Genomic DNA, 56568 nt, shown 5'->3' with positions numbered 1-56568 from the left:
TGGCATTGCTGTTGCTCGCAGCGGTCCGTGAGGATGTGCGGAGTCACCGTATCCCCAATCCCATCGTTTTCTGGGGGGCGGGTCTGGGCCTCCTGCTGAACGTCTTTATGCCTGAGGGTTCCGGTTTCGCTGCGACGCATATTCCGGGCGGGGCGGGGATCCTGAATGCCATTGAGGGCGGCGCGATCGGACTGGCGGCTCTGCTGCCGATGTACCTGCTCCGTGCGATGGGGGCGGGTGACGTCAAGCTGATGGCCATGGTGGGCTTGTTTCTGGGGCCGGTGGACGCGCTTGGTGCCACCCTCGCCACTTTTCTCGCGGGCGGGGTCTTGTCGCTTGGCTATGCGTGGAAAGTCGGGGTGTTGCGGCGAACGCTGCAAAACGTTCGCGTAGTTTTATGTTCCGGCGCGGTGAGGATAGCCGGGGGCAGTGTCCCCACGCTTGAAGACGCGCCGGTAACGGCAGGCAAATTCCCTTACGCCGTGGCGATTGCTGCGGGAACCTTGGGGTATCTCGCCTGGAAGGCTGCATGGAAGAGCGGTTGGACATGAGTGTTGGCGAGAGACATGGAGTTTAGCCGGGCATAGTTTTCAGTGAGACGACCACCTACGTTAAAGGGGAAGGCAGATGAAAAATCCTAGAGCCATAGTGATGATTGTGATCTCCGTGATCATCGGGTTGGCCGCTGTGATCCTGGCATCGCGCTGGGTTGCGCAGCAGGCGGAAGTGTCGACCAGCCAGGTGGTGGTCGCGAAGACGGACATCGAGCTGGGGGCACGACTGACCCCCGACATGCTGTCGGTGCAGAATTGGCCGGAGGGCAGCATCCCGCAGGGGACGATCCTGGCCAAGGACAGGGACTCGCTGCTCAAGGATCCCAAAACGAATGAGGGTCGTGTCGTCAGGGGGAGCATCCTCAAGGGCGAACCGATCATGGAATCCAAGCTCGCTCCCGCCGGTGCGCAGCCGGGGCTGTCATTCGCCATCAAGGAAGGCAAACGAGCCATCACGGTGCGCGTCAATGACGTGGTCGGCGTGGCGGGGTTCGCTCTGCCCGGCAACTATGTGGATATTCTGGTCAACACCACGGACGAGTCCGCCCGTGCGATGGGCGAGAACAAGAGCATATCCAAGATCGTACTCGAACACATTCTTCTTCTGGCAGTGGCGCAGGAAACAGGTCAGGGCGAGGGTAAACCCAAAGTCGTGAATGCCGTCACTCTCGAGGTCACTCCGGAACAGGCGGAAAAAATCGACCTGGCTCGCAGTGTGGGCAGCCTTTCCCTGGTGCTGAGGAACCAGCTCGATAACACGCAAATATCAACCGCGGGCGTTTACAAGAAGGACCTGCTGAAGAGCGCCCCCGAGTCCGAGGTCAAGCCCGTTGAGACCAAGCCAGCCGAGACCAAGCCCTCTGTCAAGACAGCGACGACCTCCCGCAAACCGCGGGTGAAATCGGGACCGCCCAAGGCAAAGGTCGAGGTCATCCGGGGAGATACCAAGAGTGTCGAGGAATTCGATATTCCGGCGGGAGAGAAGTGATGCCGGCAGCCGAGTATTCCGGTGTCGCAGTGGCATGGCAGCGGAGCCGGGTGGAATGGGGCGAATGTTGTTCAGCATTTCGTGGTTGGGCCCATGCAGCAATCGCTAATGCATCGGGGGTGACAATGATTACGCGCAATGACAGAGAGGAAACGATGATGAACGAGCACAAGATCATGTGGCGATATGGTGGCAAGCTTCTTGCCGCGGCTCTGGGGATTGCGCTGATTGCCGCGCCTTTGCAGGCCGCGGAAGTCCCCAGGACTGCGCCGGCCAAGGTGACTCCCAATCCTGTTCCTCAGGCGACGGAGATCGCGCCCTATCTGGAACTTGCCGTGGGCCAATCCCACCTGATCCGGCTGCCTGAAAAAACCAGGCTGGATAAGGTGTCGGTAGACGACCCGAAAGTGGTGCAGGTCAGGGTGACCAGTCTCAGGGAGCTTGTGCTGAATGGCAGGTCGCCCGGTTCGACGGTCGTGATGCTAAAGGACAAATCCGGACAGACTACCGTGATGGACGTGACCGTGGTGGGCGGGGCGGTTGGGAAAGCCACCGGTGGGTTGCAGGGAAAATTGCAGCAACTGCTACCCGGTGAGCGGAACATCCGCGTGGCCTCGGCGGCCGACACGGTGGTGTTGACCGGTACCGCATCCGATGCGGTCAAGGTGGACCGGGCCGTTGCGCTGGCCGAAGCCTATAGCGGCAAGAAGGTCCTTAATTTTCTCCAGGTCGGGGCTCCCCAGCAGGTGATGCTGGAGGTGAAAGTGGCGGAAGTGGACAAGACGCTGACGGATGCATTGGGTTCCAGGTTCACCGGGGCATTGGGCGGATTTAACGGCAACATGACCTATTCTCTCCTGGCGAACTTTTTGACAGGAACAACCAACGCCACACCCAACGCCGCCTCCATCACTCTCGGCAATGCCCAGAAATCGCTGACCCTGGACGGCGCAAAACAGGACGGATTGGTGAAGATATTGGCCGAGCCGAACATCATGGCTATGAGCGGGCAGGAAGGTTCGTTTCTTGCCGGCGGCAGCATTTACATCCCGGTGCCGCAGGTCGGCGTAGGGGGATCCACCATTACCCTCGAGCAAAAAGACTTCGGGGTCGCGCTCAAATTCACGCCGACGGTGCTGGAAGACGGACGCATCAATCTCAAGGTGGCGCCGGAAGTCTCCGAGCTGGGGAGAAATATCACTGTCGGCACGCAGCTCCTGCCCACGATCACAACCCGTCGCTCCGCCACTACCGTGCAGTTGAATGACGGCCAGAGCTTTGCCATCGGCGGCCTGATCAAGAGCAATGTCACGGCAACCGTCACGGCATTCCCGGGCCTGGGCGAACTGCCGGTGATCGGCGCATTGTTCCGCAGCACCAGTTTCGTGCACGACCGTAGCGAACTGGTGTTCGTCATTACGCCGCGCTTGGTGAAACCGTTGCCGCCTGATTATGTCCTGCCGACGGATAACTATATCCAGCCCTCGCGTGCCGAGTACCTGCTGGAGGGCAAGCTCGAAGGCTCGCCAAAGGCTGAGTCTCAGTCTCAGGCTGCTCCCGCTGCACCCGCGGAACAGGCTCCTGCCTCCGGTGGCTTTCAGATGAAATAACGTCTGCCGCTGAGATAACCAGGGCTTGTCCGGTTACGGACACAGGAGTTGCATCAGGGGCTGCCCCTTGCCTCTCTCTCGCTGCGTGATGGCTAGGGGGGACGGACCAGAGGTTTCACGAATAAGGAGACGATCATGAAAAGCGAATGGATCAAAGGAATGAGCGCCGGGTTGCTGGCAGTGGCTGTTTTGGCCGGCTGCACCGCCACAACCACCCCTCGCCTGGACGAAAAATTCGGCGAGGCCGCGAACATGGCCAAGGCCCAGCAGGTCATCAATCCCGACGCATCCCAGAACAGAAATCCGGTGACGGGCATCGACGGCCAAGCGGCAAACTCCAGCATAGACAATTACCACAAGGCCTACGAAACGCCTGCTGCGGCGCCGAGCGGCGGCATCGGCATAATGAACGTCGGAACGACCCTGAAGTAAGCACAGGCTGAGCCGAAAGGGAAGCCAATGAAAATCGGAGCCAACTTGAAAAAACGGCAGAGCGGCGCAGTCGCCGTCGTCGTTGGCATCGGTTTGGCATTGTTCATCGGCTTCCTCGCCCTGGTGATCGACCTGGGGCATCTCTATCTCGCCAGGACTGGGCAGCAGAACGCGGCGGATGCGGCGGCGCTGAGCGGGGCGAAAGAGCTGAACGGGACCGAGGGCGGTATCGACAGGGCGGTAGTCTGGGCACAGAAACTGACGGCCAATGGCAACGATAACTCCATTCAGCGCAACAGGTTCATGGGCGCTCTCGGCTGGGAAGAGGTCGCCTTGCCGTCCGGCAACATCCACTTCAGCGCGGCTCCTTACTCATCGGTCTGGAAGACGGTGGCTGAAGCGAAGGTGCAGCCCGCTGGGCTGTATTTCATCAAGGTGGATACCGAAACCGGCGCCATGGGAACCTGGTTCGCAGGGATCTGGAACCTCCTTAACGTCAGCACTTATGGCAGTGCCGTGGCGGGACGATTCATGAACAACATCGCTCCCCTTGGACTCTGTGCCTTGGATCCGCAACATCCTGAAAAATGGGTTCAGTTCGAAACTGGCGGGGGCAAATACGAGACAGAATACGGTTACATGCGGGGCGTCAATTATAATTTCGGGGTCATCAACGGGACTCTGGCCGGGCTGGGGCCGGGAACCGAGTTATATCTGCACCCCACGGCGAGTACCCAAGAAGGCTGCGAAGAGAACGAGGGGAGCGCGGACTTTGCTGCGCCTTTCCTGTGCACGGGAAAATCCATTATCTCGGGAACGACGGGGAGCACGGTGTGGACCAATACGGGGCTGGCAGCTGGAAAATCTCTTGGAGCGCTGAACACGCGCTTCGATCAATATGGTTCTCCCCTCGATAGTTCCCTGGACCGTGACACCTGCCCGCCGGATGCAAACATCAGGCAGTACACTCCGGGTTCCGGGAATGGGGGCTCCAACAACTGGATGGGGCCCCTGCCGAAGCAAGCATCGGCTTTTCTGCTGGATGGTTGGCTGTCGGGACCGTCCGGAACCAATGTCACACGGGTTGCCCCGCTGCCAACCAGCGTACTCAACACTAATTTGAGCGGCGGCGGTTGCGCCGGGAACTGTGACGACAATTACGGCGTGCTCTGGTCTTATAACAGGACTGCCGTCAGCGGTGTTCCCCCTGCGAGCAGCGTTCCTGAGACCTGGTCGCAACTCTATCCTTCCGGGGTCTCATCCGTTCCCGCAACACCCGGACCGACCTATACGGGGGATGCGAATCTATGGGCGGCGGGGAAGTCTCCCTATTCCTATGGACTGCAGAGTCTTGACGCCAAATATTACAGAGAGCCGGTACAAAATGGCCAGGAAGGCAGGCGCCTTCTGAACGTGGTGTTGGTGGATTGCACTACTCCAGCGGCCGGAGGGATTTGCCGTCCCATGACGGTACTCAGGGTAGGCAAGTTTTTCATGCAACGGACGGCTACCAACGCAGATGGCATCACCGGTGAATTTGCCGGCCTGCTTTCAGATGCAGAGTTGTCACCAACCATACGCCTTTATCGCTGAGCAGAAAACATGAACAAGACCAAGCTTACAAGATGGGGAAGATCGGAGCGCGGTGCGGCGGCAGTGGAGTTCGCACTCGTATTGCCTGTCCTGCTGCTGGTCGTCGGTGGCGCCATCGAGTTCGGGCGCGCCTTCTGGTTTTACGACAGCCTTGCCAAGGTCACGCGCGATGCGGCCAGGTACCTGACGATGGTGAAATGCAATGCCGGTGAATCAGCAAGCGATTGCAATGTCAGGCTGGTTAACGTGGTTGCCAATGCCAAGGGTATGGTGACAACGGCTGCTACGGCAGCAGGCTTGTCGGATTTTGATGACACGAAAGTCGAGGTGCGTTGTGACGGCTCGCTTTGCTCGGCCCCTGCTGCGGTGTTGGGTTCGACCTATGTGACCGTCGCTGTCGTCGATTACGGCATCAGGCTGGGCGAATGGTTGCCGATCGGCTATCTCGGCGAGGCTGCTGGCTACAATCTCGGCATCCAGCCCTACACCACCATGCGTTACATGGGGGGCTGACCGTGAGCATTTTCGTGAGAGCTTCCGGAAGAAAACAGCGCGGTGCGGCCGCGGTCGAGTTCGCGCTCATCGCCGTGTTCTTCTTCGCAGTGCTGTTCGGGATCGTGGAATTCGGCCGCGGACTCTATCTGTGGAACTCAGTCCAGGAAGTGACCCGCTATGTCGCCAGGGAGGCGGTGGTCTGCTGGCGGGAGGATTGGAACACCATGAGGGATGCACGGGGGATGATGGGCTTGCCGGTGCTGCCGGCAGCTCCTGAATTCACCAGCGCCAACATCACCATAGAGCCATTGCGCCGGGCAGACATGGCGGTACTGACTGGTGCGAATCTGCCGGACAACGTAGATGAAAATGCGAGCAACTGCATCATACCTGATGCCGTTGGCACGCCTCGGAATTGCATCGGTTATGTCCGGGTGAGGGTCAATGCCAGTTTCACTCCCCTGATCGGAACGCTGGTCTGGTTCCCCTTGCCGAGCATCCCGCTTCCGCTCTCGACCGTGGTCATGCCGGCCGAAAGCCTGGGCTTCATGCGAGGTGGGTGTGCGGCATGAGTGCCGTACAAAACTTGATGCGCAGAGAAACCGATAAAGGAAGACAAGGAAAATCGTGAAAATCGCCGCCATATCGCCGAACAAAAAACATATGGAGAGCATTCTCCATATCCTTCAGGAAGCGGGGCACCCCCATGCTGTTCTATTGTTCGAGGGTGGCAAGGAGCAACTTGGGGCGGTCGCCGACCAGGAGCAGCCCGACCTGATCGTCATCGAAAGCTCGGGCGACGGGCAGGATGCAATCACGGCTTTGGAAAGCGTCAGTCAGCGTCATCCCGGCATGAGATTCATCATGCTGTGCGAGAAGGTTTCGGCGGAGAACGTGATCCAGGCGATGCGCCTGGGGGTGCGCGATGTGTTGCCGCTCCCGGTTGCTCCCCAGGCGCTGATAGACGCGGTGGCGCGTATCGAACAGAAGCTGGTGCGCGCGGAGAAGCCGCAGCACAAAGGCAAGGTGCTGGCCTTCCTTGCCTGCAAAGGCGGCAGCGGCGCCACTTTTCTGGCCTCCAATCTGGGCTATGTGCTGGCTGCCGAGTACGGCAAGCGGGTGGTGCTGATCGATCTGAACCTGCAATTCGGCGATGCCTCGCTGTTCGTTTCCGATCGTGCTCCGGTCACCACTCTGGCGGATGTGTCCCATGAGATTTTGCGTCTCGATGCGTCCCTTCTCGCATCCAGCCTGATGCAGGTGTTGCCGAATTATGGCGTGCTGGCGGCCCCGGAAAACCCCGCCAAGGCGGCGGATGTGGTACCGGCGCATATCGAAGTGCTGCTGCGTCTGGCGGTGGGTGAATACGACTACGTGATTCTGGACGTAGGGCGCAATCTGGATGCGGTGAGCATCAAGGCTCTGGATTATGCGGACATGATCTTCCCGGTGATGCAGGAAACGCTGCCATTCATCCGGGACGCCAAGCGTTTGATCTCCACCCTGCAATCCCTGGATTACGGTATGGACAAGATCCATCTGATCCTCAACCGTTACGAAAAGGGAGGCGATGTCCAGTTGGGGGATGTGGAGCGCACCCTGAATATGAAGGTGATGATCATTTTTCCCAACAGCTATGCGTCAGTCTCGGCATCGGTCAATCAGGGCGTGCCGATCCTGAAAATGGACAAAAGCGATCCGGTTACAAAAAACCTGCTCAAGCTCGGGCATGACCTTGAGCATGGCGAAACCCGGGAACACGGTTGGTTGGGCCATTTGCTTGGCCGTGCATGAGAGGTTGGTTTACCGGGCAAGTGCATTTGTAGTGCAGACGGCGAATAAATGAGGCGTTGCCGGGACTTTGAGTGATGGAATTAACCGCCGCAGGCCGGATCGATGCGTCGGAAATTACACTGGGAGCTGAATCATGTCATTACGAGACAGGCTGGAAAACATTAAACATGACGTTACGCAGTCGCCGGTGGCGACGCCACAGGCGATAGCAGCTGAAAACCGCTCCTACCAGGAACTGAAATCCCGCATCCATCAGAAACTGCTGGACCGCGTCGATCTGGCGCTCATGGAAAGCTTGCCGCGGGAGCTGCTTCAGGAAGAGCTCAAGGTGCTGGTGGAGCGTCTGCTCTCGGAAGAGACCTTGGCGATCAACGAAGCCGAGCGCAAGAGCCTGGTGCGGGACATCCAGCATGAGGTGCTGGGATTGGGGCCGATCGAGACCTTGCTGGCGGACTCGACCCTTTCCGACATTCTCGTCAACACCCATCGTCAGGTGTATGTGGAGCGTGCGGGCAAGCTGGAACTGACCGACGTGCGCTTCGAGAGCGATGCCCACCTGATGAAGATCATCGACAAGATCGTGTCGGGCATCGGCCGGCGCGTCGACGAATCCAGCCCGATGGTGGATGCGCGGCTGCCGGACGGCTCGCGGGTGAATGCGATCATCCCGCCGCTGGCGATAGACGGGCCTATCCTGTCTATCCGCCGCTTTGCCGTCACGCCGCTGGCTATGGACGACATCATCCGCGGCAAGAGCCTGACGCCGGAGATGGCGCAAATCATCGGGGGCCTGATCAAGGCGAAAGTGAACGTATTGATTTCCGGCGGCACGGGAACCGGCAAGACTACCCTGCTGAACATCCTATCCGGTTTTATCCCCCATTCCGAACGCATCATCACCATCGAGGACGCGGCAGAACTGCAGTTGCAGCAGCCCCATGTAGTGCGTCTGGAGACGCGGCCACCCAACATCGAGGGCAAGGGCGAGGTACCCCAGCGGTTGCTGGTGATAAACAGCCTGCGCATGCGCCCGGATCGCATCATCCTCGGGGAGGTGCGCGGCGCCGAGGCCTTTGACATGCTCCAGGCGATGAATACCGGTCACGAAGGTTCGCTGACTACGGTCCATGCCAACACTCCGCGCGATGCGCTGACCCGCCTGGAGAACATGATCGGGATGACAGGATTGAATCTGCCGCCCAAGGCCATGCGCCAGCAGATCAGTTCGGCGCTTACCGCGGTGATCCATGTGTCCCGCCTGACCGATGGCAAGCGCAAGGTCACCAGCATCGAGGAGATCACCGGGATGGAGGGCGAAATCATCACCATGCAGCAGATATTCGCCTTCGAGCAAACCGGCGTGGCCGAGGATGGGACGGTGCTGGGGCATTTCCGCGCCACCGGCATCCGTCCCAAGTTCACCGATCGTTTGATCACTCGCGGCATCAAGATCTCAGACGAGATCTTCGATCCCACCAAGCTGTACGAATAGGAGCGTAGCGTGGACTATATCTACTATCTGTTTGTCGTCCTCGCCTTCATCGCGGTGGTGCTGTTCCTGGAAGGGGCCTATCTTGCCTGGAACGCCTACAAAGGACCCGAGGCGAAGCGGATCGAGCGGCGCTTGCGCGCCATGTCTGCCGAAGCTCATGAAGGTGAGAACCTGTCCATCGTCAAGAAACGCCTGCTTGCCGAAACGCCGGAACTGGATCGCCTGCTGCTGGAGATCCCGCGCATCCACCATCTGGACCGGCTGTTGCTGCAATCCGGTTTGACGCTGAACGTGGCCGGTTTTTTGCGCTTCACCTTCATGGGGGCGCTGGCGGGTTTCATTCTGGCAACCGTTTTTGGCTTGCCGCTGCTCGCGGTTATCGCGGCGACAGTGGCGGCGGGCGGCTTGCCCCTGTATTACGTGCTGAAGGCGAAGCACAAGCGTTTGGCTACCTTTGAGCAACAGCTGCCGGACGCGCTGGATCTGATGGGCCGCGCTTTGCGGGCCGGGCATGCCTTTCCAAGCGCGTTGAAGATGGTGGGCGACGAGATGCCGGAGCCCGTGGCGGGGGAATTCCGCACCACCTTCGACGAACTCAATTACGGCATCGGCCTCCAGGATGCGTTGCAGAATCTCGCCGTTCGCGCGCCCAGCGACGATCTGCGCTACTTCGTCATCGCGGTGCTGATCCAGCGCGAAACCGGGGGCAATCTGACGGAACTGCTGGATAGCATCAGCAAGCTGATCCGTGCGCGCCTGAATCTGATGGGAACCATTCAAGTGCTCTCCGCCGAGGGCCGTTTGTCCGCATGGATATTGGGAATATTACCGTTCGTGATGGCCTTTTACATGAACATGGCCAATCCCAAATTGATGAGCTTGTTGTGGACCGATCCGGTCGGTCTGAAATTGGTGTGGGGCATGCTGGTGATCATGCTCATCGGGGCTTATTGGATGCGGCGCGTAATCAGGATCCACGTATGAACTCGGTTCATTTTCAGGTGAATAACAAATGACTACTACACAGACCATCTATCTGATCGTTATTTTCCTGGTGGTGACAGGAGGGGTCTTGGCCATCCTGTGGCAATTCGGCACCCGCCCGATACAGAAACGGCTGGAGGGCATCGCGGAGGAGGGGCACGCATTGACGCCCGAGTTGTCGACCGAGTTTGCGCCGCCGCAAGAGGCGCCGGCCTGGGTCAAGCGGGTCGTCAAGCTGAGCGGCCCGCTCGCCAGGATCGCCTTGCCGCAGGAGGGGTGGGAGAACTCCAATCTGCGCATTCGTTTCATGAATGCAGGCTATCGTTTCTCCTCGGCGCCGGTAGTGTTTTTCGCCGCAAAGACCCTGCTGGCGTTGGTTTTGCCGGCGCTACTGGCCCTTTATTTCGGCATGGGCGCGACAGACAAGATCAAGCCGGCGACAGTGCTTTCCTTGCTGGTCGGTGCTGCGGCACTGGGTTACTTCGCGCCGAATGCATGGTTGATGTGGCGCATCAAGAATCGGCAGCGGGAACTGTTCGAGAGTTTTCCCGATGCCCTGGACCTGATGACGGTATGTGTGGAAGCAGGGTTGGCATTGGATGCCGCACTTGCCAGAGTGGGCGAGGAGATGCGGCTGAAAAGCATAACCCTGGCGGAGGAGTTGCATCTGGTCAGCCTGGAAATGCGCGCCGGCAGTAGCCGGGAACGGGCATTGCGCAATCTGGCATTGCGCACGGGGCTGGCAGAAATAGACTCGCTGGTGGCTTTGCTGGTGCAGTCCGATCGTTTCGGCACCAGCGTGGCGGACTCCTTACGTGTCCATTCCGAAGGTCTGCGCACCAAGCGCAGGCTGCGGGCGGAAGAGGCGGCCGCAAAGATCGCGGTCAAGCTTTTGTTCCCACTGATCTTCTGTATTTTTCCGGCATTGATGCTGGTGCTTATCGGGCCGTCGTTCCTGACCATGACCCGGGTGCTGTTCCCTGCGTTGACAGGGACGACGATGCCGTAGATTTCCCAAAGGAGATGAGCCATGAAAACCTGTCATATGATTTTGTCGGCGGCTTCCGTCATTCCCTTGCTGAGCAGTTGCGCGTCTCATCAACAGACCTCCGACAACAAGGCATGGAGCGTCAAGCCAATTTACAGCGTCAGGCATTCCACAGAGACGCCTGAAAGCTATTACCAGTTGGGGCGTTATTACCAGGGGCAGAGTCGCTATGAGCAGGCGCTGGCCGCCTACCAGAAGGCACTTGCCATCGACGGGAATTTTGCCGAGGCCCGCAACGGCATGGGGGTGGTCTATGCCATGCAGGGCCGGCAGCAGGAGGCGATCGAGCAGTTCAGGCTGGCAGTGAAGAATGCGCCGAATGCATCCCATATCCAGAACAATCTGGGCTATGCCCTGTATCTGAGCAAGTCTTACGCCGAGGCGGTAAGCGTGCTGGATCGGGCGGTCGCCCTGAATCCTGCCAACCACTCGGCGCATACCAACTTGGCGCTGGCGCTGGACAAGGCGGGCGACAGGGAGAAAGCCGTGCAGGTCATGGCCGAGGTAGCCAAGCCGCAAATGGCCGAGAATGTGCCGCCGAAGGCTGAAGAAGTGCGGCAGGCACCAACAGCCCCGGCTCCTGTACAGGCCGTGGCGGCGACAAAGCCTTCCCCAGCATCGCAGCAGGCACTGGCCTTGCCCAAGGACTGGGGCGTGATTAAACAGGCAGAACCTTCTGCCGAACCACGCCAGCAGGCATCCGCGCAGGCGAAGGAGCCGAAGATGGTTGTGGCACAGGCTGCACCCAAGACGGCCCCCCAAGTAGAAAGCCGCATCCAGGTCGCACAGGCAAAATCCGATGCATATGAACTGCGCAAGCAGACGGAAGTGCATGTGCAGGCAGTGCCCGCTGCCAAGCCGCTTCAGCAGGCATCGGTGCCGCCAAAGGAGCAGGGCACGGCGGCAGCTCAGGCCGCATTGAAACTGGTTCCTGCGGCTGAACTTCATGCCAGGACTACACTGCAGGCACCCAGAGCGGCTGAGCCTCTGGCACAGGCGACAGTCCCGGCCGCCAAGTCACTTCAACTGGCATCGGTGAAGTCCAACGAGCAGACCAAGGTTGTAACTCAAGCTGCTCAGAAGCCGGTGCCGGCGACGGAACTTCATGTCCGGACTACTCTGCAGGCATCCAGCGTGGCTGAGCAGCGGGTAGCAGCTCAGGCTGCGAAGCCCTACAGGATCGAAGTTACAAATGGCAACGGCGTGACGGGCATGGCAAGAAAAGTTGCGGGCTTCCTCCATAAGGAAGGAGATCCAAACGCCCGCCTGACCAATCAGAAACCTTTCCAGGTGACCTCGTCACAGGTGCAATATCGCACTGGCTACCGGGAGCAGGCGCAGTCGCTGGCTTCGGCCTTGCCCGGGAAACCCGGCATTGCCCAATCCAGTAACCTGCGCGGGGATATCAGCGTCAGAGTCCTGCTGGGCAAGGACCAGGCCGGCAACGTGGCGTATTACGATAAAAATCAGGAGAAAGTTCGCCTCGTACGCAACGGGTCGGATTTCTGAGGCGGATATTGCAGATAAGGCTTTAAACAAAACCACCGGCGATCGGTGGTTTTTGCTTTGTACTCGTGCCCTTGGAAAAGACGCTATTCATCCTGGAGGGCTTACGCATCCATGTCGACAAAGTAATTTGCGGAAGCGGCATCGATGGTCTCAGGCGTCAATTCCGGGTGCACTTTCATGAACCTGGCACGGTCTATGATCTGTTCCACCAGATCGCGGGGATGACTACCCACCATCGCGCGTTTGACTTTCCGGTAATAGGTATCCACCAGGTAGCGTGCGGCAGCGTCGGTGTAGGTTATTCCCTGTTGGTTGCAAACGCGCTTGAGGATCTCATAGAACTGTTCTTCGGTCTGGTAGTTGATTCGCACCTTGTGCCGGATACGGCGCAGGAATGCCTCGTCCACCAGTTCACTCGGTTTCAGGTTGGTGCAGAAGACCGTGACCTGGTCGAAGGGGATCTCGAATTTTTTGCCGGTGTGCAGTGATAGGAAGTCGGTGCCGCGCTCCAGCGGAACGATCCAGCGGTTCAGCAATTGGCGTGGCGGTACCTGTTGCCGGCCGAAGTCGTCCAGGATAAAAAAACCATTCGCGGCTTTCATGTGGATGGGGGCTTCGTAAAATTTGTTTACCGGGTCGAAGTCCAGGTCCAGCGATTCCAGCGTCAACTCTCCGCCCACCATGGCTACCGGACGACGGCACAGTCGCCAGCGCGGGTCGTGCTTGTGACCTGCTTCCAGGTCCAGCAGAGAACTTTCTTCCGCCGGTTCATCGGCGGGAATGTGTATCGCCGGATCGAACAGGCGGATGACCTGGCCGCCGACCTCGACCGCATAGGGTATGTAGACGGTGCTGGTCAGCGCCCGGGCCAGGCTCTCCGAAATGCTGGATTTCCCGGTTCCGGGAGGGCCGTACATGAATATCGAACGGCCGGAGTTAAAGGCGGGGCCGAGCCGGTGGAGGAGATCGTCATCCACCACCAGATGGCTGAGCGCTTGCCGTATCCAGGCCTCGTCTATCTCGATCTGGCGCACGGTCTGGTGCGCGGTCATGATGCTGTAGAACTTGATCGGGACGGGCGCAGCCCCGGCATATTGAGACTGTTCCAGTGCTTCGTTCGCGCGCTTCCGCCCCTGGCTGGTCAATTCGAAGACATGCGTCGCACGGTTGTATCCGGCGGCGCTTTTGATGGCGACAAGGCTATCGTTTCGTGCCAACTCCGTCAGCTCGTCCACAACGCCCATGGGCAGGCACATATTCTTGCTCATGGGCCCCAGGGAAAAGGTGCCCCCATCGAAATAGGCGGTCTTCAGCAACAGGTCTGTCAACAGTGTCGTGCTCAAGCCGGTCTGATTGATTTTGAGCGGAACAGGCGGGACCGTATTGAAGAACTGCTTCAGTTCGACAGGGGAGATGTATCCCAATGCCACCAGCGAATCGCCCAGGCGTCCGCCGTGCTGCTTCTGGTGGGAGAGCGCTTCATTGAGTTGCGCCATGGAGATGACGCTTTCGCGAACCAGCAGTTCACCGATGGTAGAAAACATGGCCCACCTCACTTGGATTAAGTTTAGTTGACCACCTTACTTAAAACTGTCGAATAGTCGATAGGCGGAAATACCTAGGGGCATCTCATCATCAGGATCGAGCGCTCACACGACGAGAGCCGAAGGAAGCGCTCGGCGCAGGATAGCGCGGCCGGTCTCCATCGTATCCTCGCTTGGAGCCTCGACTCCCGCCAAGGGATCTTCCATGCCTACAGATGCCCATTTGAAGGAGCCCATGGCATGGAACGGCAGCAGGTCCACACGCGTAAGCGCCGGGATATCCTGCAGCAGTCCCGCGAGGCACTCGAAGTGGTCCCCGGAATCGGTTATGCCGGGGACGATGACATGCCGCACCCAGATCACCTTGCCCAACTCGGATGCGCGGCGGGCGCAGTCGAGAACCGGCGCGAGGTCGCGGCCGGTGAGCTCCTTGTGCGCCGCCGGGTCCGAGTGCTTGATGTCCAGCAGGAACAGGTCGATGGGATCGAAGAACGAATCGGGAAGGCCCTCGTGCAGCTCGCCGTTGGTGTCCAGTGCGACATGCAGGCCCATGGCTTTGGCGCCGCGCGCCAGCGCATGGCAGAACTCGGGTTGCAGCAAGGGCTCGCCGCCGGAGAGGGTGAGGCCGCCGCCGTTGCGGTAGAAACTCGAAAGGCCAGCGACCTTGGCTAGCACCTCGCTCGCCTTCACCCAAGCCCCGTGCCCGGCCCGCCACGACTCGGGGTTGTGGCAGTAGTGGCAGCGCATCTGGCAGCCGGAGAGGAAGATGACGTGGCGCAGTCCGGGGCCGTCCAGCGCCCCGGCGCTCTCATGCGAGAGCACGAAGCCGCGCGGGTCGTCCTGCTGTTCTTGCATCAGCGCGCGTGGAAGGTGCGGCTGATCACGTCCTGGCGCTGTGCCGGTGTTAGGCGGTGGAACAGCACGCAGTAGCCCGACACGCGCACACACAGGTTGGGATACTTCTCCGGATGCTTGTCCGCGTCGATGAGCGTTTCACGGTCGATTACGTTGAGGTTGGCGTGGTAGCCGCCCATGCCCATATAGCCGTCGCAGAAGCTGGCGAGGTTGTCCACGCGCTCCTCCGGCGTCCTGCCCAGCGAGGACGGGGCGAACGAGACGGTCCACGAGATGCCGTCCGCGCAATCGCTGAACGGAATCCGGGCTACCGACGCGCCCGCGGCCACGAAGCCGTTGAGCTCGGCGCCGTTGGAAGGATTGGCGCCCGGCGCGAACGGCGTGCCGCCGACGCGACCGTCGGGGCTGGAGCCGGTGTGTTGGCCGTACACGACGTTGGAGGTGATGGTGAGCGCGCTCTGCGTCACCACCGCATTGCGCCGCGCCTTGAGCTTGCGCAGTTCGGCCATGAAGGTCTGCGCGGCCCACACCGCCAGGTCGTCGGCTCGCGCGTCGTTGTTGCCGTAGCGCGGGAAGGCGCCGCCCTCGTTCACATAGCCGGTGATGAGTCCGCTCGCATCGCGGATCACGCGCACCTTGCCGTATTTGATGGCGGAGAGGGAATCGGCGACATGCGACAGGCCGGCGATGCCGCAGGCCATGGTGCGATGCAGGTCGGTGTCGTGCAGCGCGAACTGGATGGCCTCGTAGGCATGCAGGTCGTGCGACTGGTGGATGATGTTGAGCGCCTTCATGTACACCTTGGCGGTCCTCTTCATCATCGCCTCGAAGCGCGCCTTCACGTCCTCGAATTCCAGATAGTCGCCGGCAACAGGCTCGAACCCCGGAGCGCACACGTCGCCGCTCAATTCATCGCGCCCGCCGTTGATGGCATGCAGCAGCGTCTTCAGCAGGTTGCAGCGCGCGCCGAAATACTGCATCGACTTGCCCACCGCCATCGGCGAGACGCAGCAGGAGATCGCCGCGTCGGAGCCATGCTCGGGGCGGATCAGGTCGTCGTTCTCGACCTGGATGGCGCGCGACGCGATGGACATCTTGGTCACGAACTTCTTGAAGCCGTCGGGCAGGCCCTGCGACCAGAGCACGGTCAGGTTGGGTTCCGGCGACGGCCCCAGCGTGGAGAGGCAATGCAGCACGCGGAAATCGGACTTGGAGCACAGAGGCCTGCCGTCCGATCCCATGCCGCCCAGGCTGATGGTGACCCACGTCGGGTCGCCCGAGAATAGCTCGTCGAAGGCCTTGGTGCGCATGAAGCGGATGAGGCGCAGCTTGATGGTCAGCTGGTCCCACAGTTCCTGCGCGCCGGCCTCGTCCAGCAGGCCGCGCTCCATGTCGCGCTCGATGTAGATGTCGAGGAAGCCGCCGATGCGGCCGATGGAAGTGGCCGCGCCATCGCTCTGCTTGGCTGCCGCGAGGTAGGCGAGATAGAGCCACTGGAAGGCCTCTTTCGCGTTCAGGGCGGGTCGGGAGAGGTCGGCTCCATGAGCCAGCCCGAGCGCCTTGAGCTCTTCAAAAGCGCGGATCTGTTCGCCGAGTTCGCCCAGCGCCTCGATGTCCTCCGCACTCAATTCGTCCTTGGCGCCGAGGGCGGCCTTGTCGGCCCGTTTGGCGCGCTCCAGCACATCGACCCCGTAGAGGGCGACGCGGCGGAAATCGCCGATGAGGCGGCCGCGGCCGTAGGCGTCCGGCAGGCCGGTGATGATCATGGCCTTGCGCGCGGCCAGCACGTCAGCAGGGTAGGCGTCGAAGACGGCCTGGTTGTGGGTCTTCGCCCAGCTGCTGAACGCCTTCTCGACCTGGGCGGGCAACGCCTCCAGGTCATGCTCGGCCAAGGCCTGCTTGACCACGCGCAATCCGCCGCGCGGATGAATGCCACGCTTGAGCGGCGCTTCCGTCTGCAGGCCGAAGATGGTCTCGTTCTCTCTGTCGATGAAGCCGGGTGCATGCGAAAGGATCGCGCTCGGCTCGAGGCTGGCCCCCAGCACGCCGCCGGCATCGCGCTCGGCGCGCAGCACTTCTTCCACCTTGACCATAAGGCGCTTGGTCTTGTCGGTAGCGTCGGCCAGGAAGGAAGCGTCGCCCGTCCAGGGGCGGATGTTCCTGGCGATGAAGTCCTGGGTGTCGATCGCCGACTGCCACGGGCCTTCGGCAAAGCCTTCCCATGCGCTCTCGCGGGAGCTTGTCGATTGATTGATCGCACTTAATTCGTTCATGTGAGACATGCCGGCCTTCTTTGTTTTAGTTTTGGTTATCGGTTGAGATTATCTCATGCCTATTCAGGCTGTCCGCTGCTGAAACAACATGGAATCTCGGACGCCACGGCGAGGGAGATGTTAATCCTTGAAATTTCGCTATTTTTCATTGGGATAGCGGACATATTCAGGGGCTCAGCCTGCATCGCCAGTGGCGGCGGGGCGCGATACTGCCAAAGTAGAGTGAAATGGTCAATCATCAAATGCGGACGGTGGCGGAGAGGGCGGGATTGTTCTGATTTCGCATTGCCTCTGTGAAATCCTCATCCCTTGTTACACTCGGGATCGCCCTGCGCGTTTCGTCCACACACCCACGTCGCCAAATAAAAAACCGCCCACAAGGGGCGGTTTTGTATTTGGCGGAGAGGGCGGGATTCGAACCCGCGGTGGGGTATTACCCCACACACGCTTTCCAGGCGTGCGACTTAAACCGCTCATCCACCTCTCCGAAAGGGCGCGAAGAATAAACTAGAACGGCTTTTGCTGCAATCAAAAATGATTGCGCCACTCTCGCAGGGCGGTGAAAACGGCGATTTCGCTGGTGTCGGCGAGGCCTTGCCGTTCCAGTGTCCGGACGATTCCGGTGGCATTGCAGCGCAGGAATGGGTTGGTGGCCTTTTCCTGTGCAATGGTGGAAGGCAGGCTGGGCTGGCTTGCGGCGCGCAGGCGTTGGGTGTCGGCGATGCGCCGGTGCACATCCGGGTTGTCCGGCTCGCAGGCCAGGGCGAAGCGCAGGTTGGCCTCGGTATATTCGTGTGCGCAGTAGACCCGGGTGGTGTCGGGCAGGGCGGCAAGACGTTGCAGGGAATGGTGCAGTTGCGCTGGCGTGCCTTCGAAGTTCCTGCCGCAGCCCGCGCCGAACATCACGTCCCCGCAGAATAATATGTCCGGACCGACGAAGGCGATGTGATCGTCGAGGTGGCCGGGGATTTCGATGATGTCGAAGGCGATGGTGGGGGCGTCGAATTCCAGCCGGTCGCCTTCGTGCAGGTCGTGGGTGATGTGCGGGTTGTTCGGATGCCGCCGTCCATACACCGGCACGTTGTATACTCCGTGCAGTTCCGCGATGCCTCCGGTATGGTCGGCGTGGCGGTGAGTGCACAGGATGGCTCGAGGTCGCAGGCCATGTGCGGCAAGGAATTCGAGCGCGGGCGCAGCTTCGCCGGGATCGACTACCAAGGCATGACGCCCGTCGTGGATGATCCAGATGTAGTTGTCCCGCAGGGCGGGGATGGCAGCGATGTCGAGCATGATGAGGGTGGGAGTTTGATGCCGGATTGTAAGTCAACTGCACAGAGTCTGAGCGAATGGTTCGCCACCCCGCAGGGCGGTTATGTGCTGGCGCGCGAGCAGGCGTATTTCGACCGCACGGTGAGCGACATCTTCGGCTTCAATGCGCTGCAACTGGGGCTGCCGGAGCATGATTTCCTGCGTGCCAGCCGCATGCCGCTGCGTTTCAACGGCGCAAGCCAGGCGGGCGCCGACGTGCAGTTGTGCTGCTCCGAGTTGCCGTTCGATTGCGACTGTCTGGACCTGGTCCTGCTGCCACATATCCTCGAGTTCGCCGACCAGCCGCACCAGATCCTGCGCGAGGTGGAGCGGGTGCTGATGCCGGAGGGCAGCCTCATCATCAGCGGCTTCAATCCGTTCAGCCTGTGGGGCATGCGCCGCATGATGGGCTGCAAGCAGGGCTATCCGTGGAACGGGCATTTCATCAACCTGCTGCGACTGAAGGACTGGCTGGCGCTGCTGGGATTCGAGGTGGCGGGCGGGCGTTTTGCGGCTTACGCGCCGCCCCTCCACACAAGCAAATGGCTGGATCGCTATGCCTTCATGGAAAAGGCGGGCGACCGCTGGTGGGCGGTAGGCGGCGGCGTGTACTTATTACATGCGGTGAAGCGCGTGCCGGGCATGAGGCTGATCAAGCCGCAATGGAACGACGGGCTGGTGAGCAAGCTGCTGCCGGTCGCGCCCAAGGTGAACAACAAGATTACCCAGAAGACGAAAACAGAATGAGCAACGAAGTAGTAGAGATTTTTACCGACGGCGCATGCAAGGGGAATCCCGGCGTCGGCGGCTGGGGTGCGTTGTTGCGCACCAAGGGCAAGGAGCGCGAGCTGTTCGGCGGCGAGGCGCACACCACCAACAACCGCATGGAACTGCTGGGGGCGATCTCCGCGCTGGAGGCGCTGAAGCGTCATTGCAAAGTCAGGTTGCACACCGATTCCAAGTACGTGCAGCAGGGCATCAGCACCTGGATACACGGCTGGAAGCAGCGCGGCTGGAAGACGGCGGACAAGAAGCCTGTGAAGAACGAAGACCTGTGGCGCCGGCTGGATGCCGTGTCCGCGCAGCATGAGATCGAGTGGGTGTGGGTCAAGGGCCATGCCGGCCACGACGGCAACGAGCGCGCCGACGAACTGGCGAACCGCGGCGTCGAATCGGTACAAGGGGGCGGCAATGCGTAAGATCGTACTGGATACCGAGACTACCGGCCTCAGTCCCGCCGGCGGACACCGCATCATCGAAGTGGCGGCTATCGTGCTGGAGGGACGCAAAGTATCGACGAGCCATTTCCATCATTACCTCGACCCCGAGCGCGAGGTGGACGAGGACGCGGCGCGGGTGCACGGTTTCACCTGGGACATGCTGCGCGGCCGGGCGAAGTTCGCCGACATCGCGCCCAGCTTTCTCGAATTTATCGGCGACTCGGAGCTGATCATCCACAATGCCCCGTTCGATATCGGCTTCCTGAATCACGAACTCAACCTGCTCGGATTGCCGCCGCTGACCAACCCGGTGACCGACACGCTCAAGGTTGCGCGCGAGATGCATCCGGGCAAGAAGAACAGCCTCGATGCGCTGTGCTCCCGCTACGAGATCGACAACGCGCACCGTACCCTGCACGGCGCGTTGCTGGATACCGAGTTGCTGGCCGAGGTGTATTTCGCTATGACGCGCGGGCAGGACAGCCTGCTCGGCGACGACCATGCTCCCGTGGCACGCCAGCCCGCGGTGCTGGCCTTGGACGGCTCGCGTCCCAAGCTGCGCGTCTTGCCGGCGACCGAAGAAGAACTGGCGGCGCATGCCCAGCAGCTCACCGACATCGACAAGGCCAGCAAGGGCGCCTGCCTGTGGAAGAAACTGGAACAGGAAACTCAGCCGGAGGGCACGGCATGAGCGTGTTCCTGAAGCGCCTCGCGGCGCTCCTGGCCGCGGCCGTCGCCGTTTCGTATATGGGCGCCTGCGGCTACATGCAGACGACGCAGCTCGAGAAGGTGTTCGAGCCATCGCCGGCATTGCAGACCACGCCGGAACGGATGGGCATGCCGTTCGAGGAACTGCGCATCCCCGTGGGCAGCGGCGCGGAGCGCGGCGAGCTGTACGCATGGTGGGTGCCTTCCGGCAAGGCGGATGCGCCGACCGTGATGTATTTGCACGGTAACTTCGGCAACATCGGCCACAACCTCGATCACACGAAGCGCCTGCATGACATGGGCTACAACGTGCTGCTCCCGGATTACCGGGGCTACGGCAAGAGCAGCGACGGACAGCCCACCGAGGCACGGGTGTATGAAGATGCAGAGGCGGCCTGGCAGTACCTGCTCAAGGTGCGCGGTGTGCCGCCGCAGCGCGCCTTCATCTACGGCCACTCGCTGGGCGGTGCCATCGCCATCGACCTTGCGGTGCACCATCCCGAAGCAGCCGGCCTGATCACCGAAGGCACCTTCACCTCGATGCAGGCGATGGGTGAGTTGAAATACGATTATCTGCCGCTCGGCCTGCTGTTGAACCAGCGATTCGAATCCTTGCAGAAGGTGCCCAAGCTGAAGATTCCGGTGCTGCTGATCCACGGATCCTGGGACGAGAAGGTGCCGGTGGCGATGGCGAAGCAGCTGTATGATGCCGCGCCTCAGCCCAAGCAGCTGCTGCTGATCGAAGGCGGCGAGCACAGCAACAGCGGCACGATAGGCTGGGTCGAGTACCGCGACGCGGTTTCGGCTTTCATCAGACAATACACCCACTAACATCGCCCGTCGCGGGCGAAACGGAACCATTATGAAGACAGATGTGATCATTATCGGCGCGGGCGCTGCCGGCCTGATGTGTGCCATGCAGGCGGCGCAGCGCGGGCGTGCCGTGGTGCTGCTCGACCACTCCAAGAAACTCGCCGAGAAGATCCGCATCTCCGGCGGCGGGAATTGCAACTTCACCAACCTTGACGTCCGGCCGGAGAACTTCATTTCCAGCAACCCGGACTTCTGCCGCTCGGCGCTGGCGCGATACAAGCCGCAGGACTTCATCGCGCTGCTGTACAAGCACAACATCGCTTTCCACGAAAAAGACCTCGGCCAGTTGTTCTGCGACGACGGATCGGAAGCGATCATCGCCATGTTGCGCGGCGAATGCGACGAGGCGGGCGCGAAGCGCTTCATGAACTGCGAGATCGAAGAGATCACGTACGACGCGCCGAAGGAAGAGGGCGCCAAGGGCAAGTTCAACGTTTCCACCTCGCGTGGCGAATTCACTGCAGCATCGCTGGTCGTCGCGACCGGCGGCCTGTCCATACCCAAGACCGGCGCTACGCCGTTCGGCTACCACGTCGCCGAGCAGTTCGGCATCCCCATCGCCAAGCTCAGGCCCGGCCTGGTGCCGCTGAGCGTGGCCCCCGACGACTGGAAGCCCTATGCCGACCTGACCGGCGTATCGCTCGATGTGACGGTGAGTTTCGGCAAGCAGTCGTTCCGCGAGAACATGCTGGTCACCCATCGCGGCCTCAGCGGCCCGGCGATCCTGCAGATATCGTCGTACTGGCAGCACGGCCAGCCGCTGCACATCGACCTGTTGCCGGCTCTCGATATGGCGGTGCAGCTCGACGAGCAGAAGGGCAGCAAGAAACTGCTGAGCAACTACCTGACGCAGTGGTGGCCGAAAAGCTTCGCCGAAGCTTGGTGCGAGCAACTGCCCGGCATCGAAAACCTGCCGCTCAACCAGTACAACGACAAGCAGCGCAAGCTGATCGCCGCGAGCATCCACGACTGGCAGGTCACCCCCAGCGGCACGCTGGGCTACACCAAGGCCGAGGTCACCTGTGGCGGCGTGGACACGCGCGCGCTGTCGTCCAAGACCATGGAGTGCAACGAAGTGCCGGGCCTGTATTTCATCGGCGAGGTGGTAGATGTCACCGGCCAGCTCGGCGGCTACAACTTCCAGTGGGCGTGGGCCTCGGGCCATGCGGCCGGGCAGGCGGTCTAACCGGTAAGCCATGGGCGGATTCTTCGCCGGTCTGCTCGGGTGGGGAAAGGACGTTCCCGTCCTTGACGATGAAGCGTGGCAGGCGGCCATGGGGCTGCCCGTGTTCGACGGGCTGAATCCGGAAGAGATCGACCGCCTGCGGGAACTGGCGGGCAAGCTGCTCGCCGACAAGGCATTCAACGGTGCGGGAGATGCCGAGGTGGATACCGGCATGGCGACCGTCATCGCCGCATTCGCGGCCCTGCCGGTGCTGAACCTCGGTTACGGCTGGTACGAAGGCTGGAACGAGATCGTGGTCTATCCGGGCGAATTCCTCTACGACGGCGAACAGATGGACGAAGCCGGCGTCGTCCACCACGTGCGCCATGCCCGCAGCGGCGAGTCCTGGGAGGGCGGCCCCATGGTGCTGTCCTGGCAGGATGTGCAGCATTCCGGGCTGGGCGAGGGCTACAACGTCGTGATCCACGAATTCGCCCACAAGCTGGACATGAGGAACGGCAACGCGAACGGCCGCCCGCCGCTGCACTCCGGCATGAGCCCGGAGGAGTGGGCGCACGACTGGCAGACCGCTTACGACGACTTCTGCCGCCGCGTGGACGGCGGCGAAGAGACCCTGATCGATCCCTATGCCGCGGAGAGCCCCGCGGAATTCTTCGCTGTCCTTTCCGAATGTTTCTTCGAGGCGCCCGATGTGCTGCATCAGGTCTATCCGGCGGTGTACGGGCAATTGCAGCGTTTCTATCTGCAGGACCCGCTGGCTCGTCATTTCTCGGGAGACCAATGAATCGGGAGCGAGAAAACGCGGAGAGGACCAGCATCGCTCCCGACCCTGCGCCGGATAGCCCGCTGGTGTTGACCGAGGCGGACGAAGCCCCGGAATCCCTTTTGAACGAATGGCCTGAAGACGGTGCGTTCTACCGGGCGACCCGGCATGCCATGCCGGGCTTCTCTCTCGGCTATCTGGTTGCGCACCGTGCAGGTGTGCGCGTCGCGGTCATTCCCTATTTCATCACCGAATTCAGACTCAACACCATGCTCGATGTGGGCTGGATGAAGCGCGTGCTCGGCGGATTGAGCTTGCGTGTCGCCTGTGTCGGGCACCCCACGGTCTCATTCGGGCGCATCGACGGACAGATCAGCAGCCAGCTGCTCGACCAGGTCTCTGCCGTATTGAGCAGGAAGGCGCCCATCGTCGCCTTCAAGGGCTTCGGGCCTGACCTGCCGGCGCACGGTTTCGTCCGCGTGAAAGGACTGCCGGTGGCCGTGCTGAACCTCGAGGGGGACTTCTGGAGCACCTTGCACAACCACAAGCAGCGCAACGATTTCACTCGCAAGCTCAGGGCTTCATCTGCGCTGCGCTTCGAGGAGCACGCCGGCCTGCCCGCCGAATATCTGGAACGGATTCATCATCTCTACCTGGGTACCCGCAGCCGCGCTGCCATCCAGTTCGAGTGCCTGTCCCCCGAGTATTTTTCCGCCACTTCCGATCGCAGTATCTACGTCCTCGCCTTCCTGCATGAACAGCTGGTCGGTTTCGCGCAGATGCTGCCCAAGGGCGAGAGGGTGGTGGGCAAGTATCTGGGCATGGATTACACGGCCAATCGCGAGCATGGCGTGTATTTCGCCTTGTGCCTGCATGCGCTGGAGGTCTGCGCCCGCCGGGGATACACGGAAATCGAGTTGGGCGAGACCGGCTACAGCTTCAAGCAGGCCTTGGGCTGCGGCATGGTCGATATCTGGCACTACTATCGCCACTGCAACCCTGTCGTTCACTCGCTGCTGGCACGTCTTGCTTTTCTCCTCGAGCCGTCCGGAAAAGACCTGCCGGGATAGCAGCCGCCTGCCAAGACGTTTAGTGCTATAGTTTCCGCGCGTTTTTCTATCTACAGGAGTCGACGATGCGTGCCTTATGGATGGTTTTGCTGACGGTGCTGTTGAGTGGTTGCGGCTACAACACTTTTCAATCGACCGACGAGCAGATCAAGGCGAGCTGGGCGGAGGTGCTGAACCAGTACCAGCGGCGCGCCGACCTGATCCCCAATCTGGTGAACACCGTCAAAGGTTATGCGTCGCAGGAGAAGAGCGTGCTGCTGGGTGTCACCGAGGCGCGCGCCAAGGTCGGCAGCATCCAGGCCACGCCTGAGCTGATCAACGACCCGCAGGCGTTCGCCAAATTCCAGGCCGCGCAGGGCGAGCTGACTTCGGCGCTGAGCCGTTTGCTGGTGGTTTCCGAGAATTACCCGCAACTGAAATCCGACCAGAACTTCCGTGACCTGCAGGCCCAGCTCGAAGGCACGGAGAACCGCATCACCGTGGCACGCAACCGCTACATCAAGGCGGTGCAGGAATACAACGTCGCGGTACGCTCCTTCCCGACCAACCTGACGGCGATGCTGTTCGGATACGGCGTCAAGCCGTCGTTCACGGTGGAGGACGAGAAAGAGATCTCGCGTCCGCCGACAGTGGACTTCAACGCGCCCCAGCCGGCACCGGCAAAATAAATGAACATCCTGGCGCGAGTCTTCCTGCTTGCGCTGCTGCTGTGCGGAGCGGCGCGGGCCGAGGTGGCCGTGCCGCCGCTTTCCGCGCGCGTCACCGACCTCACCGCCACGCTGGATGCTCAGCAGATCCTGACGCTGGAGTCCCGTCTCGCCGAATTCGAAAAGAACAAGGGCGCGCAGCTCGCCGTGCTGATCGTGCCGACCACCCAGCCGGAAACCATCGAGCAATACGGCATCCGCGTCGCCGAGGCATGGAAGCTGGGGCGCAAGGGCGTGGACGACGGCGCGCTGCTGCTCGTCGCCAAGGACGACCGCGCGCTGCGCATCGAAGTGGGCTACGGCCTCGAAGGCGTGCTGAACGATGCCACCGCGCACCGCATCGTCGACGAGATCATCGTGCCGTACTTCAAGCGTGGTGAGTTCTATCCGGGCATCGAATCGGGGCTGGCGGCGATGATGAAGGTCGTCAACGGAGAACCCTTGCCGCCGCCGCAGCGCGGCGCCGCCAGCGGGAAATTCGACATCGAGTCCATGCTATTCGCCGCCTTCGGGCTGGTGGTGGTCGTGGGCGGGATATTGCGCGCGCTGCTCGGGCGCTTCCCTGCCGCATTGCTGACGGGTGGAGGGCTGGGACTGGTGGCATGGCTGACGGTCGCGCCGTTGTTCGTGGCGCTGCTGGTCGGGGTGATGGCATTCGTGTTCGTGCTGCTGGGCGGCACGCGGCGCGGTTTCGGCGGTTATGGCAGCGGCGGCTTCGGGGGCGGGAGTCATGGCGGCGGCTTCGGCGGGGGAGGCTTCAGCGGCGGGGGCGGCGGCTTCGGCGGTGGCGGAGCCTCGGGACGATGGTAGGGGCGCGATTCATCGCGCCCTTTCGGGTACGGCAATTAATCAGGGCGCGATGAATCGCGCCCCTACGGTCAGGGTGAAATGGATATAAAACGCATCATGCGGCATCTATCCACGGGACGTGCGGCGGTTCGGCGGGCCTTTTCGCAGAGCACGCTGGACGCGATCGAGCACGCGATCCGCGAGATCGAGGCGCAGCACAGCGGACAGATCCGTTTCGCGGTCGAGGCCGCGCTCGACCTCTCGCCGCTGCTGGCGGATCAGACGGCGCGCGAACGGGCCATCGAGGTGTTCTCGCTGTTGCGCGTGTGGGATACCGAACACAACAACGGCGTGCTGATCTATTTGCTGTTGGCCGACCGTGACGTGGAGATCGTCGCCGACCGCGGTGTTCACGCCAGGCTGGGGCCGTCGGCGTGGGAAGCGATCTGCGTGGAAATGGAAGCGGCATTCCGCGAGGGCCGGTTCGAGGAAGGTGTGCTCGCCGGTATCCGCAGCGTCGGAAATCACCTCATACAGCATTACCCGCATGCGGGTGAGAAATTGAACGAATTGCCGGATCGTCCTGTGTTGCTATAGTGGGTCAAGCGGGATGCAGCGGTCTTGAGGCGCTGCCATCTCTTGTCTTTGCCACCTCACAGGAGAGGAATCATGATCCGCAATCCGATCGACATCTCTACCCGCGTCAGCCCCGAGCTGTCCAAGCTCATCGAAAGCATCATCGACCAATTGGAGACTGACGAACCGGTCACGCTGGCCATGGTTCGTTCGTTCATCGTGAATGACCTGCCCGAGGAGTTCAGCGAAACCGAGGAAATGCACCACTTCGACGTCGGCGAATCGCTCGTCGACGAACTGGATATGCTGATCGACGGGTTCGGCGAGTCGGCGGCAGCGGTGGATTTCATCCACGCCTTTGCCAGCGAACAACTTTCGCGGGCGATCGAGACCGTCGCGAACGACGAGAATCGCGAGAATCCGGCCACCTTGGCCGATGTCAGGCGAGCGCTGGCCGCCGGCTTGGCCGGTCGCCTGATAGGCGATGGAGTGCTGGAGGATGAAGAGGGTGACATGCTCGCGCCCGAACTCGAAGTCCTGATCGATCGCTTTGGCGGCGAAACCCCGGCGGAGAGTTTCCTGCGTTACGAATAGCGAACCAACCGGACTGTCGCGTGGTTTAAGGAGGAAGCATGAGAAACATATTCGTTCTGTTGGTGTTGCTGCTTTCCATCAGCAACAACGCTCATTCGGCAACGTTGTTTGCCACGGTCGACTCTCTTTCCGGAAAAGCTTTCGTGTCGGCCGACGCCATGCAATGGAAGGCGGTTTCCGTCGGACAGAAGATATACGAAGGGCAGACCATCACTACCGACGATGACGGTGAGGTCCACCTTGAAACGGTGGACGGAGGGATCATTGCCATCCGGCCGGACACCGAGTTCCGCGTCGACGAATACAAGGCCGAAGGCGATGCCGACGACAAAGTATTCATGTCCCTGCTCAAAGGAGCGATGCGTTCCGTCACCGGCTGGATCGGTAAATACAACGCATCGGGCTACCGAGTCACGACGCCGACCGCCACCATCGGTATCCGGGGAACCGACCACGAGACTACCGTGATCGATGAGACCGATGGCGACGAGGCGGGTACCTACGACACGGTCAACGAAGGCGAGACGGTGCTGAAGACGAAGTATGGCGAGAGCGTCGTGACGCCGGAGAAGTTCGCTTTTGCACCCAGGTACCGTGCAGTCGCGCCGGTGTTACTGGCTCAAAGGCCGATGTTTTGGGCAAAGCGCAAGCTGGTGATCGAAGGGCTCATCCCGCAGCGCAAGGCGCAGCTGCGGGATCGCATCAAGCAGCTGCGTGATGACCGGATCAAGCAGCGGGAGAAGATGCGCGACAAAAGCACCGGCCAAGCCCAAACCAAAAAGAAGGAGCATGCCAAAGAGGCACGCAAGGAGATGCGCGCGAAGCAGAGGAAACAGGCCGAACAACGCCGTGACGTTCTGCGCAAGGAAAAAAGCCGGAATGCGACACAAGGTGTCGGCCCTGAAAAGGCGGAGCGCATCAAACGCGAACAGCGGCCCCGACCGGAGCAGAAGAATAGGAATTAACGCCGGTTGACGTAGGCGCGACTTGGCAACAGGATGCGGTTGAGTCAGGCTGCAGGTCGGCATTGCCGTTTAGCGCTAGCGTTTGTGCACGGTCTTGGTGTGTTCCGATGCCTGGCAGGCACGGCGATAGGCCTGCAAGGTTTTCTGGGCGTGGCCCAGCACGCTGCCTCGCGGATAGGTGCCAGCATCGTTCGCTAGGCCTGCGGCCAAGCCGGTGAGCAGCTCGATGCCCTCGGTTGCGTGCTCTGCGGTATAGATATGGAACAACCCCTGTTCGACGGCCTCGACCACTTTGCGCTCCAGCATCAGGTGGCGGCGGTTACGTTGCGGGATCAGCACGCCGTGGCTGCCGTCCAGTCCGGCCGTTTCGCAGATACGGAAATAACCCTCGATCTTTTCGTTGATAGCGCCCACCGGCAGTACCTCGCCGTGCTGGTTGACCGCACCGGTCACCGCGATGCCCTGTTTGAGCGGCAGTCCGGACAGAGAGGAGAGCAACGCATACAACTCGGCACAGGAAGCGGAGTCGCCTTCCACGCCGCTGTATTCCTGCTCGAACACGATGGAGGCATTGAGCGCGAGCGGCGCGTTGCGGAAAAATAGGGCAGACAGGTAGTTGTGCAGGATGAGAACGCCCTTGTCGTGGATCGGGCCGGACATCTCCACTTCATGCTCGATGTTGAGCAGGCCGTCCTCGCCGGCGTAGGTGCGTGCAGTGATGCGCACCGGGAAGCCAAAGCGGTAATCGCCCAGGTCGATCTCGGTCAGCCCGTTGAGCTGGCCGACCCGCTCGCCCTGCAATGCGATCATCATGTCGCCTTCGGCGATGGCTTCCCGCAACCGCTGTTCGGGGTAGTCGTGGCGCAGGGTGCGGGCGGCCAGTGCCGCCTCGATATCCTCCGCCTCGACCAGGCGGCCGGCTCGGGCGCTGCACAGCGCGGCGCTTTCCATGACCAGCGCCTCGGTGCGGGAGAAGATCGCGCTCTGGCGCGTCCGGTCTTCCGCTTCGCGGTGTCCATCCTCCAGCAGGCGTGCCACGGCGGCCGCGGAAAAGTGCGGCAGTCCCCGTTCCCGGCAGGCATGGGCGACGAAGATGGCCGAGGCGCGGCGGGTCGCGTCGCTGGATAAAAAGCTTTCGGCAAAGTCCACCTTCACGCGGAAGCGGCGCGCGGACTCCGGGTCGGCTTCCTGCAGTTCGTAATACAGTTCGCGCGAGCCGATGAGGACGATCTTGACGTCGATGTCCACTGCCTCGGGTTCGAGCGAAACCGCCGCAATCGGCGCATAGGTCGTGCCGGGTTCCTCGATCTGCAGCCGGCCGCTGCGCAGGAACCGCCGCAGTTTTTCGAGGACCAGTCCGTCGGCCACCAGATCGCGCAGGTGCAGCATCAGGAACCCGCCGTGCGCCTTGTGCAGGCTGCCGGCGCGGATGCGGGAAAAGTCGGTCACCAGCACATCGTTTTCGGTCTGGTATTCGATGCTGCCGAACAGCGAGCGGAATAGCGGATTGTCCTCGACGATCACCGGCGCGCCGCTCAGCCCGTCGTTGTCCACCACCAGGTTCACCCTGTAGCGGGACAGCACCTTGCACAGCGCCTCCTTGCGCAGTTCTTCGTCGTTATCTGAAACCTTGAACAGTTCGAGGTTGTCGAGCACGTCGTGCACCACATGGTCCAGATACGACCTTAGCTTGACGGAGTCCTTGATCTGCTTCTTCAGACCGACGCGGATTTCCTGCAACTCGTGGTCCAGGAGCGGCTTCACCACCTGGCGCCGCAATGCGGACAGCGCCCCGTTCTTCGCCTGTTCCATCGGCCGTACCTTGTCGAGATAGCGGCTGATCTCGGCGCGTAATTCCTGTTCGGCTCGCTCGATCTCGGTGCGGCGCTCCTTGGGCAGGACGAGCACTTCGTCCTCGGTCAGGGCATGCCCCTTCTTGCCGCGGAGGGTGAACAGCAGATGCCCGGATTCGCGATGCATGGTGAAACTGCGGGCTTCGGCAAAGGCCTCGAGTTCGCCGAAGACCTTTGCTTCTTCGGTCTTGTAGGTCTTCTCGATGCGTTCGCTTTCATCCTTGAAATCCTGACGTTCCAGGCGTTGGGGAATCTCGGTTTGCAGCGATTTCGTCATGCGCGCCATGAGCTGGCGGAGCAGCCGCCCCTGACCGGCTGGCAAGCGCAGTGCGCGCGGATGTTCAGGCGCGTCGAAGTTGTGCAGGTAGCAAAGGTCGGGCGGCACCGGACGCTTCGCGGCTGCGGCTTGCATCGCCTGCCTGAGCAGCGAAGAGCGGCCGCTGCCGACCTCGCCCAGCACGAACAGGTTGTAATCAGGCTGATCCATGCCGAGGCCGAAACGGGCCGCCACCTCCGCGCGCTCTTGCCCGATCCACGGCAGGGGATGTTCCAGCAATTCGGACGTGTCGGCGAACCCCAACGCATCCGGAGCGATGGTGAGGCGCAGTTCGGCAGGAGTCAGGTTCGATGTCGGCATATCAATTCCCCTTCTGTGGTCTCGGGTTTGCGTGCCGGGCAAGCCTTATCTGGTTTCGATTAAACGCTTAATGCAGTCTTATGGCAACTGCCCTGTACGGTCGCAAAAGCAGCAGATAGCCTGCTATAGTTGGCACTCCCACGTGGCGTTTTTTAGGCGGACATGGCAGTCGAGACCGAACTCAAGCTATCCATTTCACCTGAGCACTTGAACCGGCTCAAGCGCCATCCCCTGCTCAGGAGATTGTCGGTCTCACGTGCTGCCAATCACAAACTGTATAGCGTCTATTTCGATACGCCGGCACTCGATTTGCGCAACCATGCGATGGCGTTGCGCCTGCGCCGTGCCGGGAAGCAATGGCTGCAAACGCTGAAGGGTGGGGGGGGCGTGCAGGCCGGTTTGCACCAGCGCAACGAATGGGAAACGCCGGTGGCAGGCGAGGGACTGGACTTCGAGGCGCTCAAGGCCGCCGGAGGCGAGCTGCCGCGGGGCGTGCGCAAGGAATTGCAGCCGGTGTTCGTCACCGATTTTTCCCGCAACCTGCGCCTGTTGAAATTCGAGGGGGCGGAGATCGAGCTGTGCATGGATAAAGGCGAAGTGCGCACCGAACAGCACAGCTTCCCGATCTGTGAACTGGAACTGGAACTGAAATCCGGCGAGCCCCGGCAGCTGTTCGAGCTGGCGCTGGCGCTGCTGGACATCGTGCCGTTCGAGCTGGAAACGGTGAGCAAGGCGGAGCAGGGTTACCGCCTGCTGTCGGGAGATACCGATGGGCCGGTCAAAGGTGGCGTGCCGCAGCTGGGCAAGGCGGACAAGCTGGCGCAGGTGCTGCAAACGCTGATCTGGTCATGCCTGCAACATTTGCAAGGCAATCTGCGAGGGGCGATGCATGGCGACGATGCAGAGTATCTGCATCAGATGCGCGTGGCATTGCGGCGCTTGCGCGTCGTGCTGCGCCTGGCCGCGAAGGTACGCCCCGATTCGGAGCTGGCTTCGTTGAGCTCGGACGTCGCTAAGCTGTGCATCGCTCTGGGGCGCATACGCGAATGGGATGTGTTCATCGCCGACACGGTACAGCCGATGTGCGCTCGCATGCCCGGCCATGGCGGGTTGCAGGCGCTGCTCGCAGCCAGCGAAGAACGGGGCGCTGCATGCTACGAGGCGCTGCGCTGCGAGGCGCAGGCGCGCGAGTTGCAGCGGCTGATCCTGCGCTTCGCCATCTGGATGGACGGGCCATATTGGCAGCAGGACGGCGACCAACTGCGGGCGTGCGATTTCGCGACGCGCCATCTGCGCAAGCTGTTCAGGCGCTTTGACCAAGCCGGACAGCAGCTGAATGGACTCGAGGCAGAACGGTTGCATGCGTTGCGTATCCTTGCCAAGAAATTGCGATATAGCGCGGAATTCTTTGCCGGCTTATATGGCAAGCAGCAAGCGAAGTCATTTCTTGCTGCGTTAAGCGAGGTGCAGGACGTGCTTGGGCAGATCAACGACGTGGCGGTGGCGCATCGCCTGCTGGACGAATTGGCTGAGGCCCCAGCCTTGTCGGCGCATCAGGAAGCGATCGGATTGGCTCAGGGCTGGATCGCGCACAACCTGTCCCACCAGTACGTTGCGTTGCGCAAGGCTATACAACGTTTCAGGAAACAGTCCGCGTTCTGGGACAAGTAACTGCCGGTTCGCGAACCACTCAGTGGGGATGGCCTGACAGGATGCATGGCTGATCGCCCGTTTCGACCTGTATGGTGGTGTGGGCGATGGCAAAGTCATGGTGCAATGCCTGTGCAATGTTGCACAGGAAATCATCTCCGGGATGCCCGTCCGGCATGATGAGGTGCACGGTCAGGGCGATCTCTGAGGTGCTCATCGCCCACACATGCAGGTCGTGGATCTCGGTTACCCCGTCCAATGCCGAAAGGTAGTTTCTCACGCTACCCAGCTCGATCGATGCCGGCACGCCATCCAGGGAAAGGTGCAGGGCATGGCGCAGCAGTCCCCAGGTGCCGAGCAGGATCACCAGCGCGATCACCAGGCTGATCGCGGGGTCCACCCAGGTCCAGCCGGTCAGGATGAATGCCGCGCCGGCGACGATCACACTGAGCGATACCAGCGCGTCCGCCGCCATGTGCAGAAAGGCGCCGCGCAGATTGATGTCATGCTGGTTGCCCGACATGAACAGCCAGGCAGTGAGGCCGTTGATCACCACACCGATGGCGGCGACCAGCATGACGGTGCCCCCCTGGATGGGAACCGGTTGGGCGAAACGGTCGATGGCTTCCAGAACGATGCTGCCCACTACGATCAGCAACAACAGCGCATTGAACATCGCCGCCATCATGGTTGCGCGCCCCAGACCGTAGGTGTGCCGCTGGTTGGGGCGCAGGCGTGCCAGATAGAAACCGCCCCACGCCATCAGCAAGCCCAGCACGTCGCTCAGATTGTGCCCGGCATCAGAGAGCAGGGCGAGCGAATCCGCTTGCCAGCCGAAATACGCTTCCACCAGTACGAACAGGATGTTCAGCGAGATGCCGACGGCAAAGGCGCGGTCGTAATTTGCGACATGATGGTGAGTATGGTCATGATCGTGGTGGTGCAAGTGGTCTGTCATGCTCTTTTCTTGCGCCTGATGGCGTCTGGTGTGAATTTGTGTGCGGCATCATATAAAGATTTGGCGATCGATAAAATGACTATTTCCAGCATGGGCAATTTTGATGCTTGAATGAGCAGCAATTTCCTGCTCTAATCTCGCCTGACATTTTCATAATTGTTTAATAGTCGAAATATAAAATGATGAAACCGGCTCAAGTGGTGAAGGCCTTGGCGGCGCTGGCACAGCCCACGCGCCTGGCGATCTACCGGCTGTTGGTGACTGTCGGCCCCGATGGATTGGCCGCCGGGCAAGTCGCCGAAAAATTGAAAGTGTCGCCGGCTACGCTGTCGTTTCACTTCAAGACGCTCAGCCATGCCGGGCTGGTGGAGAGCCGGCAGGATGGCCGCTTCGTTTACTACGCCGCGAACTTCGCAGTGATGAACGGCATGGTGGACTACCTGACGGAGAACTGCTGCGGCGGGAATGCGGATGCCTGCAAGGCGCCGGGCAAGAAATGTTGATGACGTTGAAAGGAAAATCGAAATGAGTGAAAAGCAATACAACGTGCTGGTGCTGTGCACCGGAAATTCCGCGCGCAGCATCCTGGGCGAGGTGCTGTTCAACGTGCTGGGCAAAGGCAAATTCAGGGCCTATAGCGCGGGCAGCAAGCCGGCCGGACGCGTCAATCCTGGCGCACTGGAATGGCTGCAAGGGCAGGGCTACAGTACCGATGGCTTGCGCAGCAAAAGCTGGGACGAGTTCGCAGCCCCCGGCGCGCCGGAGTTCGATTTCATCTTCACCGTGTGCGACAACGCCGCCGGAGAGACTTGTCCAATTTGGCTGGGACATCCTGCTACGGCACATTGGGGCATTCCCGACCCGGCGCATATCGAGGGCGACGAAGCCCGGCGTGCTGCGTTCAAAAAGGCCGCCGAGCAGCTGGCGCGCCGTATCCAGCTGTTCATGAGTTTGCCGATTGAAAAACTGGATAAGATCAATCTGAAGGAAAAACTCGCCGAGATCGGTCGTATTCAAGACTAAGGAGGCTGCCATGAGCAAGATGCAGGTATTTGATCCCGCGCTGTGTTGCAGTACCGGGGTGTGCGGTACCGATGTCGATCAGAAGCTGGTCGATTTCAGCGCCGATGTGGACTGGCTGAAGCGCTCCGGTGGGCAGATCGAGCGATACAACCTCGCCCAGCAGCCGATGGCCTTTGCGGAGAATGCGGTTGTCAAAGCCTTCCTGGAGCGCTCCGGGGCCGATGCCTTGCCCCTGATTCTGGTGGATGGCGAAATCGCGTTGGCCGGACGCTATCCGACGCGCAAGGAATTGGCGCGACTTGCCGGGATTCCCGGCGCGCTGAGCGAGGTCGCCGTTTCAGAATCGAAAACAGGGGGCTGCTGCTCAGGCAGCAAGTGCTGCTAAGTCGGATCGGGAAATCAATATGAAATTCCTTCATCAGCCGCCACGCTTCCTGTTCTTCACCGGCAAAGGTGGGGTGGGCAAGACTTCCATTGCCTGTGCAACCGCTATCCAGCTGGCGGAAGCGGGCAAGCGTGTGCTGCTGGTGAGCACCGATCCCGCCTCCAACGTCGGCCAGGTGTTTGGCGTCAGCATCGGCAACCAGATCACCCTCATTTCCGCCGTCCCGCGCCTCTCCGCTCTGGAGATCGACCCGGAAGCTGCGGCAAAGGCCTATCGGGACAGATTAGTGAATCCGGTGCGCGGCGTGTTGCCCGAAGATGTCGTAAAGGGCATTGAAGAGTCGTTATCCGGAGCCTGCACCACCGAGATTGCGGCCTTTGACGAATTCACCTCGCTGTTGATTGATTCCGCGCTGACGACGGATTATGAACACATCATCTTCGATACTGCGCCTACCGGCCACACCATCCGGCTACTGCAATTGCCGGGCGCATGGAGCGGCTTTCTGGAGGCGGGTAAAGGCGATGCCTCCTGCCTTGGCCCGCTGGCCGGGCTGGAGAAGCAGCGCGCACAGTACAAGGCGGCGGTCGAAGCGCTGGCCGATGGCAGCCGCACTCGCCTGATCCTGGTCGCGCGTGCACAACAGGCAACCTTGCGCGAAGTCGCACGCACACATGAAGAACTCGCGGCCATTGGGCTGCAGCAGCAATACCTGGTCATCAACGGCATTCTGCCTCACATCGAGGCCGCCAATGATCCACTGGCAGCAGCGATACACGAGCGGGAACAGAATGCGCTTGCCAATATCCCCGAGGTGTTGAAGGCGCTGCCCTGCGACCATGTCCAGCTCAAGCCCTTCAATGTGGTCGGCCTGGATGCTCTGCGCCACTTGCTTACGGACACGGCGCCACAAGCTCAAGTAGCTATTGATTCCCCCATCGAATTGGACGAGCCAAGATTGTCCGAACTGGTGGACGGCATTGCTGCGGATGGACATGGACTGGTGATGCTGATGGGCAAGGGCGGCGTGGGCAAGACCACGCTGGCGGCGGCCATCGCGGTGGAGCTGGCCCGTCGTGGATTGCCCGTGCATCTGACAACATCCGATCCGGCAGCGCACCTCGCTGAAACGCTGCGCGGCTCTCTGGAAAATCTGACGGTGAGCCGCATCGACCCCCATGCCGAAACCGAGCGCTATCGTCAGCACGTGCTCGGCACCAAAGGCGCGCAGCTCGATGCGGAAGGGCGTGCGCTGCTGGAAGAGGATCTGCGCTCCCCCTGTACCGAGGAAATTGCAGTATTCCAGGCCTTCTCCCGCATCATCCGCGAAGCGGGCAAGAAGTTCGTGGTCATGGATACGGCTCCGACTGGTCACACCCTCCTGCTGCTCGATGCAACGGGCGCCTACCATCGCGAAGTGACGCGCCAAATGGGCAAAACGGGGATGCACTTCACCACGCCGATGATGCAGTTGCAGGACCCGAAGCAAACCAAGGTGCTGATTGTGGCCCTGGCGGAGACGACGCCGGTACTGGAGGCTGCAAACCTGCAAGCCGACCTGCGCCGCGCCGGTATCGAACCTTGGGCCTGGATCATCAATACCAGTGTGGCGGCGGCTTCCGCCAAGTCCTCGTTGTTGCGCCAGCGGGCCGCCAATGAGCTGCGGGAGATCAACGCGGTCGCCAGTCAGCATGCCCAGCGTTACGCGGTCGTTCCCTTGCACAAGGAAGAGCCGGTCGGCGTGTCGCGTCTGTTGGAATTGGTCGCCGGAAAAAGTTCGAACATCAAACCCAGAGGAATGACAAATGAGCGAAACCCGAACATGTAATCCGGCCGCACCTTCGATCTTCACCGAACAGGTCGCCGAGCTGGTCGCCATCGGTGCGGCCATTGCCGCCAATTGCGAACCTTGCTTCAAATACCACTACGATCAGGCGCGCAAACTCGGCGTGAGCGATCTGGATATGCGCTATGCCGTCGACCTCGCGCAAAAGGTCAAGGAGACACCTGCGCGCGCCATGCTGAATCTTGCCGAGCGCTATCTTGGCAAATCAACGTCGGAGACCAAGGCGGCAGCCGATTCCTGTTGCGTCACAAATCCTGAAACTCAAGCCGGGCATTGCAAATGAATCTCTTTGAACGCTATCTGACCCTCTGGGTCTTCCTCTGTATCGTCGTCGGCGTGGTGCTGGGCGAGTCCATGCCTGCGCCGTTCCAGTGGCTGGGGACGCTGGAGATCGCCAAGGTCAACATTCCGGTCGGCTTGCTGATATGGGTGATGATCATCCCCATGCTGTTGCGCATCGACTTCTATGCCTTGCGCGAGGTGCGCAAGCACTGGCGCGGCTTCAGCGTCACGCTGTTCATCAACTGGGCGGTCAAACCGTTCACCATGGCCTTGCTGGGCTGGCTGTTCATCCGCCAGCTGTTCGCGCAGTACCTTCCGGCAGAACAGATAGACAGCTATATCGCCGGACTGATCCTGCTGGCCGCCGCACCCTGTACCGCGATGGTGTTCGTCTGGAGCCGGCTGGTGAACGGCGAGCCCTTGTTCACCCTGAGTCAGGTCGCGCTCAACGACACCATCATGGTTTTCGCCTACGCGCCTCTGGTGGCGCTGCTGTTAGGCATCTCGTCCATCATCGTGCCGTGGGACACGCTGATCGTGTCGGTCATGCTCTATATCGTGGTTCCCGTGTTGCTGGCGCAGGTTTGGCGGAAATATCTGTTGGCGCGTGGCGGACAGGCAGCGCTGCATCATGTCCTGTCGGCGTTGAATCCCATCTCGATCCTGGCATTGCTGCTGACGCTGGTGCTGCTGTTCGCCTTTCAGGGCAAGGCCATCGTCGCCCAGCCGCTCATCATCCTCATGCTTGCCGTGCCGATCACAATCCAGGTTTATTTCGTCTCCGGCTTCGCCTATTGGCTCAATCGCCGTTTTGGCGAAGCACACTGCGTGGCGGGGCCGTCGGCCCTGATCGGGGCATCCAACTTCTTTGAATTGGCTGTGGCCGCGGCGATCAGCCTGTTCGGCTTCGAGTCCGGGGCGGCCTTGGCAACCGTGGTGGGGGTGCTGATCGAGGTGCCGGTGATGCTGAGCGTGGTGTATATCGTGAATCGCAGCCAACGGTGGTATGGCGAGGCGGCGGGCAAATAGTTTGCGCCGTAAACGTGTTTATTTACGAATTACCTTGACGCCGCCCGATTAACCACGTAAAAGGCTTCCAGGTGTTTGATTCAAAGTCTGTGCAGTACTGGTTTCACCATGTGCAATCTTCGATATCAAATAGTTCTGCGGGGGATTTCCCCGTTTTTTTAAGTAAGGAAGTAAACACATGGCAACTGGTACAGTTAAGTGGTTCAACGACGCAAAGGGTTTCGGTTTCATCACTCCTGATGATGGCGGCGAGGACCTGTTCGCACACTTTTCCGCAATCAACATGAGCGGTTTCAAGTCTCTGCAAGAAGGCCAAAAGGTCTCCTTCGAAGTGACTCAAGGTCAAAAGGGCAAGCAAGCCTCCAACATCCAGGCTGCTTAATCGCCGCTTGAGTTGTTAAAAAAGCCCGGCACGAAAGTGCCGGGCTTTTTTTATGCGCCGCAAGGCGGCGCTGTTTACATCTTCAGCTTGGAGAATGCTGCGGCCATTGCACCACCCAGTGCCGGCTCGCGTGTTTCCTGGCGTTTGTGCTGCGCCATGCGCTTGGCATCGTTCGCACGGTCGCGGGAAGGCTCCGCCTTGCCTCCTTGTGCGGCGCTGTCGGTCAGGCGCATGGTCAGCGAGATGCGTTTGCGCTTCTCGTCCACCTCCAGCACTTTCACCTTTACCACCTGGCCCGCCTTGACCACGGTGTGCGGGTCCTTGACGAAGGTGTTGGACAGCGCAGAGATGTGCACCAGACCGTCCTGGTGCACACCGATGTCGACGAACGCGCCGAATGCCGCGACGTTGGTGACCACGCCTTCGAGGATCATGTCCGGCTTCAGGTCTTTCAGTTCCTCCACGCCATCCTTGAAGGTGGCGGTGGTGAATTCGGGGCGCGGGTCACGTCCCGGCTTCTCCAGTTCTTTGAGGATGTCGCTGATGGTGGGCACGCCGAACTGTTCGTTCGCGTATTTACCCGGATTGAGCGACTTCAGCAATCCGGAATCGCCGATCACTTCCCTGATGCCCTTCTTGAGGTCGGCGAGGATGTTCTTCACCACGGGGTAGGACTCGGGGTGCACCGCCGAGGCATCCAGCGGGTCTTCGCCGCCCATGATGCGCAAAAAGCCCGCGGCCTGCTCGAAGGTCTTTTCGCCGAGGCGAGGGACGTTCTTCAGTGCGGCCCGCGAAGCGAACATTCCGTGCGTGTCGCGGTAGGTGACGATGGCTTGTGCGACGCTGCTGGACAGGCCGGACACGCGCGCCAGCAGGGGGGCGGAGGCGGTGTTCACGTCCACGCCGACCGCATTCACGCAATCCTCTACCACGGCATCCAGCGAGCGCGCCAGCTGGAACTGTCCCACGTCATGCTGGTACTGGCCGACACCGATGGATTTGGGATCGATCTTCACCAGTTCCGCCAGCGGATCCTGCAGGCGGCGCGCGATGGACACTGCGCCGCGCAAGCTGACGTCCATGTCGGGCAGTTCGCGCGAGGCGAACTCGGATGCGGAATACACCGATGCGCCTGCTTCCGAAACGACGATCTTGGTGAGCTTCAATTCCGGGCGCAGCTTGATCAGATCCTGCGCCAGCTTGTCGGTTTCGCGCGAGGCCGTGCCGTTGCCGATCGAGATCAAAGCGACCTGGTGTTTCTCGGCCAGCTTGCCCAGGGTGTGCAGCGAGCCTTCCCAGTCGTTCTTCGGCTGGTGCGGATAGATGACGGCGGTGTCGACCACCTTGCCGGTGGCGTCCACCACCGCGACCTTCACGCCGGTGCGCATGCCTGGGTCGAGACCCATGGTGGCGCGCGGGCCGGCAGGTGCGGCGAGCAGCAGGTCTTTCAGGTTGCGCGCGAACACCTTGATCGCTTCGGTCTCGGCGCGTTCGCGCAAGCTTCCCATCAGTTCGCTGTCGAGATGCAGGAAGCTCTTGATGCGCCAGGTCCAGCGCACCGTGTCCGCCAGCCACTTGTCGGCGGGGCGATTGTTGTTGGCGATGCCGAAGCGTTGGGCGATGCGCGCCTCGCAGGGATTAAGCGGCGCGTCCCACTTTGGTTTTTCCGCTTCGCTGTCGAGGCGCAGGGTGACGTTCAGCATCTCCTCGCGGCGGCCGCGGAAGATCGCCAGCGCGCGGTGCGATGGGATCACTCCCAGCGGCTCGGAATAGTCGAAGTAGTCGGCATACTTCGCTGCCGCCTCTTCCTTGCCTTCAATTACTCTGGATTCAACCACGCCGTGCTCCTGCAGGTATTCGCGTAGCCCTTGCAGCAGTTCGGCATCCTCGGCGAAACGGTCCATCAGGATCTGGCGTGCGCCGTCCAGCGCCGCCTTGGCATCGGCCACGCCGGGGTTGTCGCCCTGCTCGGTGGAGAAGGCCGGCTTCAGATACTTTGCCGCCTCCTCTTCGGGGTTCAGCATGGGATCGGCCAGCAAGGCCTCAGCCAGCGGCAGCAGCCCGGCTTCCAGCGCGATCTGGGCCTTGGTGCGGCGCTTGGGCTTGTAGGGCAGGTACAGGTCCTCCAGCCGTGTCTTGTCTTCGGCATGGCTGACGGCGTCCAGCAATTCGGGCGTCATCTTGTTCTGCTCGTTGATCGAGGCGATGATGGCCGCGCGGCGGTCTTCCAGTTCGCGCAGATAGCGCAGCCGTTCTTCCAGCATGCGCAACTGGATGTCGTCCAGCCCGCCGGTGGCTTCCTTGCGGTAGCGGGCGATGAAGGGCACGGTCGCACCCTCGTCGAGCAGGCCGACGGCGGCGGCTACCTGGGCTGGTTTGGCGGATAGTTCGGCGGCGAGACGTTGTTCGATGGATGGCAGCATGAGTCACAGTTCGGAGGTTGAATCAATACGTGCAACGGCCGGCGGCCGATGCGGGGGCGCGGATTATGCCAACATCAGCTGCCGCAGTAAAACACCTAGCCAAGTGGTCATGCCGGCAACTCGCTGTAAAGGTTGCCCGAATCCCTGCCGGGCACTATAGTCACGCGACTCCCTACAAACATAAGTATCCATGCCGTTCGATAATCCCATGTTGCGCCGCATCAACTGGCCGCTCGCCGGCATGGCTGCATTATTCCTCGTGGTTTTCCTGATGCCCCCGCTGCAGGCGTTGCAAGGCGTGGATGTCATGCCGCTGTGGGCGCACGTTGCGGGAGAAACATTCTCCATCGTGATCGCGATGATGATGTTCGGCATTGTATGGAACGCCTATGGTGTGGATCGTCCCGGCAACACCCTGATCATCGCCTGCGGTTTCCTTGCCGTCGGTCTGCTGGACTTCGGGCATATGCTTTCGTTCAAGGGCATGCCGGATTTCGTCACACCCAGCGGGCCGGAAAAAGCCATCCAGTTCTGGCTGGCAATGCGCTTTGTCGTTGCGCTGACCTTGCTGGCCGTGGCTTTGCGGTCATGGCAGCCTTTGTCCAATCCACGCATCCGTTACGGGCTGTTGACGGGCAGCCTGGCCATCACTGCGTTCATTTTCTGGCTGGTGCTGGCCCTCGGGCAGGAGTTGCCTCATACCTTCATCGAAGGCGAGGGGCTGACTCCGCTCAAGGTCGGAGCGGAATACTTCATCATCGCCATGTTTATGGCTTCTGCCGTGTTGTTCTACCGTCAGGCTCAACGGCCTCCCGGGCCGTTCCGCTCTTTTGATTCCGCCAATCTTTTTGCGGCCTCTGTCATCAGCATGCTGAGCGAATTGTCTCTCGTCTTGTACAGCGCTGTCGGCGATATCTTCAACCTGTTGGGGCACGTCTATGAGATCGTGTCCTACGTGTTTATCTATCGCGCGGTGTTCGTGGACAGCGTGCGCGAGCCATACTCGAAGCTGCAGCAGGCCAAGGAAAGTCTTGCCAGCTCAAGGCAGATGCTGCGCTCGATCATCGACAACGTTCCGGCACGCATCTTCTGGAAAGACCACGAGAGCCGATACCTCGGGGCGAACAATCTGTTCTTGCGCGATGCGGGTGTGAGCGACGAGAGCCAGTTGATCGGCAAGAACGACTTTGAGTTGTTTCCCGAACAGGCCGAGCTGTTCAGGGCTGACGATCGCCGTGTCATGGAAACGGGCACGCCCAAGCTGGATTATGAGGAGCCGATCAAGACGGCCGAGGGGCGGACGGGCTATTTGCTCACCAGCAAGGTGTTGTTGCGTGGAACTGACGGCAAGGTGTCGGGGGTGTTGGGAACCTATGTGGACATCACCGAACAGAAACGCATGGCCAAGCTGCTGCAAGCCAGCGAACTGGAGTTCCGCGCTCTGGCGGAAAACTCGCCGAACATCATCCTGCGCTACGATTGGGATTGCCGCCTCATCTACGCCAATAGCGCCTATGAAAGGGAGACCCAGGTCCCCGCGGATGAGGCGATGTATCTCACGCCAGACCGGCATTGGCGCGCCACCATGCCGGTGGGGGAATACAAGCGGAAACTGGTGCAGGTGATGGAGACCGGCGTGCCTTGCGAAATCCTGCTGGAATGGAAACGGCTGGACAACGGACATTCGACCAGCTATGCCTTCCAGGTGGTGGCGGAGCGCAGTATGGACGGGAAAGTGGAAGGCGTGCTGGCGATAGGCCACAACGTCACCGCACTCATGGCGGCCGAGCAGCGACTCGAAGAGTCCTATGCCCAGCTTCGCGAACTGACCACCCGCCGCGAAGAGGCGCGCGAGGATGAGCGCAAGCGCATCGCTCGGGACATCCACGACGAACTGGGGCAGATGCTCACGGCGTTGCGCATGGAAGTCTCGCTGTTGCGCATGACGTTCGGCCAGGACAATCCGCAGCTGATGGGGCAGGTGCAGAATATAATGGGACATGTCGATGCGACCATCCAGGTGGTGCGCAACGTGGCGGCCAAGCTGCGGCCCGCCGTGCTGGACATGGGCATCGTATCCGCGATGGAATGGCAGATGGGAGAATTCGCCAAGCGCAGCGGGATCCGTTGCGGCCTGAACATCAGTGAGGAAGATATCTATCTCGACGAGGAACGCTCCACGGCGCTGTACCGCGTCGTGCAGGAGTCGCTCACCAATGTTGCGCGCCATGCGCAGGCGGAGAACGTGGATATCTCGCTATGGCGGGACGGGGAGTCGTACTTGCTGGAAGTGCGCGACGACGGCAAGGGCTTCGACCCGGAGACGCTGAAGAAGAAGACATTCGGGCTGATGGGCATCAGGGAGCGCGTGATGTTGCTGCAAGGGGAGCTCGATATCACAAGTGAACCAGGCAGCGGAACGACCGTCTCGGTGCGCATTCCCGTTCACAGGGCATGAGGGAGACATGATCAGAATATTAATCGCCGATGACCACGCCATCGTGCGCGAAGGGCTGAAGCAGTTGTTTGCATTGTGTGCCGACGTCTCGGTCGCGGGCGAGGCCGTGAATGGCTCTCAGGTGCTGGAATCCTTGCGCAAGCAAGAGATCGATCTGCTGTTGCTGGACATGACCATGCCCGGCGTCAGCGGTGTCGAACTGATCGCCCGTATCCGCGCAGAGAATGCGTCCATTCCCATCCTCGTGCTCAGCATGCACAACGAGCCGCAGATCGCGCGCCGCGCGCTGGCCTCGGGCGCTTCCGGCTACCTCACCAAGGACAGCGACCCGGAAATGCTGATGGCGGCGATACGCAAGGTGGCGAGCGGAGGGCGATTCATCGACCCGGGGCTGGCGGAGTCGATGGTGTTCGACTCGGGCGAGAGCGCCGAACGTCCGCCGCATGAACTGCTTTCCGAGCGCGAGTTCCACATCCTGCGCCTGCTGGTGCAGGGCAAGAGCGTCAACGAGATCGCCGATGAGCTTTCTATCAGCAACAAGACCGTCAGCACCCACAAGGCGCGCCTGATGCAGAAGCTGAATTTCCAGAACAACGCCGAGCTGGTGCGCTACGGCATCGCCCATGGTCTGGTCGGGTGACCGGCCCGGAACATCCGACCTACAGGAAGTCTTTCGCAAGCAGTCCGCTGGCTTCTTCTGCCGGAAGCGGGCGGCTGAAGAAATAGCCTTGCACCTCGTCGCAACCGTAATTTCTCAGGAAGGCCAACTGGGCATCGGTTTCCACACCTTCCGCGATGATGGAAAGCTGCAGGGTGTGCCCGAGCTGGATGATGGCTTTGACGATGGCCGCGTCTTCGGGATCTTCCGTCAGGTCGCGCACGAACGACTGGTCGATCTTGAGCTTGTCGACGGCGAGGCGCTTCAGGTAGGACAGGCTGGAATAGCCGGTGCCGAAGTCGTCGATGGAGAGCTTCACGCCCATCGCCTTCAGTGCGTGCAAGGTCTGCATGGCCGCCTCGATATCGTGCAGCAGGATGGATTCGGTCAGTTCCAACTCCAGGTAACGGGCGGGCAGTCCCGAGCGTTCGAGCGCTGAAGCCACCGTCTCCAGCAGGTTGCCGCGCCTGAATTGCAGGGCGGAGAGGTTGACCGCCATCACCAGCGGCCGGCCGCTATCCAGCCATGCTTTGGCCTGCCGGCAAGCCTCATTGAGCACCCATTCGCCGATCTGGATGATCAGGCCGCTGCGTTCCGCGAGCGGAATGAATTTGGCGGGCGGGATCATGCCCGCCTCGGGGTGGCGCCAGCGCACCAGGGCCTCGAATCCGGTGATGCCGCTGCGGCCGATATCGATCTGCGGCTGGTAATGGAGTACCAGTTCCCCGTTTCTGATGGCATTGCGCAACTGCCCTTGCATCTGCAGTTGTTCAAGCGCATCGATGTTCATTTGTTCGTTGAAGAAACGGTAGGTGTTGCGGCCGCTCTCCTTGGCGTGGTACATCGCCGTCTCCGCCTTCTTGAGCAGCGTGTCGAATTCCATACCGTCGTTCGGGAAGATGCCGATCCCGATGCTGAAGGTCACGTTGAGCAGGCGCCCGTCGATCTCGATGGGATCGGAAAAGGCTTCCAGGATGTTCTGGGCGATGCCGCCGATGATGCCCAGGTCATTCACGTTAGCCAGCAGAATGGCGAATTCATCACCCCCCTGGCGGCTGATGGTGTCTGTGTCGCGGATGCAGCCATTCAGCCGTTCGACGATGCGGACCAGCAGTTGGTCGCCCAGGTCGTGCCCCAGCGTTTCGTTGACCTGTTTGAAGTTGTCCAGGTCGAGGAACAGCATGGCCAGTCCGGAGCGTTCGCGTTCCATGGCGGCGGCGGACAGGTCGAAGCGGTCGCGCAACAGCAGGCGGTTGGGCAGTTGCGTCAGGGGATCGTGCTGGGCCAGGAAACCCAGTTTCTCCTCGGCCCGCCTGTGCTCGTCGCGGGTGCGCAGCGTTTCGATCCCGAAGGTGAGGTCATTGGCGAGCTCTTCCAGCAGTGCCACTTCTTCGGGGCTGAAGGCGTGCGGATCGGGCGAATAGAGGGCGAGGGCACCCAACACCCGTTCCTTGCCGATGAGGGGGAGCGAGATGCTCGACTGGTATCCACGCTCGAGAGCCGCTTCGCGCCAGGGGGCCATGCGGGGATCGGTGAGGTAATCCTGGTTGATATCGGTCACGCCGGTTCTGATCGCAGTGCCCGTGGGGCCCCGTCCGCGCTCGGTATCGGCCCAGGTGAGATTCACGCTGTCCAGGTAGCCTTCCTCGTAGCCGGATTGCGCCACGGGGCGCACGGTTTTGGCCGTATCCTGTTCTGCGAATCCGACCCAGGCCATCCGGTAGCCGCCCCGTTCGACGATCAGCCGGCAGATTTCGGAAAGCAGCTTGTGTTCCTCCTTGGCGCGCACCAGCGTCATGTTGCAATCGCTGAGCAGTTTGAGCGCACGGTTAAGCCGTCTGGTGCGGGACTCGCTTTCCCGCAATTCACGGGTCATCTCCGTCGCCGTGGCAAAGGCGCGCTCCCGTCCCGTTGCCAGCAGCCATACGATGAAGCTCGTCAGCAGGCTGCCGGCGATGCCCGAGATGACGATGAACTGAGCCTCTTCGCTTTCCAGGCTGGTCTCGAAGTCGGGCAGTGAGCGCACCGCAACCGTCCATTGATGACCGCCGGCATCGATGTATTTGACCGAGCGGAAAACGGGTTCGTGCAGGCCGGGCGAGATGCCGGTTTCCTTGCTGAAGTCGTACATCAGGCTTGCCGGCGACGGCTGATCGCCATCGTAGATGTCGAAGGCGAGGGTATTGCCGATCTCGCCGAAGTGCTTGCCCAGGATGCCGTTCATCAGGTCATGCACGCGGAACGGGGCATACACCCAGCCGACCAGGTTTTCCTGGCGCTGGGCAAGCGTCTCGTGCGGCAGACCGTTGCGGTACACGGGGAGGTACATCAGGAAGCCCGGCTGCACATTCTTTTCGGTCTCCTGAACCAGCGTCACCTTGCCCGAGACGATGGCACGGTTCTCGTCGCGCGCGCGTTCCATGGCGGCGCGGCGCACCGGCTCTGAATACATGTCGTAGCCGAAGGCGCGCTGGTTGCGCCAGTTGAACGGCTCGAGGTAGATGATGGAGGTGTAGCTGTCGCGTTCGCCGCTTGGCCGGATCGTGTAGCCTGGGAAGCTTTCCCTGCGGATTCGCCGGATATGGGCAGCCTTTTCGGCGGGGGAGATCCGCTGCGCGAAACCCACTCCCTGAATGCCGGGATATCTTTGGTCCAGTCTGAGCTGGCTGACATATTCCCGGAATTCGCTGCGCTCTACCGATTCCGAAGAGGCAAATAGCGATTGTGTGCCGTGCAGCACGTCCTCGTAGTCCCGAAGGCGGGCCTCGATGTTGACGACGATCTCGTTGAATCGGAAGTCGAAACGTTCCTGCACATTTTTTCGTGTGTGCTGGCGTGCGACATCCTGCAGGCCGTAGGTGATGAGCAGGCCCGCTCCCAGTACCAGCCATGGCAGGAGCGACAGGAAGGAGAACTCCCTTCGGGCGGCGTGATGTTCGGTCTTTTTTGTCACCCGGCAATGGTGCCAGCAAAGAAAGAAATTTGCTACACGGTGCAAGCGGCTGTTCACTGAGTATCGCCGCAGCAAGTTGCGGAGCATGCAATGCCGGGAGCGTGATGTTCACTTGGGTTTGGCCGGGCGATGAGAGCAAGGGTAGGGTAATCCTTACACCGACTTTGTCTATCCCTACATGAAAATCAATAATTCCTGATAGTTGGACCGTTGGATTGTTGGCATCCTTCGCGGCCACTTGGTACCCCCTTCGTCATGTGGGTGGCGCTAGGCATTTCAACTCATTTGACTCTATCTGGATGCAGACTATTTCGATCAACGACGCAACTCCGGCAGGGCTCTTGGCGGCTGATTGCCGCACTGCGCTCAGGCGCGTGAGGCATCGATGATTGAACTGGGATTCCGCGAGCTGGTGGAGAATTCGCCCGATACCGTCGAGCGCTATGATCGCGACTGCCGTTTGATCTACGCGAATCCCGCTTTTGCCCGTCTTGTCGGTGTTCCATTGGAGACTCTGCTGGGCAAGACACCTGCGGCCTTTGACGCGATGACTCTGGTGGCCGCCTATGAGGCAAAACTGAGAGAAGTGTTGGAGACTGGCTGCGACGATGAATGGGAATGCGTCTGGCTTGCGCATGATGGCAGCCTGAAGACGACCCATATCCGCCTGGTGGCGGAGCGGGATGAAGCAGGCGAAATATGCGGAGTGCTCGGCATCGGACGCGACATCACGATGCTCAAGGAAACCGAGCGGCAGCTGCGCGAGTCGCGCACCCTGCTGCACCTGCTGACGGCACGCCGCGAAGCGGCCGTCGAGAAGGCGCGCAAGGAGATCGCGCGGGAGATGCATGAAGAATACGGGCAGGCGCTGACCGCGCTGCGCATGAACCTTTCCCTGATCCGTGTTCAGTTCGGCGGCAATCAGCCGGAGTTGAAGGAGAAAGTGCAGGGGGCGCTGGGCCTGCTGGATAGCATCATCCTGAAAGTGCGCGACATGGTCTCCGCCATCCGGCCTTCCTCACTGAACCTGGGCATTGCCTCGGCGCTGGAATGGCTGGCGGAAGACCTCCTGAAGAATACGGATGTCCAATATGAGTTGCGCATCGATAGCCAGCCATTCCAGATGGGCGAGGAACGTTCCACTGCCGTGTTCCGCATCGTGCAGGAGGCTTTGAGGAACGTCATCCGGCATGCGGAGGCGGACAAGGTTGTCATCATCCTGGAGCAGCGCAAGGACGATTGCAGGCTCGAAGTGCGCGACGACGGCAAGGGCTTTGACCTGGATATTTCCAGGCAACAGTCCATGGGGTTGCTCGGTATGGAAGAGCTGAGCCACATGATCGGCGGGGAGCTGGTCATTTTCAGTGCGCCGGGACAGGGAACCGTGGTCGAGGTGTGCATTCCATTCGCTCATCAGGGCGAACAGCTGCGGCTTGTGTAGGGATATCCTCACCCCGCCTTTCTCCGCTCCCTACGCGAAAATCAAGATTGCCTGATATTTTTCCAGTCGTCGGGCGTTCATCATGTCATCACTGACAAATCGATAGCTGCGAGGCCGCTTACTGGTCGAAGCAGATCCAGAAAATACGTGGAGGTAAGGGATGGGTGGTAAACCGATGGCGGGGGCAAAGGATATGACGGTGGCGATGCCATCGGTCATATTGGGGGTGGCGGGTGTCGCGGGTATCTTCGCCGTGGGCGGAACCCAGCCCTTTGCGCTTGGCTGTGCCGCGTTGCTGGCGGTGGCGGCCGCTGTTGCGGCCAGGGTTTCCGCCTCGCACTGCCGACAAACTGTACAGGCTGCGGTGGACGAGGTTCGCGCGAAGCTGGAGACCGACTTGCGCGAAGAGAAGGCAAAGGCCATCAACGGGCTGGATGATCTGTGCGTCGATGTCCTGCCGATCTGGTCCCGCCAGATCGAGATGGCGCGCGGCAACACCGAGGAGGCGATCACCGACCTGACGATACGCTTCGCCAATCTGTCCCAGCGCCTCGAGGCCGCGGTCGCCACCTCGCAGAACACGGCGGGTGCGGGCGGCGATGGTGGCGGCCTGGTCGCGTTGCTCAAAGACAGCCAAGCCGATCTCAATTCCATCATCGCCTCGCTGCGCGCCGCGCTTGAGGTGAAATCGGTGATGCTGAAGGAGATCCAGTCGCTGTCTCACCTCACGGATGCATTGAAGAGCATGGCCCAGGACGTCGGCGATATCGCCAGCCAGACCAACCTGCTGGCGTTGAATGCCGCCATCGAGGCGGCGCGCGCGGGTGAAGTCGGACGCGGATTCGCCGTCGTCGCCGACGAGGTGCGCAAACTTTCCAATCTGTCGGGCGAGACCGGCAAGAAGATCAGCGAGACCGTCGAGACGGTGAACAACGCCATCGCTGCGACGCTGCGAGCTTCCGAGCAATATGCCCGCCAGGACGAAGAAATGGTGGTCAATTCAGAGCGGGTGATCGAGCAGGTGCTCGCACAGTTCCACACCGCCACTTCCGGGCTTTCCGATTCCACCGAGGTGCTGCGCCAGGAGAGCCAGGCTATCGGCAGCGAGATCGCCGAGGTGCTGGTCGCGCTGCAATTCCAGGATCGCGTCAGCCAGATGCTGATGCACGTACGCAACGATCTCGAAAAGCTGGAGAAACATCTGGAAATGCACGAACAGGAACTGGCGGCAGGCCGCCTTTTCGGCCCGATCGACGTTAGTGCCTGGCTGGAAGAACTGTCGCGCACCTACACCATGCCAGAACAGCATGCGGTTCATGGCGGCGGAAGTTCTGGTGCAGCAAGCAAATCGGACGAAATCACTTTTTTCTAGGAGAACAATATGGCTAAGACAATCATGGTAGTGGACGACTCGGCATCGCTGCGTCAGGTGGTGGGCATCGCGCTGAAGGGGGCGGGTTACGACGTGCTCGAGGCATGCGACGGCAAGGATGCGCTGGGCAAGCTCACCGGACAGAAGATCCACCTCATCATCAGCGACGTGAACATGCCCAACATGGATGGCATCACTTTCGTCAAGGAAGCGAAGCAAAAGGCGGAATACAAGTTCACACCCGTGATCATGCTGACCACCGAAGCTGGCGAGGACAAGAAGCAGGCCGGCCAGGCTGCCGGCGCCAAGGCTTGGGTGGTCAAGCCATTCCAGCCCGCTCAGATGCTGGCGGCCGTTTCCAAGCTGGTTCTTCCATAACCGAATACCTGAAGCTCAAGGAGAGTCGTCATGTCAGGCAACGAAAAAACCGATGGGAATGCAGTGCAGTTTGCGGTCGAGGGGGAAATGACGATCTTCCGCGCCGCCGAACTGAAGGCGGCCATGCTGCCGGAAATAGCGCGGGCACAGGAGATCGAGGTCGACCTGTCGCATGTCACCGAGATCGATTCCGCAGGGGTGCAACTCATGGTGGCGGCCAAGCTGGAAGCGATCCTGCGCGGCAAGGAACTGCGCTTTACCGGACACAGCAAACCGGTGCTGGACATGCTGGACTTGTGCGACCTGGGCGGTTTTTTCGGCGACCAGATCATCATTTCCTCTCATGCGTCTTGAGGTAAGTGTCATGAATCTGGACGAAGCACTCAAAACATTCATCATCGAAAGCCGCGAACTGCTGGAGCAGATGGAGGAGGCGTTGCTGCGCATCGAGCAGGAACCGGACGATGCGGAGGTCGTCAATGCGATCTTTCGCGCGGCCCACACCATCAAGGGCTCGGCCGGCCTGTTCGGGCTGGAATACGTCGTGGCCTTCACCCATGTGGCTGAAAGCGTGCTGGACAAGGTGCGCAGCGGGGAATTGCGGGTCGACGCCGACCTGATTGCATTGTTGCTGGAATCTCGCGACCATATCGGCGTGCTGGTCGATCACGCCGCCGAAGGCGAAGAGCCAGGCGATGCCACCAACCAGCACGGAGGCGAACTGATTACGCGGCTCAACGCCTATCTCGGCCACCAGGCCGAGGCGAAACCGGCAGGCATGCCGGTGGAGCACGAGCATAAGTTCGAGAAGGAAGGCGGCGGCAGGGTTGCCACGGATAACTGGCACATCTCTTTGCGTTTCGGCCCGGACCTGTTGTGCAACGGCATGGACCCGCTGGCGTTCATCCGCTACCTGGAGACACTGGGGGAGATCGTCAATGTCGTCACGCTGACCGAGGCCATTCCTGCGCTGTCGGAGATCGATCCGGAATCCTGCTATCTCGGCTTCGAGATCAGCTTCCAGAGCAACGCGGACAAGGCGGCCATCGAAGGCGTGTTCGAATTCGTGCGCGAAGACAGCCAGATCGCGATTATGCCGCCGCATAGCAAGGCATACGAATACCTGAAACTGATCCAGGATCTGCCGGAACAGGAAATGCGCCTCGGGGAGATCCTGGTCAAGTGCGGCACGCTCACACGGGCCGAATTGGAGAATACCCTGCGCGAGCAGGCGCAAAACAGCGAGCATCCGCCGCGTCCGATCGGTGAAGTTCTGGTCGAGAAACACATCGTGCAGGCGACGGTGGTGGAAGCCGCGCTGGAGAAACAGAAACAGGTCAAGGAGAGCAAGAGCGCCGAGGCCAGTCTGATCCGCGTGGATGCGGAAAAGCTGGATCAGCTCATCAACCTGGTCGGCGAACTGACCATCGCCGGCGCTGGCGCCAGCCTGGCCGCGCAACGTTCAGGCATTCCCGAACTGCAGGAAGCGACTGCCACCATGTCGCGGCTGGTGGAAGAGGTGCGTGACTCCGCGCTCACCCTGCGCATGGTGCAGATCGGCGGAACCTTCAACCGTTTCCAGCGCGTGGTGCGCGACGTCAGCAAGGAACTTGGCAAGGACATCCGCCTCGAGATCAGCGGCGCCGAAACCGAACTGGACAAGACTGTGGTGGAGAAGATCGGAGACCCGCTGACCCACCTGGTGCGCAATTCAATGGACCATGGCATCGAGCCAGCCGAGGTGCGCGTGGCTAACGGCAAGCCGGCGCACGGTTCGCTCAAGCTCAATGCCTACCACGATTCCGGCAGCATCGTCATCGAAGTCATCGACGACGGCGGCGGACTGAAGAAGGACAGGATCCTGATGAAGGCCATCGAGCGCGGCCTGGTGCAACCGGATGCGAACTTGAGCGACAAGGAGATCTTCAACCTGATCTTCGAGCCAGGCTTTTCCACCGCCGATGCGATCAGCAACCTGTCGGGACGCGGCGTCGGCATGGACGTAGTCAAGCGCAACATCATGGCGCTGCGCGGCACTGTGGATCTCGACAGCGTGGAAGGGCAGGGCACTACGGTGAGCATCCGCCTGCCGCTGACGCTGGCGATCATCGACGGCTTCCTGGTCAGCGTCGGCAAGTCCTCGTTCGTCATACCGCTCGACCTGGTGGTGGAGTGCATCGAACTCTCCGACGAAGACCGCAGCGCCGCCGGGGAGCGCAATTACCTGTCGCTGCGCGGCCAGGTGCTGCCTTACCTGCGCCTGCGCGACCAGTTCGATATCGAGGGCGACCGGGTGCGGCGCGAGAACGTCGTGGTGGTGCAGTACGGCAACGCCCGTGCCGGTCTGGTGGTGGACACCCTGCAAGGCGAATTCCAGACGGTCATCAAGCCGCTGGGACGCATCTTCAGCCATATCAACGGCATCGGCGGCTCCACCATCCTGGGCAGCGGTGAAGTGGCGCTGATCCTCGACGTGCCGCGCCTGGTGCAGCAGGTCTCGTCCAAGGGCGAACGCAGCATGTTCGAGGCATGATGAGGAAGCGGCGATAGGAATATTTTCAGGAGGAAATGATGAATGCATTGGTAACAACAGAAAGACCGACCGCAGTGGCCAAGTTGGCGGAGATACAGCAGTTCCTGACCTTCGCGCTGGGCAGCGAGATGTTCGCAGTCGGCACGCTGAGCGTGAAAGAGATCATCGAGTACGGCCACTTGACCGAAGTGCCGATGATGCCAAATTTCATCCGCGGAGTGATCAACCTGCGCGGCGCGGTGGTGCCGGTGGTCGATCTCGGCGCACGCTTCGGTCGCGGCGAAACGCAGGTCACGCGGCGCACTTGCATCGTCATCATCGAGGTGCCGAGCGGCGAAGAGAAGCAGGACATCGGTGTGGTGGTGGATGCGGTGAGCGAGGTGCTGGAGATTCCTGCGACCGAGATCGAACCGCCGCCCGCCTTCGGCGCCAAGATACGCACCGATTTCATCCATGGCATGGGCAAGGTCAACGGCAAGTTCGTGATCCTGCTCGATGTGGGCAAGGTCCTGTCGGTGGAAGAGATATCCACGCTGGCATCCGTCGCCGGACAGGGCCATCAGGCCGATGCCGGACGGGTCGCGATTCAGTAACGGTTGTTAATATTTTTTGAAGAGGGGTGTGAAATGTTCAAGAACTTGAAAATAGGTATGCGGTTGGGGATCGGTTTCGCCCTGGTGTTGATCCTGCTGGCAGTCATCTCGGTGGTTTCCTATCTCCGGGTCGGACAGATCAGTACAGAGATCGACGATTTGATCCATGACAAATTTCCCAAGACGGTCATTGCCAACGACATCATTGCCGATATCAACGTGATTGCGCGCGCCTTGCGCAACTCGGTGCTGGTGACCCAGCCGGATGATGTGCAGAAAGAACTCCAGCGCGTGGAAGAGGCGCGCAAGCAGATCGCTGAGGGCTTCGACAAACTGGACAAATTGATCACTTCGGAAGAGGGGCAGAAAGTACTCGACAAGGCGATGGAAGCGCGCAAGAACTTCGTCGATGACCAGGACAAGTTCCTCGAGCTGCAGAAGGCCGGCAAGCGCGACGAGGCGGTCAGCCTGATGATCAATGTGATGCGCAAATCGCAAGGCGACTACATCGAAGCCATGAACAATGTGATCACATTCCAGTCCGACCTGATGAAGAAGACCGGAGAAGATGCGGACAAGGTCGCCACACAGACCCAGACGCTCATCCTGATTCTCGGCCTCGCAGCTTTCGCGATTGCGATCGCCTTCGCATGGTGGATCACGCGCAGCATCACCAAGCCGATCAATGAGGCGGTCGGCGTGGCGAACCAGTTGGCCAACGGCGATCTGACGGCACGGATCGAAGTGACGAGCAAGGACGAGACCGGCCAGTTGCTGTCTGCGATGCAGGAGATGACTAACAAGCTTTCTCAGGTGATCGGTGAAGTGCGCAGCTCGGCCGACGCGTTGTCGAGCGCATCGGAAGAGGTGTCGGCCACTGCACAGAGCATGAGCCAGGCTTCGAGCGAACAGGCTGCGAGCGTGGAAGAGACTAGCGCCTCCGTCGAGCAGATGAGCGCCTCGATCAACCAGAATGCCGAGAACGCCAAGGTCACCAACGGCATGGCGGAGTCGGCTTCCAATCAAGCCAACGAAGGAGGCCAGGCGGTCAAGGAAACCGTTGTCGCGATGAAGAGCATCGCCGACAAGATTGGCATCATCGACGACATCGCCTACCAGACCAACCTGCTGGCGCTGAACGCGGCGATCGAAGCGGCGCGTGCCGGCGAGCACGGCAAGGGCTTCGCCGTGGTGGCAGCCGAAGTGCGCAAGCTGGCGGAACGCAGCCAGGTGGCTGCGCAGGAGATCGGCGAAGTGGCGAAGGGCAGCGTGGGCCTGGCCGAACGTGCAGGCAAGCTGCTGGACGAAATGGTGCCCAGCATCGGCAAGACCTCCGACCTGGTGCAGGAGATCGCGGCAGCGTCGAACGAGCAATCGTCCGGCGTGGGCCAGATCAACACCGCGATGAACCAGCTCAACCAGATCACGCAGCAGAACGCCAGCTCCTCCGAGGAACTGGCAGCGACCGCAGAAGAGATGAGCAGCCAGGCGGAGAATCTGCAGCAGCTGGTCGGTTTCTTCAAGGTCGACAGCGCATCTGTGGTCTCCGCAGCACGCTCGGAAGCCAAGGTAATACCGATGTACGCCGCCGCCAAGCCGGTGAAGGCAAAGGCGATGCCGGTGGCCGGCGACGTGGACGAAAGCCACTTCCAGCGGTTCTAAGCAGCACTAACTGGGGTCAACCGGAAACGGTTGGCCCTGGCCTGATCTTTCAGCGTGTGAGAGTTCAGGCCAGGGTTCTGAACGACGACAGCATCCTCAGCTGCCGGAGCGATGTCGCATATACTTGTGTCAGCCGTGGCTGGTACCAGGCGTGGCAAAGAGATCCCGAACGAATTTGAACGAGAAAAATCATGAATCGCATCTATTTCAGCATCATCATAGCGGCTTCGTCATCATTGCTTTGCGCCACGGCAAATGCCGTGGGGGATACCTGCCCCAACTTCAACGAATCCACTCTGAGTGGCGATTGGGACGGTAGCCGTTCCAGGCTGTGCGAAAAGGGCGTAACCGTCGAGCTCACCCACAAGAGCGACCTGTTGGCCAACACATCGGGGGGTATCGCTCGAGGCGCGGTGGTATTGATGAACAGCGAAGCCGCGGTCAGTATGGACCTGGACAAGCTGGCGGGCTGGAACGGTACCAGTGCTTACGTCCAGTATCACGTACAGCACGGGAACCGGTCCATCAATGCGTACAGCGGCAGCTTCGCCGGCATCACCAACATTGAAGCCGTCACCAGCACCGGCCAGTTCTTCCAGGCATGGATGCAGAAGAATTTCGCCGACAACAGGCTCTCACTGCTGGGCGGCCTGTACGCTATCGACTCCGAGTTCTACGTTAACGATGTTTCCGGACTGTTCCTTCAGCCGCCCTATGGTATGGCGGCCGAAATGGCCCAGACTGGGCGCAACGGCCCGCCAGTATTTCCCATGGGCGCACTGGGCGTGCGCCTGAAATACACCGGTGATGGCTACTATGCGCAGGCCGCCGTCACCGACGGCGTGCCCGGTGATCCCAATAATCCGCATGGGACGCAGATCAGGCTGGGCAAGGGGGATGGCACCCTCGCGGTGGCAGAGTTCGGCTATACCCCGGAAGTGGCGGAAGGCCAGTACAACAAGACCGCCGTCGGCCTTTGGCGCTACACCGCCCGTGCCAACGATCTCGTCGACGTCGATGCCTTTGGCAACCCGGTTCAGCGCTTCGATCGGGGCGGTTACGTCCTCACGGAGCGCACACTGATGGCCGAGCCGGGAGACCCGGCTCAAGGGCTGGCGGGTTTTGCTCGCGTGGGTTTCGTCAACAAGGATGCTTGGCAGGTCGACTGGTCTGGCAGCGCCGGACTGAGCTATCTGGGGCTGTTCGACGGCCGTGACGGTGACACTGCCGGCATCGCGGTCACCACCAGCCACTCCAGCGGCAAATACCGCTTGCAACAGTGGCTGCAGAACGCGGTGGCCGTTAAATCAGCGGAGACCATCGTCGAGCTCACCTACCGCGCACAGCTCAATGGCTGGTTTGCCTTGCAGCCGACCGTGCAATACGTCCGCAATCCCAACATGGATCCGGCCCTGAAGGATGCCTGGGTGGCAGGGGCGCGGATCGAGGTCGCGTTCTAGGGAATAATAATCAGAAGAGGTCTGGCGTTCGCATTCGCCCGAGTCGTAAACAAATTGATTCGCAATCTGTAAATGGAATTGCGGACAGCGATGCGAACTGTATCGAGGAGTGAGGCAAAGTCGTGGAAGTTAAATTGGAAGCATCGTCGGCCCCTAGCAACGGGCTGACAAGGATGGCGATCGCCAACGAGCACGTCAAGGAAGTCCTGCGGGTCTCCGCCGAAGTCAATCTGGTGGCGCTGAATGCCATGCTGGCCGCACACAGCGCCGGCGAAGGCTCGCGCGGCTTCGGTGTGGTCTCCTCCGAATTGCGCGCATTGAGCCGCAGTCTGGATCGCGAAATGCTCAATCTGGTGGAGACTTTTTCGGGTGTGGTACGGGATACGGCAGGGCTGCAAAAACAGCGCCGGATACTATGGCTGCTGAACCGCGCGAACCAGGGTGATCAGGCAGCAAGCCTGCTTGGGGACCTTTTGTCACGCAAGGGGAACGAATTGCACGAAGCGGGCCGGATGATCCGCGACCGGCAACTGGCCGTGGGTGCTCAGGTGGATCGCACACTCAGACTGTGCGCCACAGGCCATGCGCTGGCGCGCAGCGCCAAGATCGAAGCAGTATATGGTGGTTCGATGGTGGTGACGCTGCGTCAGGTGGCTAACCAG

At 60.8% G+C, this 56568-nt stretch carries 50 protein-coding genes, 1 tRNA gene and 1 pseudogene (2 of these 52 running past the window's edge); 43 read left to right on the top strand and 9 right to left on the bottom strand.

What is annotated here, in order from left to right; translation table 11 throughout:
* The 12 genes from FGKAn22_RS07575 to FGKAn22_RS07520 all read left to right on the top strand — a co-directional run.
* Positions 1 to 551, top strand: partial view of an A24 family peptidase gene (locus FGKAn22_RS07575; protein WP_212785033.1) — the 3' portion only. Its footprint begins 28 nt before the window's first position; 551 of the gene's 579 nt are visible here — the last part of the coding sequence; the start codon falls outside the window, past its left edge; it ends in the stop codon at positions 549 to 551.
* A 76-nt stretch (positions 552 to 627) separates the two neighbouring features.
* Complete coding sequence (cpaB, locus tag FGKAn22_RS07570; RefSeq protein ID WP_212785031.1) at positions 628 to 1542, top strand: Flp pilus assembly protein CpaB; 915 nt, start codon at positions 628 to 630, stop codon at positions 1540 to 1542.
* A gap of 125 nt (positions 1543 to 1667) precedes the next feature.
* On the top strand, positions 1668 to 3152 hold the full coding sequence (locus tag FGKAn22_RS07565) for a type II and III secretion system protein family protein (protein WP_212785029.1): 1485 nt from the start codon (positions 1668 to 1670) through the stop codon (positions 3150 to 3152).
* Between the two features lie 135 nt (positions 3153 to 3287).
* Entirely contained in the window at positions 3288 to 3584 is a 297-nt protein-coding gene (locus tag FGKAn22_RS07560) for a hypothetical protein (RefSeq protein ID WP_212785027.1), read from the top strand.
* 27 nt (positions 3585 to 3611) lie between these two features.
* A complete protein-coding gene (locus FGKAn22_RS07555) occupies positions 3612 to 5177 on the top strand; it encodes a pilus assembly protein TadG-related protein (protein WP_212785025.1) in 1566 nt (521 codons plus the stop codon).
* Between the two features lie 9 nt (positions 5178 to 5186).
* Positions 5187 to 5690, top strand: a complete 504-nt coding sequence (locus FGKAn22_RS07550; RefSeq protein WP_212785023.1) for a TadE/TadG family type IV pilus assembly protein — start codon at positions 5187 to 5189, stop codon at positions 5688 to 5690.
* Positions 5691 to 5692: 2 nt separating this feature from the next.
* On the top strand, positions 5693 to 6244 hold the full coding sequence (locus FGKAn22_RS07545; protein ID WP_246487364.1) for a TadE/TadG family type IV pilus assembly protein: 552 nt from the start codon (positions 5693 to 5695) through the stop codon (positions 6242 to 6244).
* A 91-nt stretch (positions 6245 to 6335) separates the two neighbouring features.
* Positions 6336 to 7466 (top strand): CpaE/TadZ family protein, encoded by a 1131-nt coding sequence (locus FGKAn22_RS07540; RefSeq protein ID WP_246487363.1) that lies wholly within the window; start codon positions 6336 to 6338, stop codon positions 7464 to 7466.
* Between the two features lie 133 nt (positions 7467 to 7599).
* Positions 7600 to 8958: a TadA family conjugal transfer-associated ATPase gene (locus FGKAn22_RS07535; RefSeq protein WP_212785017.1), complete on the top strand. Its 1359-nt coding sequence runs from the start codon at positions 7600 to 7602 to the stop codon at positions 8956 to 8958.
* A gap of 9 nt (positions 8959 to 8967) precedes the next feature.
* Positions 8968 to 9942 carry a type II secretion system F family protein gene (locus tag FGKAn22_RS07530; RefSeq protein ID WP_212785015.1) on the top strand — a complete coding sequence of 325 codons (975 nt, stop codon included), beginning with the start codon at positions 8968 to 8970 and terminating at the stop codon, positions 9940 to 9942.
* Positions 9943 to 9970: 28 nt separating this feature from the next.
* Positions 9971 to 10951, top strand: a complete 981-nt coding sequence (locus FGKAn22_RS07525; RefSeq protein ID WP_212785013.1) for a type II secretion system F family protein — start codon at positions 9971 to 9973, stop codon at positions 10949 to 10951.
* 21 nt (positions 10952 to 10972) lie between these two features.
* Positions 10973 to 12499, top strand: a complete 1527-nt coding sequence (locus tag FGKAn22_RS07520) for a LytR C-terminal domain-containing protein (RefSeq protein ID WP_212785011.1) — start codon at positions 10973 to 10975, stop codon at positions 12497 to 12499.
* Between the two features lie 101 nt (positions 12500 to 12600).
* Here the strand turns inward: FGKAn22_RS07520 and FGKAn22_RS07515 are convergent, their stop codons facing one another.
* The 5 genes from FGKAn22_RS07515 to gloB form a co-directional block, all read right to left on the bottom strand.
* A complete protein-coding gene (locus tag FGKAn22_RS07515) occupies positions 12601 to 14043 on the bottom strand; it encodes a cyclic di-GMP-binding domain-containing protein, MshE-related (protein ID WP_212785009.1) in 1443 nt (480 codons plus the stop codon).
* A 105-nt stretch (positions 14044 to 14148) separates the two neighbouring features.
* The gene (gene pflA, locus FGKAn22_RS07510) at positions 14149 to 14898 is read right to left on the bottom strand and encodes a pyruvate formate-lyase-activating protein (RefSeq protein WP_212785007.1); all 750 of its coding nucleotides are present in this window, start codon (positions 14896 to 14898) and stop codon (positions 14149 to 14151) included.
* Entirely contained in the window at positions 14898 to 17171 is a 2274-nt protein-coding gene (locus FGKAn22_RS07505) for a pyruvate formate lyase family protein (protein ID WP_212785005.1), read from the bottom strand. The genes pflA and FGKAn22_RS07505 overlap by 1 nt, the downstream gene beginning before the upstream one ends.
* A gap of 396 nt (positions 17172 to 17567) precedes the next feature.
* A tRNA-Ser gene (locus FGKAn22_RS07500) sits at positions 17568 to 17658 on the bottom strand.
* A gap of 41 nt (positions 17659 to 17699) precedes the next feature.
* Complete coding sequence (gene gloB / locus FGKAn22_RS07495) at positions 17700 to 18461, bottom strand: hydroxyacylglutathione hydrolase (protein WP_212785003.1); 762 nt, start codon at positions 18459 to 18461, stop codon at positions 17700 to 17702.
* A gap of 18 nt (positions 18462 to 18479) precedes the next feature.
* On the opposite strand from gloB, the gene FGKAn22_RS07490 reads away from it, so the two are divergent.
* From FGKAn22_RS07490 to FGKAn22_RS07435, 12 genes are all read left to right on the top strand, one after another.
* Positions 18480 to 19226, top strand: a complete 747-nt coding sequence (locus tag FGKAn22_RS07490; protein ID WP_212785000.1) for a class I SAM-dependent methyltransferase — start codon at positions 18480 to 18482, stop codon at positions 19224 to 19226.
* Positions 19223 to 19678 carry a ribonuclease HI gene (gene rnhA / locus FGKAn22_RS07485; protein ID WP_212784998.1) on the top strand — a complete coding sequence of 152 codons (456 nt, stop codon included), beginning with the start codon at positions 19223 to 19225 and terminating at the stop codon, positions 19676 to 19678. Before FGKAn22_RS07490 ends, rnhA begins: the two co-directional genes overlap by 4 nt.
* Positions 19671 to 20390, top strand: a complete 720-nt coding sequence (dnaQ, locus tag FGKAn22_RS07480) for a DNA polymerase III subunit epsilon (protein ID WP_212784996.1) — start codon at positions 19671 to 19673, stop codon at positions 20388 to 20390. Before rnhA ends, dnaQ begins: the two co-directional genes overlap by 8 nt.
* The gene (locus FGKAn22_RS07475) at positions 20387 to 21238 is read left to right on the top strand and encodes an alpha/beta hydrolase (RefSeq protein WP_212784994.1); all 852 of its coding nucleotides are present in this window, start codon (positions 20387 to 20389) and stop codon (positions 21236 to 21238) included. Before dnaQ ends, FGKAn22_RS07475 begins: the two co-directional genes overlap by 4 nt.
* Positions 21239 to 21269: 31 nt before the next feature.
* Complete coding sequence (locus FGKAn22_RS07470) at positions 21270 to 22466, top strand: BaiN/RdsA family NAD(P)/FAD-dependent oxidoreductase (RefSeq protein WP_212784992.1); 1197 nt, start codon at positions 21270 to 21272, stop codon at positions 22464 to 22466.
* A gap of 10 nt (positions 22467 to 22476) precedes the next feature.
* The gene (locus FGKAn22_RS07465; RefSeq protein ID WP_212784990.1) at positions 22477 to 23250 is read left to right on the top strand and encodes a M90 family metallopeptidase; all 774 of its coding nucleotides are present in this window, start codon (positions 22477 to 22479) and stop codon (positions 23248 to 23250) included.
* Positions 23247 to 24299, top strand: a complete 1053-nt coding sequence (locus FGKAn22_RS07460) for a GNAT family N-acetyltransferase (protein ID WP_212784988.1) — start codon at positions 23247 to 23249, stop codon at positions 24297 to 24299. The genes FGKAn22_RS07465 and FGKAn22_RS07460 overlap by 4 nt, the downstream gene beginning before the upstream one ends.
* A 65-nt stretch (positions 24300 to 24364) precedes the next feature.
* Complete coding sequence (locus FGKAn22_RS07455) at positions 24365 to 24967, top strand: LemA family protein (RefSeq protein ID WP_212784986.1); 603 nt, start codon at positions 24365 to 24367, stop codon at positions 24965 to 24967.
* Positions 24968 to 25816, top strand: coding sequence for a TPM domain-containing protein (locus FGKAn22_RS07450; protein WP_212784985.1), 849 nt, complete (start codon positions 24968 to 24970; stop codon positions 25814 to 25816).
* Positions 25817 to 25894: 78 nt separating this feature from the next.
* Positions 25895 to 26392 (top strand): TPM domain-containing protein, encoded by a 498-nt coding sequence (locus FGKAn22_RS07445; protein WP_212784984.1) that lies wholly within the window; start codon positions 25895 to 25897, stop codon positions 26390 to 26392.
* A 72-nt stretch (positions 26393 to 26464) separates the two neighbouring features.
* Positions 26465 to 26965: a hypothetical protein gene (locus FGKAn22_RS07440; protein WP_212784983.1), complete on the top strand. Its 501-nt coding sequence runs from the start codon at positions 26465 to 26467 to the stop codon at positions 26963 to 26965.
* A gap of 38 nt (positions 26966 to 27003) precedes the next feature.
* The gene (locus tag FGKAn22_RS07435; RefSeq protein ID WP_212784982.1) at positions 27004 to 27930 is read left to right on the top strand and encodes a FecR domain-containing protein; all 927 of its coding nucleotides are present in this window, start codon (positions 27004 to 27006) and stop codon (positions 27928 to 27930) included.
* Between the two features lie 75 nt (positions 27931 to 28005).
* Here FGKAn22_RS07435 and FGKAn22_RS07430 read toward each other — a convergent pair whose 3' ends face one another.
* A complete protein-coding gene (locus FGKAn22_RS07430) occupies positions 28006 to 30420 on the bottom strand; it encodes a Lon protease family protein (RefSeq protein ID WP_212784981.1) in 2415 nt (804 codons plus the stop codon).
* 162 nt (positions 30421 to 30582) lie between these two features.
* Between FGKAn22_RS07430 and FGKAn22_RS07425 the strand changes: the two genes are divergently transcribed.
* Complete coding sequence (locus FGKAn22_RS07425) at positions 30583 to 32091, top strand: CYTH and CHAD domain-containing protein (protein WP_212784980.1); 1509 nt, start codon at positions 30583 to 30585, stop codon at positions 32089 to 32091.
* Between the two features lie 19 nt (positions 32092 to 32110).
* Here the strand turns inward: FGKAn22_RS07425 and FGKAn22_RS07420 are convergent, their stop codons facing one another.
* Entirely contained in the window at positions 32111 to 33028 is a 918-nt protein-coding gene (locus FGKAn22_RS07420) for a cation diffusion facilitator family transporter (protein WP_212784979.1), read from the bottom strand.
* Positions 33029 to 33210: 182 nt separating this feature from the next.
* On the opposite strand from FGKAn22_RS07420, the gene FGKAn22_RS07415 reads away from it, so the two are divergent.
* The 7 genes from FGKAn22_RS07415 to cspE all read left to right on the top strand — a co-directional run bounded on the left by FGKAn22_RS07415 (position 33211) and on the right by cspE (position 37975).
* Positions 33211 to 33531 carry an ArsR/SmtB family transcription factor gene (locus tag FGKAn22_RS07415; protein WP_425513857.1) on the top strand — a complete coding sequence of 107 codons (321 nt, stop codon included), beginning with the start codon at positions 33211 to 33213 and terminating at the stop codon, positions 33529 to 33531.
* 22 nt (positions 33532 to 33553) lie between these two features.
* Positions 33554 to 34051: an arsenate reductase ArsC gene (locus FGKAn22_RS07410; protein WP_212784977.1), complete on the top strand. Its 498-nt coding sequence runs from the start codon at positions 33554 to 33556 to the stop codon at positions 34049 to 34051.
* Positions 34052 to 34061: 10 nt separating this feature from the next.
* Positions 34062 to 34436: an arsenite efflux transporter metallochaperone ArsD gene (arsD, locus tag FGKAn22_RS07405; RefSeq protein WP_212784976.1), complete on the top strand. Its 375-nt coding sequence runs from the start codon at positions 34062 to 34064 to the stop codon at positions 34434 to 34436.
* 19 nt (positions 34437 to 34455) lie between these two features.
* On the top strand, positions 34456 to 36264 hold the full coding sequence (gene arsA, locus FGKAn22_RS07400) for an arsenical pump-driving ATPase (RefSeq protein ID WP_212784975.1): 1809 nt from the start codon (positions 34456 to 34458) through the stop codon (positions 36262 to 36264).
* Positions 36242 to 36565 (top strand): carboxymuconolactone decarboxylase family protein, encoded by a 324-nt coding sequence (locus tag FGKAn22_RS07395; RefSeq protein WP_212784974.1) that lies wholly within the window; start codon positions 36242 to 36244, stop codon positions 36563 to 36565. Before arsA ends, FGKAn22_RS07395 begins: the two co-directional genes overlap by 23 nt.
* A complete protein-coding gene (gene arsB / locus FGKAn22_RS07390; protein WP_212784973.1) occupies positions 36562 to 37593 on the top strand; it encodes an ACR3 family arsenite efflux transporter in 1032 nt (343 codons plus the stop codon). Before FGKAn22_RS07395 ends, arsB begins: the two co-directional genes overlap by 4 nt.
* A gap of 178 nt (positions 37594 to 37771) precedes the next feature.
* Positions 37772 to 37975, top strand: coding sequence for a transcription antiterminator/RNA stability regulator CspE (cspE, locus tag FGKAn22_RS07385; protein WP_212784972.1), 204 nt, complete (start codon positions 37772 to 37774; stop codon positions 37973 to 37975).
* Positions 37976 to 38049: 74 nt separating this feature from the next.
* Here cspE and FGKAn22_RS07380 read toward each other — a convergent pair whose 3' ends face one another.
* Complete coding sequence (locus FGKAn22_RS07380; RefSeq protein ID WP_212784971.1) at positions 38050 to 40398, bottom strand: Tex family protein; 2349 nt, start codon at positions 40396 to 40398, stop codon at positions 38050 to 38052.
* Between the two features lie 208 nt (positions 40399 to 40606).
* Here FGKAn22_RS07380 and FGKAn22_RS07375 point away from each other — a divergent pair, with 208 nt between their 5' ends.
* Both FGKAn22_RS07375 and FGKAn22_RS07370 read left to right on the top strand, forming a co-directional pair.
* A complete protein-coding gene (locus FGKAn22_RS07375) occupies positions 40607 to 42856 on the top strand; it encodes an MASE3 domain-containing protein (RefSeq protein WP_212784970.1) in 2250 nt (749 codons plus the stop codon).
* A gap of 7 nt (positions 42857 to 42863) precedes the next feature.
* Complete coding sequence (locus FGKAn22_RS07370) at positions 42864 to 43496, top strand: response regulator (protein WP_212784969.1); 633 nt, start codon at positions 42864 to 42866, stop codon at positions 43494 to 43496.
* A gap of 19 nt (positions 43497 to 43515) precedes the next feature.
* Here FGKAn22_RS07370 and FGKAn22_RS07365 read toward each other — a convergent pair whose 3' ends face one another.
* The gene (locus FGKAn22_RS07365) at positions 43516 to 46467 is read right to left on the bottom strand and encodes a bifunctional diguanylate cyclase/phosphodiesterase (RefSeq protein WP_212784968.1); all 2952 of its coding nucleotides are present in this window, start codon (positions 46465 to 46467) and stop codon (positions 43516 to 43518) included.
* Between the two features lie 385 nt (positions 46468 to 46852).
* On the opposite strand from FGKAn22_RS07365, the gene FGKAn22_RS07360 reads away from it, so the two are divergent.
* The 9 genes and pseudogenes from FGKAn22_RS07360 to FGKAn22_RS07320 form a co-directional block, all read left to right on the top strand.
* Entirely contained in the window at positions 46853 to 47908 is a 1056-nt protein-coding gene (locus FGKAn22_RS07360; protein WP_212784967.1) for a PAS domain-containing sensor histidine kinase, read from the top strand.
* 754 nt (positions 47909 to 48662) lie between these two features.
* Positions 48663 to 48947: pseudogene (locus FGKAn22_RS12625) on the top strand (methyl-accepting chemotaxis protein); the annotation flags it as partial.
* Between the two features lie 342 nt (positions 48948 to 49289).
* Positions 49290 to 49658: a response regulator gene (locus FGKAn22_RS07350; RefSeq protein ID WP_212784965.1), complete on the top strand. Its 369-nt coding sequence runs from the start codon at positions 49290 to 49292 to the stop codon at positions 49656 to 49658.
* 30 nt (positions 49659 to 49688) lie between these two features.
* Positions 49689 to 50012: an STAS domain-containing protein gene (locus FGKAn22_RS07345; protein ID WP_212784964.1), complete on the top strand. Its 324-nt coding sequence runs from the start codon at positions 49689 to 49691 to the stop codon at positions 50010 to 50012.
* Positions 50013 to 50022: 10 nt separating this feature from the next.
* A complete protein-coding gene (locus FGKAn22_RS07340; protein WP_212784963.1) occupies positions 50023 to 52191 on the top strand; it encodes a chemotaxis protein CheA in 2169 nt (722 codons plus the stop codon).
* Between the two features lie 38 nt (positions 52192 to 52229).
* Positions 52230 to 52784: a chemotaxis protein CheW gene (locus tag FGKAn22_RS07335; RefSeq protein WP_212784962.1), complete on the top strand. Its 555-nt coding sequence runs from the start codon at positions 52230 to 52232 to the stop codon at positions 52782 to 52784.
* Between the two features lie 33 nt (positions 52785 to 52817).
* Positions 52818 to 54446 (top strand): methyl-accepting chemotaxis protein, encoded by a 1629-nt coding sequence (locus FGKAn22_RS07330; RefSeq protein WP_212784961.1) that lies wholly within the window; start codon positions 52818 to 52820, stop codon positions 54444 to 54446.
* Between the two features lie 191 nt (positions 54447 to 54637).
* Positions 54638 to 55906, top strand: a complete 1269-nt coding sequence (locus FGKAn22_RS07325) for a carbohydrate porin (RefSeq protein WP_212784960.1) — start codon at positions 54638 to 54640, stop codon at positions 55904 to 55906.
* A gap of 122 nt (positions 55907 to 56028) precedes the next feature.
* Positions 56029 to 56568: the 5' portion of a hypothetical protein gene (locus tag FGKAn22_RS07320; protein WP_212784959.1), read on the top strand. The gene runs 66 nt beyond the window's last position; only the first 540 of its 606 coding nucleotides appear in the window; it begins with the start codon at positions 56029 to 56031; the stop codon falls past the right edge of the window.

This window comes from Ferrigenium kumadai, assembly GCF_018324385.1.
GTDB classification, from domain to species: domain Bacteria; phylum Pseudomonadota; class Gammaproteobacteria; order Burkholderiales; family Gallionellaceae; genus Gallionella; species Gallionella kumadai.
Note: the sequence above shows the minus strand (reverse complement) of the source record. Positions and strands in the feature narration are given on the sequence as shown.

What these genes read in the sequence shown, in the direction of transcription:
- cpaB (WP_212785031.1), top strand. Translation starts at nt 628, where the DNA reads ATGAAAAATCCTAGAGCCATAGTGATGATTGTGATCTCCGTGATCATC.
- FGKAn22_RS07565 (WP_212785029.1), top strand. Translation starts at nt 1,668, where the DNA reads ATGATTACGCGCAATGACAGAGAGGAAACGATGATGAACGAGCACAAG.
- FGKAn22_RS07560 (WP_212785027.1), top strand. Translation starts at nt 3,288, where the DNA reads ATGAAAAGCGAATGGATCAAAGGAATGAGCGCCGGGTTGCTGGCAGTG.
- FGKAn22_RS07555 (WP_212785025.1), top strand. Translation starts at nt 3,612, where the DNA reads ATGAAAATCGGAGCCAACTTGAAAAAACGGCAGAGCGGCGCAGTCGCC.
- FGKAn22_RS07550 (WP_212785023.1), top strand. Translation starts at nt 5,187, where the DNA reads ATGAACAAGACCAAGCTTACAAGATGGGGAAGATCGGAGCGCGGTGCG.
- FGKAn22_RS07540 (WP_246487363.1), top strand. Translation starts at nt 6,336, where the DNA reads ATGGAGAGCATTCTCCATATCCTTCAGGAAGCGGGGCACCCCCATGCT.
- FGKAn22_RS07535 (WP_212785017.1), top strand. Translation starts at nt 7,600, where the DNA reads ATGTCATTACGAGACAGGCTGGAAAACATTAAACATGACGTTACGCAG.
- FGKAn22_RS07525 (WP_212785013.1), top strand. Translation starts at nt 9,971, where the DNA reads ATGACTACTACACAGACCATCTATCTGATCGTTATTTTCCTGGTGGTG.
- FGKAn22_RS07520 (WP_212785011.1), top strand. Translation starts at nt 10,973, where the DNA reads ATGAAAACCTGTCATATGATTTTGTCGGCGGCTTCCGTCATTCCCTTG.
- FGKAn22_RS07515 (WP_212785009.1), bottom strand. Translation starts at nt 14,043, where the DNA reads ATGTTTTCTACCATCGGTGAACTGCTGGTTCGCGAAAGCGTCATCTCC.
- pflA (WP_212785007.1), bottom strand. Translation starts at nt 14,898, where the DNA reads ATGCAAGAACAGCAGGACGACCCGCGCGGCTTCGTGCTCTCGCATGAG.
- FGKAn22_RS07505 (WP_212785005.1), bottom strand. Translation starts at nt 17,171, where the DNA reads ATGAACGAATTAAGTGCGATCAATCAATCGACAAGCTCCCGCGAGAGC.
- gloB (WP_212785003.1), bottom strand. Translation starts at nt 18,461, where the DNA reads ATGCTCGACATCGCTGCCATCCCCGCCCTGCGGGACAACTACATCTGG.
- FGKAn22_RS07490 (WP_212785000.1), top strand. Translation starts at nt 18,480, where the DNA reads ATGCCGGATTGTAAGTCAACTGCACAGAGTCTGAGCGAATGGTTCGCC.
- rnhA (WP_212784998.1), top strand. Translation starts at nt 19,223, where the DNA reads ATGAGCAACGAAGTAGTAGAGATTTTTACCGACGGCGCATGCAAGGGG.
- dnaQ (WP_212784996.1), top strand. Translation starts at nt 19,671, where the DNA reads ATGCGTAAGATCGTACTGGATACCGAGACTACCGGCCTCAGTCCCGCC.
- FGKAn22_RS07475 (WP_212784994.1), top strand. Translation starts at nt 20,387, where the DNA reads ATGAGCGTGTTCCTGAAGCGCCTCGCGGCGCTCCTGGCCGCGGCCGTC.
- FGKAn22_RS07470 (WP_212784992.1), top strand. Translation starts at nt 21,270, where the DNA reads ATGAAGACAGATGTGATCATTATCGGCGCGGGCGCTGCCGGCCTGATG.
- FGKAn22_RS07465 (WP_212784990.1), top strand. Translation starts at nt 22,477, where the DNA reads ATGGGCGGATTCTTCGCCGGTCTGCTCGGGTGGGGAAAGGACGTTCCC.
- FGKAn22_RS07460 (WP_212784988.1), top strand. Translation starts at nt 23,247, where the DNA reads ATGAATCGGGAGCGAGAAAACGCGGAGAGGACCAGCATCGCTCCCGAC.
- FGKAn22_RS07455 (WP_212784986.1), top strand. Translation starts at nt 24,365, where the DNA reads ATGCGTGCCTTATGGATGGTTTTGCTGACGGTGCTGTTGAGTGGTTGC.
- FGKAn22_RS07450 (WP_212784985.1), top strand. Translation starts at nt 24,968, where the DNA reads ATGAACATCCTGGCGCGAGTCTTCCTGCTTGCGCTGCTGCTGTGCGGA.
- FGKAn22_RS07445 (WP_212784984.1), top strand. Translation starts at nt 25,895, where the DNA reads ATGGATATAAAACGCATCATGCGGCATCTATCCACGGGACGTGCGGCG.
- FGKAn22_RS07440 (WP_212784983.1), top strand. Translation starts at nt 26,465, where the DNA reads ATGATCCGCAATCCGATCGACATCTCTACCCGCGTCAGCCCCGAGCTG.
- FGKAn22_RS07435 (WP_212784982.1), top strand. Translation starts at nt 27,004, where the DNA reads ATGAGAAACATATTCGTTCTGTTGGTGTTGCTGCTTTCCATCAGCAAC.
- FGKAn22_RS07430 (WP_212784981.1), bottom strand. Translation starts at nt 30,420, where the DNA reads ATGCCGACATCGAACCTGACTCCTGCCGAACTGCGCCTCACCATCGCT.
- FGKAn22_RS07425 (WP_212784980.1), top strand. Translation starts at nt 30,583, where the DNA reads ATGGCAGTCGAGACCGAACTCAAGCTATCCATTTCACCTGAGCACTTG.
- FGKAn22_RS07420 (WP_212784979.1), bottom strand. Translation starts at nt 33,028, where the DNA reads ATGACAGACCACTTGCACCACCACGATCATGACCATACTCACCATCAT.
- FGKAn22_RS07415 (WP_425513857.1), top strand. Translation starts at nt 33,211, where the DNA reads ATGAAACCGGCTCAAGTGGTGAAGGCCTTGGCGGCGCTGGCACAGCCC.
- FGKAn22_RS07410 (WP_212784977.1), top strand. Translation starts at nt 33,554, where the DNA reads ATGAGTGAAAAGCAATACAACGTGCTGGTGCTGTGCACCGGAAATTCC.
- arsD (WP_212784976.1), top strand. Translation starts at nt 34,062, where the DNA reads ATGAGCAAGATGCAGGTATTTGATCCCGCGCTGTGTTGCAGTACCGGG.
- arsA (WP_212784975.1), top strand. Translation starts at nt 34,456, where the DNA reads ATGAAATTCCTTCATCAGCCGCCACGCTTCCTGTTCTTCACCGGCAAA.
- FGKAn22_RS07395 (WP_212784974.1), top strand. Translation starts at nt 36,242, where the DNA reads ATGAGCGAAACCCGAACATGTAATCCGGCCGCACCTTCGATCTTCACC.
- arsB (WP_212784973.1), top strand. Translation starts at nt 36,562, where the DNA reads ATGAATCTCTTTGAACGCTATCTGACCCTCTGGGTCTTCCTCTGTATC.
- cspE (WP_212784972.1), top strand. Translation starts at nt 37,772, where the DNA reads ATGGCAACTGGTACAGTTAAGTGGTTCAACGACGCAAAGGGTTTCGGT.
- FGKAn22_RS07380 (WP_212784971.1), bottom strand. Translation starts at nt 40,398, where the DNA reads ATGCTGCCATCCATCGAACAACGTCTCGCCGCCGAACTATCCGCCAAA.
- FGKAn22_RS07375 (WP_212784970.1), top strand. Translation starts at nt 40,607, where the DNA reads ATGTTGCGCCGCATCAACTGGCCGCTCGCCGGCATGGCTGCATTATTC.
- FGKAn22_RS07370 (WP_212784969.1), top strand. Translation starts at nt 42,864, where the DNA reads ATGATCAGAATATTAATCGCCGATGACCACGCCATCGTGCGCGAAGGG.
- FGKAn22_RS07360 (WP_212784967.1), top strand. Translation starts at nt 46,853, where the DNA reads ATGATTGAACTGGGATTCCGCGAGCTGGTGGAGAATTCGCCCGATACC.
- FGKAn22_RS07350 (WP_212784965.1), top strand. Translation starts at nt 49,290, where the DNA reads ATGGCTAAGACAATCATGGTAGTGGACGACTCGGCATCGCTGCGTCAG.
- FGKAn22_RS07345 (WP_212784964.1), top strand. Translation starts at nt 49,689, where the DNA reads ATGTCAGGCAACGAAAAAACCGATGGGAATGCAGTGCAGTTTGCGGTC.
- FGKAn22_RS07340 (WP_212784963.1), top strand. Translation starts at nt 50,023, where the DNA reads ATGAATCTGGACGAAGCACTCAAAACATTCATCATCGAAAGCCGCGAA.
- FGKAn22_RS07335 (WP_212784962.1), top strand. Translation starts at nt 52,230, where the DNA reads ATGAATGCATTGGTAACAACAGAAAGACCGACCGCAGTGGCCAAGTTG.
- FGKAn22_RS07330 (WP_212784961.1), top strand. Translation starts at nt 52,818, where the DNA reads ATGTTCAAGAACTTGAAAATAGGTATGCGGTTGGGGATCGGTTTCGCC.
- FGKAn22_RS07325 (WP_212784960.1), top strand. Translation starts at nt 54,638, where the DNA reads ATGAATCGCATCTATTTCAGCATCATCATAGCGGCTTCGTCATCATTG.